Genomic DNA, 57,671 nt, shown 5'->3' with positions numbered 1-57,671 from the left:
TGTGCTGCAATGAAGGGCTGGCCGGCAACAGCAGCGGCTGACCGTTGAATTGCAAGGCACGACCGATCACGCCATCGATGCTGGTTCCAGCGGCACCCTGGGCATTGTTGCCATACGCCGTGGCATCCCGGGGCGGTACACCGGTGGTGCCATCGAAGTGGTAAAGAGCGGTGTAATCCGGGTCGAAGGTCAATTGGCCGCTGCCGGTGGCCGGCGCCTTCTGGTTGCCGTAGTACATCCACAGATCCTGACGCTGGCCACCCTCCACGTTCGGTACATCGACCCAGATCAAGGCCATCCCCATCAACGGGTCGAAGCTTTCGATCTGGTGATTGAGCACGGTCTTGTCATCGGCACTGACAAAACGCAGGTCCGAGCCATCATCCTTGACACCGTCGAAGGTGAAGTTGCCGGTGTGCAGGCGTACCAGCAATGCGGTGCGGCCCAGGGCCTGGCTGATCGCCGCGCCTTGGGGCGTGGTGTCCACGGAAATCTGTTTGCGGTAGTGCCAGTCGTCCTGCCACCAAGCGTTGGCCGTGGCTGGAAGCACCAACCCCAGGCAGATAAACAGGGATAACAATAAGCGTTGCATGGACATGACTCCTAGGTTCAAAACGTCGCTTGCAGGTTGAAATGCAGGCGCGATTCCTGTTTCGAGGTGTTCGGCCCTTCGAGCAGCGGGTAGCCCCAATCGAGGCTGCCGGACAGCCATTTGCTCAGGCTCGCGCGAGTGCCGAGGCCGACACTGGCCAGGCTGTAATCCGCGTCCTGATCGGGCAGTTCGTCGCGCAAGTACAACTGCGCGCCTTCGGCGAAGGCGTAGAACCGCCACTCCTGGACATAACTGCCGAGGAACTTGGCAATGGAAGGTGTACGCAACTCCTGGGACAGCAGGTAGCCGTCATCCCCGGTACGCTCGGCGGCCAGATAACCGCGAACCGATGTCGCGCCACCGGCAGAGAATTGTTCGTTGGAAACCAGCGGCCCGGACGCCAGCTGGAACGCGGCTTTGGACGCGGTCTGCCAGTCGTTGGCGAAGGTGAAGGTGTAATTGCCGTCACCCTTGAGCACGGCAAAACTGGGGCTGGCGCGGTAGCGCTTGTAGTCGAAGTCTTCGTCGGAACTGCCATAGCCCAACAGGCTGCGGGTGCCCGCCACCAGGCTCAGGCCAAGGCCCAACTGGCTGTTTTCGGTGTAGCGAAAGCCGTTGTAGGCGAAGGTGAACGGCGCGTACTTGAGCGGTACTTTGTCGCTGGCGCCGCCCAGATTCAGCTCTTCCTCAAAGTCTTTGAAATCCACGCCAATGGAAAACGTATTGGCCCAGGCGGCGCTGGACGCCAAGGTGTAGATCGCCGAGACACCGTACGAATGGCCCCTGCCCAAGACGTTGCTGCCGCCGATGGTCGCCACGTTGCTGTCGGACTGGTAACCGGAGAACTGCACACTCCAGTGCTCGTCCAGCGGTGCGGTATAGGAGCCCGACCAGACCTTGGCGTTTTCGGTGTCCTGGGGCGCGGTGAAGAAGGTCAGCGAGAGGCTGTGACCCAATTGCCAAAGGTTGTTGTAGCCCAGGCTGGCGACTGTGCGCAGCTTCTCGGTGTCGGCGCTGTAATCGTTATTGAGCCCCAGGCTGGCTTGCCACGGGTTCTGATCCTCGACCTGCAAGTCCACATCCATGGTGCCGGGCCGCTGGCCCTCGCGCACCAACGGCATGACCTGGCGCCCCGGGGTCTTGTTCAACTGCGCCAACTCGGTCTGGACCTGGGCGAAATCGGGCACCTCGCCTTCCTTGAGCGCGGGCACGTCCTCGCGGATCTCCACGGGCGAATAATGCTTGGCACCCACCACGCGGACTCGGCCGACCTTGGTCTCGCTGACCTGCAGGTAGACGATGCCGTCTTCGACTTTCTGCTCCGGCAACTCGACGAACACCGATTGATAACCGCGCGCCTGATAGGCCTTTTGCAGCGCCTCCCGGGCCCCCTCAATATCGCTCAAGGCCTTTTGCGGGCCGAGGAACGGGTACACCGCCTCCTCGATGGCCCGGGCATCGAGCACGGTGTTGCCACGCACGAAATACTCGTTCACGTCCACCAGGCGAGCCGGGGCCGATTCGACTTCCTGCTGCGCTTGCGCGGCGAACGCCGACGGCCCCCCGACCGTCAACACCAACCAGCCCCACAGCGCTGGCCGCGATTTGAAGAAATGCTCCACACCACCCCCTGAATTCAAAGTACCGCTCAATTGCTTGCAGTCGATGTCGTGGCGTGCCGCGCCAGCCAGGTGTGCAGCAGCGCGAAATTCAAGGAGAACTCCGGCATTTGCAGCAAGGCACCGCAGAACACTTCACCGATTATTTTCTGGATGAGCCTCACCGCCCGCGCATCGCCCAACAGCGTGGCGAGGTCTTTGCTCAAAACGTCGAAGCGCCAGACCTTCTGGTTCAGGTCCAGGCCGACGAACCAACGGAACAGCAGGTTGTAATTGAGTTGTTCGTAGAGTTGCTGCTCGCTGGGCACCGAATAGAGCAGTTGCAGTAAAAGGATGTGCATGACGGTCTGCGGTGCGATCAGCATCTCGGCGCTTGCGGTGAGGCCTTGCAGCACGTCGCGGTGGTCGTCCAGCAGGTCGTCGATTTGCGGACGCAGCAACACCAGTGAATGGCCTTGCGGGATGTAGCTGGACACTTCCTTGAGTGCGCCCTGCCAGTCATCCTGGGAAACGATCCAGACCCACGGTGCGCCGTAGCGATACACCGAGACCGGCTGCTTGCGCGCCGCCTCGACGATCTTCGACAACCGCTGGTCAAGCTCCTGCATGCCCACTTTCGAATAACGTTCCATAGTTCCCATCGCCTCACTCCCGGCTGCCTGCCCCGGCTCCAAACGACCTTGCAGGTCCCCTCGAACACGTCACACAGGCTTGACGGGAATGGCGATGTGCTACCGAACTTTTGTCATGAAAGCTTCATTTTCGATGAGACGGATGGAGGGGGATTGCGGGTCTTGCCCTATTGCTCCGCAGGAGCGGGGTTGCTCGCGAACGCGAAAGATCAGTTGCTGTGGCGTTGAAGGTATCGCCGCCATCGCGAGCAGGCTCGCTCCCACAGGGTCTTGAGTGATCACAAGAGTAGTGTTCACCGCAGATTCCTTGTGGGAGCGAGCCTGCTCGCGATGCCGGCGCCTCGGTGCCAGCCGATCGCTACAAGCTCAACCGCCCCCGCTCTTCCTCGGTCAAGCGCTGCCGGGTCTGTTCATCCAGGGGGCCGGCGCCCAGCACTTGCACCGGGCTGGCCGGGTCGTAGGCCCGTGGCGTGTCGCGGCTGGCACCGTCGCGGGACGGGGCCAGTTGCTCGGAGCCGAAGCTCACCACCTGCACGGTGAACACCGACGCCTGGTTTTGTCGCGCCGCGTTCTGCTGCTGGCGCGCCACGTCTTCCGCCGCTTGTGTCGCCGAGGACGCCGCCGAACTGGCCGAGGTGATGGCCCCGGTGTTCACCGTGGCCGCCAGTGATACACCGGAGGATTTGCCCTGGGTCTGGATGTTGGCCGCGTTCACCACGGTCAATGCCGCGATGTTGACGTTGCCCGACACCCGGATCCCCGCCTCGCCCGCATCGATGGTGCCCAAGGGCGCGATCAGGTCAATGTCGCCCGGCGCCACTTCGGCAATCGGGTTGAGCGTGGCGATACCGGCGCCGGTGCTCGGCACCGACGGCGACAGGGTCACGTTGCCCCAGCTGTCATACAAGCGCTTGGGCGGCGTGTAGACCACGGTGGTCTTCGAACCGCGACCGGCGTTGATATCGCCCTGGGCCGACCAGCCGAGAATCGAACCGCCAAAGGTGGTCATGATCCGGCTCTGCCCTAGTAGAATGCTGTTCTGCGCATACAACTGGATATCGCCCTCACCCTGGGTAATGACCCCGGCGGTGGACGGTGGTGCGTTGCCTTCGATGCCGAACGTCTGCCCGCCGCCCGGCGTGAGCATCTGGATGCCACCGCCGAAATCGGTGTGCACACCCGCCCCGCCGAACATCGTGATATCGCCCTTGTAGGTGATCGCGTTACCCGCCACATCCTTGCTTGGGAACAACAAGTCGATAGCCTCCCGCCCGCGCAGGTAGCTGCCCTGGCGCACGCCGCCCACTTCGTTGTACTCACGGCCACCGGCCTTGAGCTCGGCGAAGTACACGTCGCGGGCAAACACCCGCTGCTGCTCGGCCGGCAGCGCCGCGAAGTAGTTGCGGGCCTGCTCGGTGTCGCCGCTGAAGCCGAAGCGTTGCTCCAGCCAATCCACCAGTTCCGCCTCGTAGGTCTTGGCGACTTTACCGTCCTGGTTCGCCAGGGGCACACCGGCCAAAGCCTGGTTGGCCGGGTCCAGGTACGCCTTGACGAAGCGCTGGTAATCCGCGCCGTTGAGTCCCGCGCCGGCTTGCAGCACCAGGCTTGCGCCAGGGCGCGAATCCCCCGGCACCACAGCGCCGATACTGTTGATGCTGACCTTGTCGTCCATCCGCAGATTGCGCCCGGCGGTGATCTCCAGCAGGCCGGGACCGGCGACGTTGAAGTTGCTGTAAAGGATGTCGCGCCCGGCCGAGACGATGGAGATGTCGGTGGAGTTGTTGTGGATGAAGAGGTTGCCGGTGCTGGTGTAGTTCCCTAAGTAGAAGTCGCTGGTCAGCGAGCCGCCCAGCGGTATACCGCTGCTTACAATGTCTCGTCCGGCCTTCATCCAAACGGCCCCCATACCTTCGAAGGAAATCTGTCCGAATCGGCCATCGTTCTCAGAGGTGTACCTCATCGCTCGTCCACTCGCGACTGCCAGCAAATCGCCTGTGAGCGCATAAAAGCGAGCAGGATCCGTGTTGCCGGCCCACTCGTTGGAGGCGCTGCTGGTATCGAAGGTAATCAACGGTAAAGTATCCGCGCTGGGAGGCACACGATTGGCATCAGCGGAGAGATTGCTGACCACCACACTGCCATTTACGAGCCCGGCAAAGGCTGGGCGCAACGGTGTCGCCAGGGCCGCAGACGATGCACCGGAACGACTGACCGACATATCGCCACCGTAGATGGAATCGCCGGCCATGAATTGCAACTCACTGTTGATGCCAGGAGCGAGCAGCAGGGCTGGACGATCGTTGCCGTTGTAGCCGGTTCCATCCCATACCGAGGATTGGCCATAATAAAGACTGCCATTGGCCGCCACAGCCCTCAGGATCGACGGGTAGACCACGGCTAAATCCGTGGCCGTCGCGCTAACGAAAGGCGTCAGGTTACCTCCCGACGACCACAAGTCGATCGCCGTGTTGGCGGTCCACAACGTAAACCAGCTGACACCCGATCCGTTGGTCGCACCACTTTTGAAGGGCGAAACGCTCATCATCGGCGCCCGGCCCGGGTCTGCTACGTCCATCACTACCAAGTCGCCCGAAGTGCTCAGATTGAACGTGGCATCGCCCGGCATCAGGGTCAGCCCGCCTGTTGGCAAGCTTCGCGTAGCTCTGAAAGAGTCATAAGCGCGTGTTTCTCCGGGAGACTGTACCGAAGCAACGTTGCCATAGCGCAGGTCGATTCGACCGATGGCACCGCTATCGATCTGCGCATACCCCCGCAGGTTGATGACCGCGCCATTGAGATGCCCGTTCACGAACAGGCTCTCGGGATTCAAAGCACCACCCACACGCAGATCAAGATCACCACCACCGGTCAATTGCAGACTGCCATCAGCGCCCACACGCCCGGTGCTGCCCACGGCAAGAACCAGTCCTTGGCTGCGGCTGTTGCTGATCGGCACAAGACCACTCCCTGCCATTTGATCGAGCACCCCCGCATCGCCGGCCACCTGAACATTCAGGTTACCGCCGCCTAGAGTACCGAACCCCGTAAACCCGACCATCAAATCAGCCTTGCCGTCCTTCGCGGCGGTGTAACTGCCAAAATTGATCCACCAAGCGGTGGGTTGTGCCTGCGTGCCGGTTGCGACTGAGCCATTGCCCTGACGCCACAGCCAATTGCCGACGTTGACCGTATCGTAACCAACGTCTCCCCCATTGGGCCGCCCCCTATCCGTACTCGATACGTCCAGGCTATTACCGGTCAGATTGCCGCCAACCTTCAAGCTCAGGTTGCCGCCAAAGTCCGGGTACCAGGCACGATAAAGACTGTTGCTACCACCATCCACGAACTGCTCGTTTTCACCTAGTGCATCATTGAGCACCTTGCCCGCCGCCCCCAGCGCCTTGGGCTGATTGTACGGGTCGTTGGCATAAGTCTCGCTGGCTGAACTGCCGGCGGTGTAGACGCCGTACAGAGAATCCATTTTCAGATCGCCCGCCGACAGCAGCTCAAGGTCTGCCGCTCCGGTGCGGATCACACTCCAACGTTGGCTGCCTGCCTTGTATTCCGTTTGCCCAACAGCGGTGCAAAACGACGGGGTGTCGTCACACATTCCAGGATAGGCAAGGTTTTCGAAATCAATCGGTTGACCCACGAGGTCTGGAACCCCGAAGTTTTCCGCCCCTTCCTCCGTCCAGACAAAGCCGCTACTGGCCTTGCAAAACGACGGGGTATCCTCACACATCCCTGGATAGGCAACGTTCTCAAAATCAATGAATTTACCTGCCAGGCTCGGATCTCCGAAATTTTCCGCCCCCTCTTCGGTCCACACCAGCCCCCCCGCCCCGGCCTTGCCAAACATGCCGTAGTGACTATCAGCCAAATGAAGATCTCCACCCGCCAACACAGGCTGCACAACCCGGCTGTCCGCCGCCTGCGTATCGGCGCCGGCCACCAGGCGCAACGACCAGGACTGCGAACCCTCGGCCAGCATCGGCGCAATGGCCCAGTTGCTCCCCGCCACTTCCGGACGCAACTGCACCGACTCGACACCGGCCGGCAACTTGATGTCGGTACCTGAAGGAATTTTCGAACCCACACTCAGCGCCAGGGCCCCGCTGAGACGCAGCACATTGGTCAAGCCGTTGCTCGCGCCCGCAATGCCTGGCAAGGCAACGCCTTTGGGCCAGATCAGGCTGCGTATTGTTGCGCCGCTGCCCAGCAGGCTGCCTACCCCCAGCACCGTGCCCGCCTCCAGGGTCTGGGTCGAAGCCAACAAAGTGCCAGCGGCGAACAACAGATTACCCGAGGCGTCATGCACCGCCGCAGCCAGCACCGTGCCCGCCGGCAGCACCAGTGGCTGATCAAGCGTCGCCGCCACCGGCAGGCGTGTTCCCGCCGCCAGGGTCGCGCCCTTAAGGGGTACGTCGAAGTTGAGCACCGAGCCCGCTGGAAACGCCGTGCCATCCGCCAGGGTCACACCGGTACCGGGCACGACAATATCACCCGCCGCGAAATCAATGCCCGGCAACAGCACCCAGCCCTTGTCGTCGTTGGTCGCGGGCGGTTGGGCGAATCCGTCGGTGATGCTGCCATAGATGTTCAGGTCACCCCCGGCGCGCAGCGTCAGCGCACCCGACTCACCAGAGCCGTACACGGCGGTTTTACGAGTATGCGGATTCACACTGGCGTAGCGATAACCGGACAGGTCCAGGTCACCCCGCACCACCAGATCACCGTCGGCCGTCGCGCTGACGATCTCCACACCGGGCCGCAGGTGGAACGCATCGGCATATCGAGCATTGTTCAGACCGGCGAGTTTACGTTGCATCAAATCGCCGTTGGCCAGCGCCGCGTTGATGAAGGCAATACTGTCCTGGTGCTTGCCATCCAGGTACGCCTGGTCGATGACCTGATAAGGGCGTCCGCTGGCTGCCGGATCGCTGCCAAACTCTGCATCGTTGTACTGCCACATACCGTTGACCGCGATGGACCGGGCGCCCTGGATATCCAGGCCACCGCGTGCATCGATGGCAATGTCGCCCTGGGTCGGGGTCGAGCCGGCGCGGCGTGCATTGAGTTCCAGCGTGCCACGGGCACGGTCGTCGTGCTGCCCGGCGAGCGCCGCAGTGCCATGGCGCAAATCGATGCGAGCTCCGTCGGCCAGGGTCAGCACGCCGCCTCGCGAGGTCAGGTCGACAATGGCGCGGTTCGGTGAGTCGATGATCTTGCCATAGCTGTCCACCCGCAGACGGCTGCCGTGGGCATCGAGCACCGCGTTGCTGCCCAGGGTCAGGGAGCGCCCGGCCGCAAGCCGGATGCTGCCGACCCGCTCGCCGCTGGCGTCGACCTTGCCGTTGACCAGCAGGCTGCCATTGTCCAGGGACACGTCAATGGACGAGGCCTTGAGTTCGTTGCCGATCACCAGGTCGCCCTGCTTGAGCTGGAAGCTGCGGGAGCCGAACAGCTGTCCTTCGTTCAACCGTTGGTTCAAGGCCGCGAACTGCTCGCTGAGGTTACCGTTGCCGCCCAGGCGCTGGGCCTGGATCTCCACGCCGCCAGCCAGATATGGCATGGCGGTGCCCCCGGCGTCATATTCGCCGGTGCTGCTGCCGAGAATCCGCCCCTGCAAATCGACCACCCCGGCCGCGCCGTCCAGGGCCACCGCACTGAGCCGGCCAGCCTGGTTGTGGCGCGCCGAAAGGTCGATGCTGGAACCAGCAGCCTGGCGGATGTTGCCGCTCTGGCTTTGCAGGATCACCTCGCCTCCGGCGCTGTAGCGTGTCACATCGTTGAAGGTGACGGTGCGGCCCGCCACGTCGATCAGTGCCCCATCGGCCAGGGTCAGGTCATCCGTCGCGCTCAGGGTCAGCTTGCCGCTGGGCAGCATCACCGCGCTGGCAAGGTTCAGGCTCGCGCCTTTGATGGACAACTCGCCCCCAAGCCCGGAGACATTGCCCGGCTTGGCGCTTGTGCCCGCTACGTTGACCGCGCCGCCTGCGGTGATGCGGTTGACCGAGCCGGCTTCACCGGTCAGCAACGGGGTGAGGATATTCAGGTTGCCGCCGCTGTAGGCGTAGCCCGTTTTCGCGTCATAGGCCCCCTGGCGTTGATACACCGCCAGGCTGCCTTTGTGGTTGGCGGTCAGGCGTTCGCTGGCGCTAAGGTTGACGTTGGCGAAGCCCAGTGCAAGACGGTCCAGGGTAGTGATCGAGCTCGGTTGGGCGAAATCGCCATAGCCGAATTCGATGCGCTGAGCCTGGATGTCCAGGCGACCGGCACCGGTGCCGGCCCCACCGGCAATCACCGAACCCGGCGCGCCAACGGCGCCGTTCCAGATCAGGTTGGCGGTGCGGATGGTCGCCACGTCGTTGACGCTGCCGGCGCCATAAATGGCCGGGGTGCTGAGCATCAGGTTATTCAGGCGCGACTTGCCTGTTGTCGGGTCATAGGTGTCCAGGCTGACGGTGCCGTAGAAATTCAGCGCCTGACTGGCCGACAGTTCGAGGGTTTCCAGGGCCGGGGCGCCGTATTCGGTGTCCCCGCGCAACAGGCGATCGAGTACCGTCTGGCTCAGGGTCAGACCGGCCGGCAAGACCTGACGCGCCGCTGCGTCGCTCAATGCCGGGGCGGTGCCGACGTTGATATTGCTCAGGGCCAGGGTCAGGTGACGGGTGCCGTAGCGCACCTTGTCGTCCAATTCCAGGCTCCCTCCGGTGGCGGCGACGATGCCGCCCTCGGAATGAATTCGGGTGACGCCGCTGCATGGCGTCAGGCTGCAGCCGCCGATGTTGATGGAGCCGCTGCTGCCCGATGAGGGTGCCAACACGTTGAGCAAGCCGTTGGAGGCGGCCAGCAAGTTCTGACCACTCACATTGAGGTCATAGATAAAACCGTCATGGGCATCGTAGGCAGCCGCGCCACGACCAATGGTATTGATGGCGGCGCCTTGTTCCATCGACACCTCGCTGCTGGCCAGCAGGAAAACCTCCGGTGCCGCCAACGTAGCGCCTTCACGCAAGATCACTCTGGACGAGGTTCTACCTCCACTGCTCGAGGGCGTGATGTAGTTTCCGCTCTGACCATAGAGCGTCAAGAACTGCCCACCAATAACCTGACGCGATGCATTCAAGGCATTCAGGCTTTCGGCATTGAGGGTCACGCCCTCGAAGCCGGCCGTGGCCCCGCGCCCATCGGCAACGACCTCCAACGCCCCATTACCTCCAACCACCGTGACGGTACCGCCGTAGCCACCTTTCTGAGGCGCGAACTTGCCGATGCCTTTAAAGGAGAACGCCTGATCTCCCGCTCCTGGCGCGAGTTTCAACTTCAAAGTCTTGGCGTCCACCGGCAACAGGGCTCGTGGCACGCCCAGGCGTGCGGCATCGGCTACAGCGAACTGGGCGTAGCTGGTTTCGTTGTACTGCGAATAGCGACGCAGCACATCGCCCGAAGTCAGGATGACCTGGCTGGACAGACTGTTGCGCTGCCCGGTATTGACCACCGACAGCACCCCGGCGGTGGCCCAGGAGCCGTTGCGCATCTGCAACGCACCCGCCGTGGAACCCTGACCCGCCAGACCGTTGACCTCGACCCGGAACGCCCCCGGCAGCAAGGCATAGGTGGACGGCATCAGCGTATAGGTACCGGCGGCCAGCCCCGGTACACCGGCGCCAATGGTGATTTGTTGTCCGATCCTGGGGTCCACTGCGCCGCCCTCGGGCGCCACTGGTGCGTATGCACTCTGGTTGCCCGGCACAATGGCGTAGACCGGGTTGCTGGACAGGCCCGGTAAAGTAAAGCCGCCGTTGGCACCGATTTGCACCAGCGGGTTGAAGCGCGCGTCGGTGGAGCCGCCACGGCCGGAAATGAAACCGGCACCCAGCAGATCACCGCCACCCGAAAGATCGAGTACCGAGCCTTCCTGGGCCGCAACAGACTTTCCGCCCAGAATCACACCAATATTCAGATCCCCGTTGCCATAGGAGATGGCCCCTTGCCCCAGAAGCACCACCTTCTTGCCCGCGTACTCATAACTCTGACCATCGACGGTACCGCCGTAAGGCAGAACCAGACCGAGGCCACTGACTGAAGTGAGGCTGTTCGGCAGCAAGTCCACTTGGCTAGTGATGCTAGTGCCGTCGTTGGTGCCGACCTCAATCAACCCCAGCGGGGCCCGAACCACCCCCCCCTGCTCGATATTCGCACTGCCCAGTTGTAAGTGACCGAATGCCGAATAAGGTACCTGAGGCGTCACCTGGGTAGTCCGCCCGATGACCAAGCTGCGCGCCGGGTCGTAGGCAGAGGTGCCACTCAAGCTATACCCCGCCAATACCCGAGCCCCGACCCCGGTCGCCGGATACAGTTGCGCCGCTTGCAGGATCATGTCCGAAGGAGTCATTAATTGCGTGCTAAAGCCCGTAGGCAATCCTTCGCTGGAGAATCCCGCCAGGAAGCGCAAATCACCACGGCTGCTTAACTGGACCAGGTCGAACCCGGCGCGCTCCAACTCGACCGTGGTGCCATTGGCCTGTCTCAGCGTGCCTTTGCTGCTGAATCTCACATTGCCCTGTACATCCAACAAGTCGGCGTTGACGGAAAGCACCGCCTTGTTCGCAAGTGGCGATACGTCGCCTTCGATCAGCGGTCGGGTATAGGAATCCATATTCGGTAGACTGGCCGCCGGCCCCGCCAGCAGCAAATGAACTGCATTAAGTTGAACACGGGTGTCGGCTGGCGCGGCTGTGCTCAACCCGAAGCTACGCGCATATAGGCTCAGGCTTTGGCCGAGGGACAACGACACGTCGCCACGGATACTAATAATGCCGTTACTCAGCAGAGACAGGCTGTCGAAGCCGCCCGCCTGGACCTGGTCCACACCCAAACGCCCATGACCATAGATCAACGAATCCGCCGAGGCCTTGGCGGTGTCGCTTAGCGGGCTCGCCTGGGCGGTTTGTCCCAGCACCAGTTCACGCACCTGCAAGACCCGGTCATTGACCGCGCTTTTCAGGTAATACGGTGTCTCCAGCGCCACCGACAAACTGCCCCCTGCGGCCCCCGTGCCACCGGAACGGGCGCTGAATTCGCCGTCCAGGTACAGACCATTGGCCGACGCCAGGGAAATACTGCCACCGTTGCTCGTCACCGATGTGCGTCCCTGGCCAGGAACATCCAGCATTGCCTGGCTGCCATCCGCTTGCAGGCGTGCCCCCTCGCGCATCACCACGAACAATTCCGGCGCCGAAGCCGATCCTTTCGCGACATCAATCTGACCACCAATGACAATCTCGCCGCCGTCATGCACCAGGCCATAGGTCTGGCCGCGCATGTCTTGGGCAGTCACGGCCCGACTGGAGACATCGATCAATGCTTGCTCGCCTAACCAGATGGAGCGTCCATGGCCTTGGGCATTGACCGGGTTGCGAACTGGGTTGCTGACGCTCAGTTCGGTGAGACTGACTCGTCCGCCCCAGGCGTTGAGGGTGCCGTTGACGGTCAGTTGACCGATGCTGCGCAAGTCGATGCCTTGTCCCGGATCGACGCTGATCACGCTTCCACGCCCGATGTTCAATACCGTGCTGGCCATATCTGCCGCGCTGGAGTTCGCGGTACCGGCAGTGAGGCTCAGGCTCGCGCCGTGGCGCTGGGTGAGAACACCTTTGATCGCATCTTCCTGATACAGCTCCGGCGTCCAGCGCTGCAAGGCATCAGCCGGCTCTGCGTTGCTGCCGGTAGTCAACGCCTGCTCGCCGAAACGGTACACCGGCATCGTCACATCGACCCGGGTCCCATCGGCCACCGTCAGGCCTTCGTTGCCGGTGATGTCATAGGCCGAGAAACCCTTGTCGAAAAAGTCGCCGTCCAGTTGCAACGTTCCCGGTTCCAGTGGCGAGCCACTGTTGCCGATCAGCACTTTGTTGGCCGCCAGCTTCAAGGTCCCGCCACCGCTCACCCCGGTGCCGCGCAGTTCACCGTCCAGGTTCAAGGCGCCGTTACCGGACGACGCGCCGGTACTGGCGGTCAGGGTCAAGTCACCGCCCTTGCCACCGCGGGTCTTGCCATCGGCCATGACCGCAGCACCGGAGCTGACGTCGATCAGGCTGCCCTGGCGCACATCGATATCGCCACTGCTGCGCACAGACACCGTACCGCCATTGATGAACGGCAGACCTTCACGGTCGTTGCCGTCGAGCAGCAAATTGCTCCACCGCCCAGCGGTGTTCAACGTCACGCCTTCGCCCAACGTGACCGCTGCACGCTGACCGGTGGCAGGCGAAAGCACGACGTCTACCATCTGGAAATTATCGGTTCTGACCTGTTTAAGCACGTTACCCAGGGCAATGCGACCGCTGCGGGCCGTCAGGTCGGCGTTCACTTCCACCTGCGGCGCGTAAAGCGTGATATCACCGCCATCGGCCACGTTGAGCGCGCCGTCGACTTTGATGCCTTGCGCCGCTGCCACCTTGACCGCGCCGAGTTGGAAGCCATTGAGCAGCTCATTGTCCAGCACCAACTTGCCTTGCCGATCAGTGCCGACCACCGAGGTCAGGTCAAGGCCCGCAGCAATCTTGTCGTTGACCTCGCCGACGGTGACCTGATCGAAGGTAGGGTTCAGGCCACTGTTGATCACACCGCTGGCCTTGTCGTAGATCGGCGTGTAACTGCCCACCAGCAACTGAGCCCGCCGGGCCACGGCGTTTTGCGATTGCTGGTAACCGTCGAGGTTGAGGTTCGGTGCCTGGTTCTGGCGTTCGCCCTGGTAGACCTCGCCGACGATCTGGCCTTCCAGCACCGCGTTGCGGGTCGACACCACCAGCTTGCCGGCATCGCGGCCAACGGTGTAGCCGGCCTCAAAGCGCTCGCGGGGGGCGATCAGTGGGTTGTAGTAGTAATCGGTCTGGCCCCAGCGTTGGCTGTGGTCTTCGTAACCCTTGTAGATGCCGCTGTAGAGGATGTCCCCCGGCGCCTTGGACAATTCATACAAGCGCCCATTGGGGCCCCTGAGCCAGGACTGCCGCAGGTAGCCGCTCTGCACATCCAGGGTACCGCCGGACAGGTTCAACTGCGCCGCCTGCTGGGTCACCACGTCGTTGCCGGTGAACGTCAGCGTGCCACCTTGGGCGGCCCATTCACCCATGCTGTGGCCCCGTGTGCCCAGGTAGCCGCCGACTTCCAGCAGCCCACCCGCCGTGTACCAACGGTCGGTGGCATAACCGTTGGTGCCCGCCGGCACGTAGATCAAATCACGTACGTCCACCCAGACATCGTTGTTGGTCAACTTGCCGCCCTCGCGGTTGACCGGTGCGTCACGCTGTTCGTTGCCCTGTACGTTGACCTTGATGGAGTTGGACTCCATCGCCACCTTGACGCCGATGGCGCCGGACACGTCGATCACCGCACCATCGCGCACCAGGCTGCGACCGGCGGCGCTGACCGCGACCTGACCGCCGGTGGCCAGGGTGATGGAGCCGTTCTGGAAGTCGACGCTGCCGCCACTGACGATCTCGACCCGCGACTGGTCGGTGCGGTCGACCACGCTGCTGAGGTTGTTGAACCGACCGGTGATCAGGTTGTTCGGCGTACCGTCCAGGCCGGCGGGCCCGGCATTGTATTGGCTGTCCAGGGCACTGCCGCCGCCGGCGTCAAGCAGCACCGCCGTGGCACTGCCCTGCCCCAGGGTGACGCTGCCGGTGCTGTCGCTGAAGGCGTTGAGCAAGTGCACGGTGCCGCGGGTGTCCACCGAACTGCTCGCCACCGCCACGCCATTCTGCTGCACATTGTGCCCGGTGAGGGTGATGTCGCCGGTGCTGGCCTGGATCAGGCCGCTGTTGATCACCGTGCCGGCGCTGCTGCCCGGCTTGAGGGACGTCGCGACCTCGTTGCCACGGGTGGTGGAACGCGGGTTACCGCTGGTGCCCTGACCCCGGCGAATATAAAAACTGTCGCCCGCTGCCAGGGTGGTCTGGCCCTTGGCGGTGATGATGGAACCGGCGTTCTCCACTTCCGAGCCCAGCAGCAAGGCATAGCCGCCCCCGGCGGTGGAGGTGGCGGCGCGGTGGGTCTCGATCCGCGCACCGCGCTGCACTTCGATCTTGCCGGCGGCGTCAGTGAAGGTCGGCTGGGTGCCAGTGGCATCGACGTACAAGCCGCGCTGGCTGAACTGCTCGTCGCTGACGTTGGCCGCCACCGCCGCCAGGTTGCGCACGTTGACCTGGCTGCTGCCGCTGAAAATGATGCCGTTGCGGTTGACCAGCATCACCGTGCCGTTGCCCTTGATCTGGCCCTGGATCTGGCTCGGTCGCGCTTGAGGGTCGTTGACCCGGTTGAGCACGGCCCAGTCCGACTGCTGCTGGAAATCCACTGTGGTATTGCGGCCGACGTTGAAGGTTTCCCAGTTGAGAATCGCCTTGTCGGCGGTCTGCTCGATCTTCACCGTGGTCTTGCCGCCGACCTGGGTCTGCTGCGGTCCCTTGGCGTTGAGCCAGCCCTGGGTCAGGCTGTTATCGACCTTGAGCCCGCCCTCGCCCAAACCGTCGGGCACGGTCTGCACCTGCCCGAATGCGGCTTGCCGCCCCGCAGCCTGGGCCGCCTGCTGGGCCGCGATGGCGGCCACGGTGTTGTTGAGGTTGGTCAGCGAACGCTGCAACTGCGCATTGGCCCGTTGCTGTTGCGCCAGGGGTGGCGGCATGCCTGGCTGCGCGGTCGTAGGTCGCCCCGCGCCACCGGCCTGAGACGCGCCCTTGGCGGCAAACCAGGCCGAACTGAACGCCGTCGCCGCGTGGGCATTGCCGGCCACCATCAGCAGGGCAATGGCCTGGGCCAGCGGCTTGAGCCGCAACATCGACAACTCGCCATCGCGACGGGGGGCATTCAGTTTCGTCTGAGGTTTGCAGCGCAGCATCCTACTCATCCTTTCGGTTTGCTCTAAGGGGCACAACGCAGTGCTATCAAGCTGCCAGCGTTGGTTATAGGGGTTAGGCGGTTACAGCCGCTCGGGACCGAACGGATGTCATGAAAATTTCATGTGGCTGTGTTGGCGCCGGTGTGACGCAAAAATCAGCAACGGCTTGCACCGTTGCTGATCGGGTGTTGCAGGTCGCTCAAGCGTAGGCTTACAACGGACGACCGACGCTATTGCAGACGTTGGTGTTGCCGATGCTCAGAGCGTTAGAGGCGGTCAGGAAGCTGCCGCGGATCGCGGACTTCCAGGCGCCTGGCAGCGGCACGAAACGGTTGGCGGTGATAGCCGCGTCGTTGCTGCTGGCAGCAGTGGCGTTGTAATGGCGAGTGAAGAAGTCACGCACTTGCGTGGTTTGGGTGGCATCGGCGTAGCACTGGCTGAAGATCACGTTAGTGAAGCCCAGGATCGGGTAGCCGGTGGTTGGGTAAGCCACAACGCTTGGATCGCTAGGGTTGGTGGTTGCAGCGAATACCGGTACCCAGGCGTTCGGGTTAGCGCGGTTGGCGGCAGCAGGCACGGTGACAGCTGCGATTGCGGCCGACACGTTGGCCGGGGCTGGGGAAACACCGGCAACGCGAGCGACCTTGGTGGCGTCGTCCAGGCCGGCCAAGGTGGTGGCGGCGTAATCCGGGCTCATGTAGGTGATGCGACCTTGGGCAGCATTCACCGCATCCATCACAGCTTGGCTACCAGTGGCGGCTACGGCGCCGGCTGGCAGGCCAAGGCTATAGCTGGAGGCGAAGTTGGTGGTGATGGCGAAAGTACCGGGCACAGCGGGTACAGCTGTAGGGCACTTGGCGTTCAGAAAGCGGGTGAACAGTTCGGTAGTACCGCTGCTCTCAGCACGATAAGTCACAGTGATCGGGCCGGAACGGCCGGAACCGGTGATTTGGTTCCAGTCAGTCAGCGTGCCGGCGAATACGCCGCACAGCTGAGCGACGCTGAGGTCAACGTTGGCGGTGCCGGTCTTGTTGAAAGGAATGGCAACCGAAGTGGCGACCGAAGGCACCTGGATCAATGGGCCCCAGGCGGCGCCGTGGTTGGTGACGTAGGCGTTCAACTCAGCCTGGGTGAGCTTCGAATCGCTGCCCGCCCAGTGCACGTTCTTGCTGGTGTCACCAGGCACGAAACGGGTGTAATCGTTGTTCAGGAAAGCGGCCTTGCCAGCACCGCTGCCCACGCCAATGTAAGGGGCGAAACCGGCAGTCAGGACGCCGGAAGTCTGGTACAGCGGCTGAGGCAAGGTAGCGCCACCACCGTTGACATCAGCCATGGCGGCCTGAGCGGCGCAGAGGCCGGCGAGGGTCAGGGATACCGCGAGAACGTTGCGCTTAAACATGAAGAATCTCCTTTCATCGTGTTCGTACGTAGGTTGGGTGACGCGTGCTTGCCGTCATGGCGCTCGGTCCTGTGCCGATGGCGATGGGGTGAGGCCATGGGTTAGAAACTCGCAGTTTCCGGTGACAGATAAAGGAAAAAACCTCGGGAGCTGGAGGCTGTTTTTTGGGGTTTTTCCTCGGGTGTTCGAGGGCTCTGGGTTGGGGTTTCAGACAGGTTTTGTGACGGTGTTGCGCAGGGTGGGCGTGGAGATGGCGGCGGGTGGTTGTCTGACGATGGAAGATGACAGAACGAGGAACCCGAGTTTGGCGTTGGCGAGGGTCGGGAGGTGTCTCAAGCGTTGAAAAAATTTCCGCTCGATCAGCTTTTTTTGTGGCGAGGGGATTTATCCCCGCTGGGCTGCGCAGCAGTCCTAAAAGCCAAACAACTCGGTGTGTCGGATAGATTGAGTTGGCTGTATGGGGGGCTGCTGCGCAGCCCAACGGGGATAAATCCCCTCGCCACAAAATCAATGTTCACCACGGATTGCGTGCGCTTATTGAACCAACTGATTGATCTCGATAATCGGCAACAACACCGCCATGACGATCACCAGCACCACACCGCCCATGACCACGATCATCAGCGGCTCCAACAGCGCAGTCATGCCCATGGCCCGGCGTTCGATGTCGCGGGACAGGGTTTGTGCGGCGCGTTCGAGCATTGGCGGCAGGCAGCCGGTTTTTTCGCCGCTGGCAATCAGGTGGATCAGCACCGGCGGGAAGACTTTTTCCACCCGCAACGCTGCCGCCAGGTTGACCCCTTCGCGGACCTTGGCCGTGGCATCGCTGACGCTCAGGCTCAGGCGGTCGTTGGACAGGGTCTGGCGCGCCGCCTCCAGGGCTCGCAGCAAGGGCACCCCGGCGCCGCCGAGAATCGCCAGGGTCGAGGCAAAACGCGCGGTGTTGAGGCCCAGCACGAAACGCCCGATCAGCGGCAGGCGCAGGATGCGACTGTGCCAGTTCAACCGCGCCTGCGGGTTGCGCAAATACAGCCGCCAACCCCAGAACCCACCGGCCAGCATGCCAAAACACAACCAGCCCCAGGCGCGGATGAAATCGCTGGCGGTCAGCATCGCCACGGTCAACCCAGGCAGGTCCTGGCGGGCCTGGGAGAATGCGCTGACCACTTGGGGCACCACGTAGCTGAGCAGGAAAATCACGATGGCAATCGACACCAGCCCCACCACGCCCGGATAGATGAACGCCGTAAGGATCTTGCCCCGCAGGTTGTTGCGCTCCTCGATGTAGTCCGCCAGCCGCTCCATCACCTGGGCGAGGTCGCCGGACTCTTCACCGGCGGCGATCAGTGCCCGGTAGATGTCCGGAAAGTCCCGGGGTCGCGCCGCCAGGGCTTCGGCCAGGCGCATGCCGCTGCGCACATCGGCGCGCACTGCGCTGAGGGTCTGGGCGATGTGTTTGCGCTCAGCCTGTTCCACCGTGGCGCTCAACGCGGCCTCCAATGGCAGGCTGGCTCCCAGCAGGCTCGCCAGTTGCCGGGTGGCCCAGGCCAGGTCGTTGTCCGAGAGTTTGGCGCTGAACAGGCCGCCGCCATGGGCTTGCGTTGTATTGCGTTCGACCTGCACCTGCAACGCCGTCAGCCCGCGACTGCGCAGCAGGTTGAAGGCGCCACTCTGGCTGTCGGCTTCCAGGTGCCCGACCTCGATCTTGCCGGTGGCGTCGGCGGCCTCAAAACGGTAGCGATTCATCAGGCGTCCCGTGTCACGCGCAGGATTTCTTCAGGGGCGGTGGCGCCACTGCGCACCCAGCGTTCACCGTCCTCGCGCATGCTGAACATGCCGGCCTGGCGGGCGGCCGCACGCAGCGCCTGCTCCCCTGCCCCCTGGTGGATAAGCGTGCGGATATCATCGTCGATGCAGAACAATTCATGGATGCCGGTGCGACCGCTGTAACCGGTCTGGTTACAGCTCGGGCAGCCCACCGGGCGCCAGGTGCCGGGGGTTGCCGGATCAGCTTGTTTGCACTGCGGGCAGAGTCTGCGCACCAGGCGCTGGGCGAGTACGCCGAGCATCGACGAGGCCAGCAGGAACGGCTCGACGCCCATGTCAATCAAGCGGTTGATGGCCGACACAGAGTCGTTGGTGTGCAGCGTCGCCAACACCAGGTGACCGGTGAGGGAGGCTTGTACGGCAATTTGTGCGGTTTCCAGGTCACGGATTTCGCCGATCATGATGATGTCCGGGTCCTGGCGCAGAATCGCTCGCAGGGCCAGGGCGAAGGTCATGTCGATCTTGGCGTTGACCTGAATCTGGCTGATGCCCGGCAGGTCGTATTCCACCGGATCTTCCACCGTGAGAATGTTGTGTACGCTGGCGTCGAGCCGGGCCAGGGCGGCGTAGAGGCTGGTGGTCTTGCCGCTGCCGGTGGGGCCGGTGACCAGCACGATGCCGTGGGGCTGGCGGATCAGGTGATCGAGTTTGCCCAGTACGTCCGGGTCCATGCCCAGGGTTTCCAGTTGCAGGCGCCCGGCCTGTTTATCCAGCAGGCGCATCACCACCCGTTCGCCATGGCCGGTGGGCACCGTCGAAACCCGGATGTCAATCGGGCGCCCGGCCACGCGCAGGGCAATGCGGCCGTCCTGGGGCAGGCGTTTTTCGGCGATGTCGAGCTGGGCCATGATCTTGATCCGCGACACCAGCGCGCCATGCAGGGCCTTGCGTGGCGAAACCACGTCACGCAGGGTGCCGTCAACGCGGTAGCGCACCACCGAATGGCTTTCGTAAGGCTCGATGTGGATGTCGCTGGCCTCATCCCGCGCGGCCTGGGTCAGCAAGGCGTTGATCATGCGGATCACCGGCGCGCCGTCCTGGGTGTCCAGCAGGTCGGTGATCTCGGGAATGTCCTGCATCAGTCGGTCGAGGTCCACCTCGTTCTCTGCCGCGCCCACCACGGCGGCGGCGCTGCCGGTGTCGGCGTAGGCACTGTTGAGCAACCCGTCGAGTTCCTCGTCACGCACCCGCTCCAGCCGCACCTCGCCGAACTGGCGGCGCACTTCACTGATGGACCAGCCTGGCGTGGAGGGACAGACCATCAACACCGCGCCTTCATCCGACTCACGCAGCACCAGGCGCTGGGCCTTGGCCCAGGCGTATGGGAGGGTGTTCATGCTGACACCTCAGACCCAAGAAACACACATGTCCCCTGTGGGAGCGAGCTTGCTCGCGATAGCGGTGGGTCAGTTGCAATGATGTTGAGCGAACTGCCGTCATCGCGAGCAAGCTCGCTCCCACAGTGTCTTGGGGTGGCCTCAGTATTGTGCATACCGCGAACTCCCATAGGTTGGGTGTTCATCAGCGAGTGCCTCCTTCAACCGGAACCGCCTTGATCACCGCCCTGGGCGTTTGCAGCCCGGCGGGGGTGGCCGGCGGAATGGCCTTGGCCGAGGCCGGCAGTTGCGGGGCTTGCATGTCCGGCATCGCCCAGCTGCGCTCCGGTTGCAGCAGGCCCTGGGCGCGACGCATGAAGTCGTAGCGGTTGAGGGTGATGCCGCGCCCCGCCGCCGTGTCGCGGATGATGTAGGGGCGCAGGAACACCATCAGGTTGGTCTTGGTGATCTGCCGCCGCTCGTTGCGAAACAGCGCACCAATACCGGGGATGGTCGACAGCCACGGCACCGCGTCGTTGCTCTGGCTGTAGCCGTCCTGCAACAACCCGCCAAGGACCATGATCTGCCCGTCGTCCAGCAGGATGCTGGTGTCGATGGCACGCTTGTTGGTGACAATCCCGCTGGCGCTCGAAGCGCGGTTGTCGACGCTGCTGACCTCTTGATATATGTCGAGCTTGACCGTCCCGCCTTCGGAAATCTGCGGGCGGACGTTGAGCTTCAGCCCCACCTCTTCACGGGTCACGGTCTGGAACGGGTTGTTGCTGGTGCCACCGCCGCCGGTGACGTAACTGCCGCTGACAAACGGAATGGTCTGGCCGACGAAAATGCTCGCCGCTTCGTTGTCCAGGGTCAGCAGGTTCGGCGTCGACAACACGTTGGTGCCGCCCTTGCTCTTCAACGCCCGGGCCAGGACCTTGAGGTCGAGGATCTTGCCGATGCCGGGAATGTCCACCGTGCCGTTGACCAGGCCCAGGTTCAAGCCCTGGGGCAACACGTCGATGCTGGTCTTGCCGTTGAGGTTGAGCCCGGTGCCACCGAGGTTGACGCCACCGATCACGCCGCTGCCGCCCAGGTTACCGGTCTGCCATTGCACGCCGAACTCGCTGGCATCGTCCTCGCCGACCTCGACGATCAGGCTCTCGATCACCACTTGGGCGCGACGCTGGTCGAGCAGGTCGATAACTTCCCGCAGGTTGCGGTACAGCGGGTCCGGCGCGGAAATCAGCAGGGTATTGGTGGTGGCGTCGGCCTGGATGGTCACGCCGCCGGCACTGAAGGCGGTGCTCTGATCGTCCTGCGGCGAAGCCGAGCTTTGTCCGCTACTGCCTTGGGCATAACCATTGCCAGAGGTCGAAGCGCTACCGCCCGTGGTCCCGCTGGTGCTGGCGCCATCGCCGCTGCTCTGGCCGTTGGTGCTGGCGCCCATGCTGCTGAGCACCGAGCGCGAGTTATCACTGCCCTCGCCTTCGCTTTCCCCGGTGAGCAAGCCGCGCAGGGATTGGGCCAGTTTGCCGGCCTGGGCATTGCGCAGGTACACCACGTGCAGGTTGCTCGGGTTGTTCTGGGCGTTGTCGAGCTTGTAGATCAGGTTACGCGCCAGCTCGGTGCGCTCGGGGCTGCCGGCGCGGATGATGATGGCGTTGGAGCGCGGGTCGCCGATCACGTTGATCTTCTGGGTCTGGTCTCCGCCCTGGGTTTCCAGCAACTCGGAGACCATCTGCGCGATGTCCACGGCGATGCCGTTGTGTATCGGCACCACGTCGGTATCGATGGCACTGGGGGTATCGATGCCTTCGATGAGCTGCGCCACCCGCGACAGGTTCTCGGCGTAATCGGTGATGACGATGGTGTTGTTGCCGGGGTAGGCATTAATCGGGTTGTTGGGCGACACGATCGGGCGTAACACCGGGATCAGGTTCACCGCGTTTTCGTATTGCAGGCGAAAGGTGCGGGTCAACATGCCGTTGCCGGCCGGTCTGTCGGCGCTGTAGATCGGCCCGCCCAGCAACTTGGCGTCGGCCTCAGGCACCACCTGGGCCACGCCACCGACGTCCACCACGCTAAAGCCCTGCATGCGCAGCGCGGCCAGCAGCATGTCATAGGCCTGGTGCGCCGGCACCTGACCTTCGGACACCAGCGTCAGGTTGCCCTTGACCCGAGGGTCCACCAGAAACTGTTGGCCGGTGGAACGGGACAAGGCCCGCACCACCGCCTGAATGTCGGCCTCGACAAAGTTCAGGGTCACCGGTTGGTCACCCAGCGGGCTGCGTGCCGGCGTACTGCTGCGGGGCTCGCGGGCGCGGGCGGTGAGATCGACCGGGTGTCGCACCGGCGGTTTCTGTTCGCGCAAGGTCTGGGCCCGCTGACGGTCCAGCAGCGCATCGCCGCTGCGCTGAGTACTGCCCAGCGGAATGCCCAGTTCACTGTCCACCAGCAACGGTGGCTGCGACGCTGGCGGTGTGCTGTTGCAGGCGCTCAATGCCAGCAACAGAAACGGCACGCTCTTGCGCCAATGACGCGGGTATCGGGACCCCTTCATGAAGCTTCCTTAGCGCCTTGCGCCTGATCCATGCGAACGGTTCCGGACAGGGTGCCGGCGGTGTTTTCAGTGTTTTCGATGTTGTCGGCGTTGTCGGTGTTGGCCGGGGCCGTGCGCCGCAACCGGGCTTCAAGCACTTGCAAGGAAAATTGCCGTGGACTGCTCAACAGCCAGCCCATCACCTCATCGGCCGGCGCGTCGTTGAAAGTGAGTTGCCAAGCCGCGTCCACGGCCTGCAACTGGTAGTGCTCGCTCAAGCCGCCGGCATCCAGGGCCTGGCGCAGAGCCGCTTCCAGAGGCTGGCCTGGCGCCGGGCCGCCGACGTCCCGCAAGAGCACTTCGAGGGCCTGGGTCTGCGCGCGCAACTTCGGCGTTTCGACCTGCCAATACGCAAGGGTTTGGAGCGGTGGCTGGATCAACAGCAACCAGACCAGCAGCCCGCCGAGTACCAGCGCCGCCAGCGACACGGCGCGCTGCTCGCGCACCGCCAGGCCCTGCCAGGACGTCCGGCCACGCGCGCGCAGGGTTTGCCACTGCGCCCATAGCCGTGCCGGGAATTGCTTATTCATCGTCGGCTTCCGGGGGGTGTTCGGAGGTGTCCTGCGCGCCCTGTCCGGGCAAAGCAGCACGCAAGGTCCAGCCCTGGTCATTGGCCGCAACGTCGATGCCGGCCTCGGTCAGGGGGATTTTCCAGTCGTCTGCGGCGGATGCTTTTTGTGCCTCGGCCACGAGCGTCAGGCGTAACTCACCGTTTTCAAACACCAGTTCCTGCACGTTGCCGCTCATGAACGGCATGGCGCTGCCCGCCTGTTGCACCAGGCTGGCGAAGCGTTGCGCCGGGTCCGCCGCTGTGCCGCTTTGGCGCGCGGCGATTTGCTGTCGGGCTTGTTGCAAGGGGTTGAGAATCACCGGCAGTTCGGGAAACGCCTGCTTTACCCGCTGGCTCATCTGCGCCTTGAGTCGTTGGCCCTGGGTGGCCTCACGGGTGGCGTAGAGATTGAGGCCGACCACCCACACCGCCAGCGCCACCGCGCAAAGCGTCGCCGCCCTGCCCCAACTGCCACGCTCGGCCGGGCCATGCGTCAGGCCAGCATGCAAGCCCCAGCCCGGCGCGGCACCAGTCCAGCGCTGGGGGGCGGGCAAGGTTTTGATCGAAACCTGCGGCGGCGAATCGCCCACCCACTGCAGCCCGGCCCCTGCCTCCAATAACCATTCATCCAACGCCTCTTCCAGCAGCGGCTGCACCACCGCGTGCTGCACGCTGTAACGCACCAGCAGGTGGCCGTCGTCGACGCAGGCCACCGGCCCGGACAACACTGGCAGGGCGTAGGCCGCCGGGTACAGCCCGTGCAGGTGCAGGCCGGCCTGGCGCAGCATCCGGCCCAGGGCATCGAGTGACTCTCGGTCGAGCCAGGCAATGTGCACCTGCCCGTCGGCACCGCGCGCGCTGTGAGCCACCTGCATGCGCTCGCTGGCACCGAGCATCAGCGCCTGGGCGGCGCAGTTCACCGCGGCGGTGATTTTCGCTGCCGGCAACTGCGGCAGTTCCAGACTGGTGAGCAAGCTGTCGCGCGGATGGAGAAAACATTCGACCCGCTGCTTCTTTGCACCCTGACCGAGGTCCCGGAGGTTGCTGTGCCCCTGGTCGCGGACCTGGCCCTGGCGATCGAGCCAGGCGAATGCCACCGAGCTGTCGAGGCTCAAGCTGCCCAGTGGCATCAACGCTATGCGCAAGCGAGTCATACGCCCACCCGTGACCAGATCACCTGAGGCATCCGGTCCTGGCTGCGTTGCAGCAAAGCATCCAGCACGACCCGCCGCTGCCCACTGCGCGCCTGACCCCGCAGGCGGAACCAGTCGCTGGTAATGCCGACCTTGACGGAGGCCATTTCCAGCTCAGGCATGCGCAGACGATTGACGAAATCCCCACGGTTGATAAACCAGTGGCCGCCGTCTCGCTCAGCAATCAGCGCCTGGGCCCGTTGCAACGACAACCCCGGCACGTAAGCAGCCAGCACCGGGGCGCTGGCGGTGTTGCCGTTGAGCCAGGTATTGGCCGGCAGAATCGTCACATAAGGCGCCAGTGTTTCTAGCACTTGCGGGGTGACACCCTTGATGCTGCGCAAATCCTGCAACGTGCGCAGCATGGGGCGTGTCGGCGCCAACGGCGTACCGGAAGCATCCGGCGAGGTGCTGCGACCGCTGTCGAACGTACTGCTCACCGCGGCCTTGTCCGCCAACTCTGGGTTCAACAGCCGTGGGTACGCGGCAATCACCCGCGCGACGATGCGCGCACGTACCGTCGCGGCGATACCCAGTTGCTCGCACAACCGTTCGAAGGTGCGCACCTGTTCCTGATCCATACGTTCATTGGCGACCAGATTGCGCAGGTTGAATTTGCCTTGCTCATCTTCCAGTCGCCCTTCGAAGGGGATGTCAGCCAGGCTGGAACCGGCCATCACGAAAGGGTTGGCCCAAGCCTGACCGAAGCGCGTGAGCGGGTCGCGCTGCCGCGCATCCCACAACAATTGGCGGCTCAATTGCAGGCCGCCCTGCAACCGCGCCGTGCCCTGGATACGCAACTGCTCGGCCTCCAGGCTGCGGGTAAACAGGGTTTGGCGGGTGAGCATGCCCCCGGCGATGACCGCCACCACGGCGGCGATCAGCAAGGCACTGATGACCGCCATGCCCCGCTGCTTCGCCGCGAAGGGCGAATCCGTTCGCATCACGGCCCTTATAACTGCCAGGAGCCGATGTCGGCATTTACACCATCGCCGTCAGGCTGGCCGTCGGCCCCCAGGGAAAAGATATCGATTTCACCATTGGCGCCCGGGTTGAGGTAGTTGTAGGGACGGCCCCATGGATCGTTGGGCAGGCGCTCCAGGTAGGAACGCCATGTGCTGTTTTTTGCATCAGCGGGCCGTTCCACCAGCACCTTGAGCCCCTGGTTCATGCTCGGGTAGCTGCCGTGGTCCAGGCGATAGAGTTTCAACGCCTGCATCAAACCGCCAATGTCCTGTTTCGCCGCCGTCGCCCGAGCCTGGTCCGGCCGGTCGAGGACCTTGGGCACCACCATCGCCGCCAGAATGCCAAGAATGACCACCACAACCATGATTTCGATCAGGGTGAAACCCTGCTGCCCGCGTGGGCCTTGGGGACGGGCGTTGTAACGGGCGATCTGCATCTCGACGGTCCTTCGCTGGATTCAATTCGTGGCGCAGTGTTGCAAGAAAATATGTCAGTGATATTGAAAATGCTCAGGAGCTTACGTCGTCAATCGGTCAACAATGGCGGTTAAGCTCGGGGGCTGCCTCCGCCCATAGAGCTCGCGCGATGCCACGTCACACCCCACAAGCCGGCTTCACCCTGATCGAAGTGCTGGTCGCCCTGGCGATCATCGCCGTGGCCATGTCGGCGGCGGTGCGCGTGGCTGCGGTGATGACCCAAAGCAATGGGCTGCTGCGAGACAAGTCCATCGCACTGCTGGCGGCCCGCAGCCAACTGGCGCAACTGCACTTGGAGGGGCGTTTTGTGCAGGGTTCAAAAGTCATCGAATGCGATCAGGGACGGTTGCTGCTGCGTTGCGAACAAAACCTGCGCCCGGCGGAAAATGGCCGGATGTTGCGGGTTGAACTGACCGTGTCGGATCGCAGCCACGAAGCACCGCCGTTAGCGCGGTTGGAGACGTTGGTCAGCCGGGAAAAATAGCGGCTATACACGGTCCCTTTTGTCGAGGGAGCTTGTTCCCTCGCCGCAAGGGTTCGTCGTGATCTCAAGGACGGGTGAGTGAGGGTAAAGCCACCGAATCCGGCAATCGGGCCAAGGCCAGCCGCGTTTGCTGATTGCCGCGCTCGATCACCACCGCTTGCGCCTCGATCGACACCAGCCGCACCCCATGAGCCACCCGCTCTCCAGCCAGGAAACTACGAGGTGGGCCGTCGTTGAGACTGAGGATCGCCACAGCCCCGCGAGCGCCGGCCAGCACACCGCTGACCTTGATATCCACCGGCGCCGGCTGGCTGGAGAACCATTGCCGTGCAGGATTATCGGAACGCTCGGCCAATCGTTGCGGGGCAACATCCGGCGTGCGGGATTCAGCCGATGTCAGTAGCAGCGAAGACCAGGTCGCCACCCCGGCCAATGCCGCCAACAGACCGAGTGCCTGGAGGAGTTGCGCCGGGGAAACTCGGTCGATGAACACCATGGTCTGGTTCTCCTTTTTTATCCAGCCTCCAGCGTACGCCTCGATTCTCTCCGTTTTATTTCACATCCTTATCATCTTCACCGTGCAGGATGAATACCGACGCAAAGGAGCGCGCATGAACCTTGGCAAGCAACGCGGTTTCACCCTGATCGAATTGATGGTGGTACTGGTGATCATCGGCATCGCCAGTGCCGCCGTGGGCCTGAGCATCAAACCCGACCCGCTGAAGTTGCTGCGCCAGGATGCCGAGCGGCTGGCGCAACTGCTACAGCTCGCTCAAACCGAAGCCCGCGTCGACGGCCGGCCGATTAGCTGGCGCTGGGATGCCAAGGGATTCGGTTTCAGCCGTCGGCAGGATCAAGGGCCAGGGCTGGATCGCTTCAAGGATGATCCACAATTGCACCCGCGGCGGTGGCAGAGCCCGTCCATGGAAGTTCATGTGGAACCTAGGCAGCGGGTCGTGTTGAGCGCCGAGTGGATCGGCGCCCCGCTGAACATTCGTTTGTCGGACGGCCAGAGCAGCATAAACGTCCAGCGCAGCGCCGCTGGCCGGGTGCAGATTCAATGAACGACCGGGAGACGGGCTTCACCCTGCTTGAAGTCATGGTGGCGATTCTGCTGATGGCGGTGGTCAGCCTGATTGCCTGGCGCGGACTGGACAGCGTCACCCGGGCCGACAGCCATTTGCAGGCCAGCACCGAACAGACCGAAGCCTTGCTGCGAGTGTTGAATCAGCTGGAACGCGACGTAGCATTACGCGCCAGCATCGAGTTGAGCGAACCGTCAAACCCTGGAGTCGATGACCAGCCCTGGACCGCACCACCCGCCCTCACCGTGCGCAGCACCGAAGGTCGGGGGTTTCGCCTGGATGTGATCCGGGTGGCCGCCGCTCAAGAAGGCACGCTGCAAAGGGTGCGCTGGTGGCTCGAGGGAGACACGCTTTACCGAGCCCAAGGCCAGGCCCGCAGCCGCTACCCATTGCCGGCACCCGGCGCGGGCGTAGCGGTGCTCAGCGAAGTCAGCAACGCCGGACTGCGTTACTGGGACAGGGAAAAAGGTTGGCGCAAGCTCAGCGGCAATCGCCAGGAAAACCCGCTGGGCATCGAAATCAGCCTGACACGGCAGACGCCACAAGGCGTGGAAAAGTATCGACAGGTGCTGGGGCCGCTGGAGTGAGGGCAAACCCAGTGTGGCCGCGAGCCTGCTCGCGATGAGGCTCATCCGGATAGCGCTGAATCAGCTCAGCACCACCACCCCGCCCGGCAACTCGGTGCATTTGGCGCCATAGGCATCGCGGATCAACAGCGCCACGCCAGCCAGTTGATCAAGACGGAACCGCGCCTGGACCTTGCGCTGGCCCAATTCGCGATTGAGTAACAGCAACATGCCAGGACGGTAGCGGTTGATTTCGTCGATGACGCTGGCCAGAGTCGCGTCGTTGAACACCAGCACCTGCTCGCGCCAGGCAGTGGCCGCCGACACATCTGCGTTCTTTGGAGTGCCCACCCGGCCGCTGTCGTAGGTCAGTTGCATGCCCGACTCCAGATGAAAACTCTGGCCGCGCACCTGGACCTGCACCAGACCTTCCAGGCAGGTCGCGCAGACACTCTGGTCGATGTAGCGGATATTGAATCGAGCCCGAGCGGCGCTGATCAAGCCGGCGCCGGCCTGGACGCTGACCGTTGAAGCACTGCTTCCCAGCACTTCAACTTCGCCACCGAGCAACTCCAATCCTTCCCCTCCATCGGCCAACTGACGGCGGCTGAGGCGGGTTTGGGTATTCAGCTCAAGACTGACACCCTTGGCCAGTTCCACCCGGCGCTGTTCGCCAACCTCGGTGACGTAGTCGGCAGCGAGTCCGGAAACCCCACCGGGCACCGTGGCGCGGATCAACAGAAAACCTGCCGACGCCGCGATCGCGCCGCCGAGCAACGCCCGTCGCCCGAAATGTCGCGGAGCCCGCAACGCCTCGGCAGCCGGTTGCAGCCCGTGCCACAGAGTCTTGGCTTGCTCGAACGCCTGAGCGTGTTCCGGACTTTGCCCGCACCATTGGCGCAGGGCTCGGGCATCGGCCACGGTGGCACGGCCCGAGGTCAGCAGGATCAACCAGTCTTGGGCCTCGCTGGCCAGTCGGGCCTGAGGCGTGGCATCAGGGGAAGCAATGCTGAAGATGTTCAAGCGCACACACACTCACGAATTGGTCTGGTCTCTACTCTCAAGACTGTTTTCCCGCGCCGGGACCGAACCGCTGAATCACTTTTCTTTCCAGGCGCAGGGCGCAATGCCCCAGCGCGGCCTTGATTTCCTTCTCTACCATGCGCGTGGAAATGCCGAAACGTTGGGATATTTCCAGGTGCGGCGCTTCCTCCAGACGCGCGGCAATGAAAATCCTGCGACGCCGCGCCGGCAGCTCATACAGGGCCTTGAGCAAGGTCTGCAACTCCTTCTGCCCCCCCACCACCCGGGCCGGATCCAGCGCTTCATCGGAAATCTGCAGCAAGTCCTCGATTTCGCTGCCGGTGAGCAGGCGAGCATCGGCCTGCCGACGGTCGGCGGCAATGTTCAGCGCCATGCGATAGAGATAGGCACTGGGCTGGGCGATGTCCGGCGTCTCGACCATGCGATCGACCCGCAAGTAGGTTTCATGCAGCACATCGTTGGCCAGTTCCTCGGAGCCCAGGCGCTTGCGCAGGCGCACCTTGAAATCCTCATAAGAGGTGAGGAACAACTTGACCAACGGGCTGCGGCCAGAGTGTTTCATCGCCCCAAAACCCCTTCCCCTGCTGTGCACTCCATGCTTGTTCCTGATGAGTCGGGTAATAAAAGCAGGGTTACCGGTTGGCGCAATGAACTGGGCGCCGGGCGGTCGATCCTGAGGTTTTGCAAACTGTTGACCAAGGCCTTGTCACGCGTCGGATCGCCCGTGGAACTGACCAGGCGGCTATGCTGAACCACGCCGTCCCGGCCGATCCACACTTGCAGCACCGCCCGAAAACTTCCCGGGCGGGTGAGTGGTGAACGGCACAAGTTGCGCTGGATGACCGTTTGGATCGCCGCCGCATAGTTGCTGTCGCTCAAGCCCGGGGCCGCGCCGGAAGGCAGCGGCACCTCGCGGACCCGCACCGGTTGCAACGTGAACGCATCCGCTCGGGCGTAATGCGCCGCGAGCCCGGTGCCGCGAAGCAACACATTGAGCCCTTGAGAAGCGGTGAACAGTCCCTGGACGCCCAGCGTATGGCGCTGGCTGGATAGTTGCTGATCCACCAGCACCGCCATACCCGTCGCTCGACTGAATTGCTCCAGCGCCGTGGTCAGTTCCTGCGGGGCGATGTCCAGCTCCACCAGGCCGTTCGCCTGGATCGGCGCGGCCAGCAACCACAACAACGCCATCAGCCCCCCCAAGGGTGACCTGGCCAATCCACGCCTGCGTCCGCCCCCGGCTCTGCCTTGCTGCACGACTGACGTATCCGTTGAAAACCGTCATCCTGAGGGCTGTTTATGAATGTCGTATGACAACTGATACAAATCCCTCGGACCCCACTAAACTCGTGCTCTGACAGCGAACCGCCTTCTGGGCGGGCCAGGAGGTCGACAATGAAACAGTGGATGAAAATGATGGCGGGCCTCGGACTGCTCATGGCCCAGCCTTGGGCCCATGGCGAAGAGGTACCGGCGTGTATCGAGGTGACCGTCGGTGGCTACAGAACCGCGGACTACAACTGCCTGAGCCGGCAAATGGGCAACGATCCGCAGGCCGCAGCGGCCGCGCAACGCACGCAAGAGGCCTTGAATGTGCCCGTTAACAAACGCGCGCCGAACAGCATCGGCCTGGCGACCCCAGCGGCCACCAGCGTGCGCATGGGTAATACGTTTGGCACCTCGGTCAAGCCCCAGCGACCGCCGGTCCCGGCCAGCCCCTCGCCGCTGCCCAGATAACCGCTGTCTGTGGCCAGGGCACTTGCTCCCTGGCCGCAGGAGTGCGTTGCAACGTTGAGTGCTGGAGCCCCTACGCGCCTCAAAACAGGCTTTGCACCTGCTCCAGGACTGCGCGGTTCATCTGGCCGGTGTGGGTATGCAGGCTCACATAGCTTTGCAGCATGTCCAGCTTGGTGTTGAGCAGGTCCCGACGGGCCTGGAATAACCGTTGTTGCGCATCAAGGATGTCCACCGTGGAGCGCACACCGCCCTGGAAGCCTTTTTCCGTCGAAGCCAGTGCCCGCTGGTTGGACTCCACTGCGCGCTGCATCGCCTTGCTTTTGGCGAAGCCGGCCACCACGCCCAGGTAATCGGTTTCGATCGTCTCGGCCAACTGCTGGCGTTGCACGTCATAGTCCGACTGCGCACCGGCCAGTTGCGCCTGGGCCTTGGCCACCGACGCTCGCACCGCCCCACCGCGATACAACGGAATATCCAACTGCAGCCCCACGTAATAGGTGTCCTGGCGCGGGTCAAGTTCCTGGTACTGGCGGGTCTCCCGGCGAGTCAACTGAGTGGTCAGTGCCAAGGTCGGATAATGCCCGGCGCGCTGGCTGTCGGCCTGGGCCTCGGCCACTTTCACCGCCGCCAGCCGGGCCGCCAGCTCGGGGCTGGCCTCGCGGGCAATCGCCGTCCAGTACGGTAGATCCTGCTCGGGTGGGATCGGGCTGCCGGCGGCAAGCTCCTCGCGCATCGGCGCAATGTCATCGATGGGCACATTGGCACGACCGGACAACGCCCGCAGCGCGGCCACGCGACGAGCCTCGGCTTCGGCCTCCTGGGCCTCGACCAGATCAAGCCGCGCCTGGGCTTCATCGATATCGGTGATCGCGCCCTGGCCACCCTCGAAGAGTTTTTTGCTCTGGATGACCAACCCGTGGATGGCGGCTTTTTGCTGGGCGATTAACTTGATCTCGTTTTCCGCCCGGGCGACGTCGAAGTAGCCCTTGGCAACCCGGTCGAACAGCGTCTGGCCGGCGACGTCGAAAAGCTGGCTGCCCAGTTGCCCTCGTGCCTTGCCTTCCTGATACGCCGCCCAGCGCGCCTTGTCGTAGAGCGCTTGCTGCGCCGCCAGGGTGACGTTGTTGGCCTGGTAATCGTTGCTGTTGACGTAGCCGCTGTCGTCACCGCCATCAGTCCGCCCACCGCGGCCATAACGCGAAGTCAGCGACACTTGCGGATAGAGGCCGCCACGGCCAATCGCTTCTTCCTGCCGCGAGGCATCATAAGCATGGGTGGCTGACTGCAAAGTCGGGTCGTTGAGGCGGGAGGCATCGTACGCCGCGGTCAGGCTCAGGCCACCGTCGGCGGCCCAGGCGACATTGAGCATCGCCCAACTGGAGCACAGCCTCAGCAGCACGCGAGCGCTGTAACGGCATCGGTCGATCATGCTCATTCCTCTTTGAAGGCTGCCAGCAAGCGTTCGCGCAACGGTTTCATCAGGTAATTCATGAAGGTGCGCTCCCCCGTGACCACCGTCACATCGGCCAGCATGCCCGGACGCACCCACAACCCGGCGGCCTGCAACGAGGCGACCGTGTCGGCGGGAATCTCGACCTTGGCGGAGAAGTACGGCAAGTGCGTCTGCTCATCGATCAACTGGTCGGCCGACACCGTACTTACGGTGCCGGTTACCGTCGGCGTATCCACCCGTTGCAGCGCGGTGAAATGCACATGCACCGGCAACCCCGGGCGCAACTTGTTGGCCATCAACGGCTCGAAACGCGCGGTAATCGCCATTGGCGCATCCAGCGGTACCACCTGCATCAGGGTTTGTCCGGCCTGGGCCACGCCGCCAACGGTATGCAGGCTCACGTCCATGACCTGCCCGGCCACTGGCGCACGGATAGCGCCGTTGTCGACTTCAAATTGCAAGGCACGCATCTGATCGGCATAACCGGCCGCCTCGGCGGAGACCTCGCTGAGCTGGGTTTCAGCATCGCGACGAAACTCCTGCTGCACTTGCAACGCCTTGAGCCTGCTTTCGTTGATGGCCTGGCGGGTCCGCCCGACATCGCCCACGCCGGAGGCAATCTGGCCGGCCAGTTGGGCGGCGTTGCGCTCGGCCTCGAAGAGTTTGTTGCGCGGAACATAACCCTCACGGGCCAGCTCGCGCAGGCCTTCGAGCTCCTGTTGCTGAAAGCGCATCTGCGCGTCGTAGTTACGCTTGACGCCTTCATAGCCCTGCAATTGCTGCTGCAGCGCCGCGACCTCATGTTCGATGATCTGCAAACGGCTGCCCAGCTCCGCGCGGCGGGTCAGAAACAACTGGTTTTGCAAGGCCATGGCGGCCTTGACCCGCGGCTCGTCGGCGCGCGCCAGCAATTCAGCCGGCCATTGGATCTCGGCGCTGCCCAGACGCTCGGCAATCAACCGCGCTTCAATGCTGCGATCGTTGAGCAACTTGCCCAGGGTCACGTCCAGTTGCGACTGCGCTTGCACGGTATTGAGCTGCACCAGCAACTGCCCCTGGCTGACTCGATCACCATCGCTGACCAGCAGCTGGTCCACTACCCCGCCGACCAACGACTGCACCGCCTTGCGCTCGCCCGCCACCACCACGGTGCCACTGCCCACGACACCCTGATCGAGGGGTGCCAGGAAGGCCCAGAGCAAAAAGCCGCCCAGCGTCAGGACCAGAAAGCCCACACCATACCGCGCAGCACCGCTGGCATCGGTACTGGCGCTGGGCAGGGTATTGGCGTCGAGCACGCTCAGTTGCTGCTCGCTGTGCGCCGATGCAGCCGGGGTCAGATCACGCATCTTCGCCGGCCTCCCTCACCGCAGCGGGCCTGGGCCCCGGCATCAATGCCTTGAGCACCCGGTCCCGTGGGCCGAAGGCTTGTTGGGCGCCGTCCTTGAGTACCAGGATGTGATCGACCACCGCCAGCACATTGGGTCGATGGGTGATCAGCACCACGGTACTGCCGGCGGCCTTGAGCGCATTGATCGCTTGTACCAGCGCCAGCTCACCTGCTTCGTCGAGGTTGGAGTTGGGCTCGTCGAGCACAATCAGCGACGGGCGCCCGTAAAGTGCCCGGGCCAGGCCCAGGCGTTGCTTCTGCCCGCCAGACAAACCCAGCCCACCGGGGCCCAGTGGCGTGTCATAACCTTTGGGGAATCTGAGGATCATCTCGTGAATGCCGGCGTGACGAGCGGCGGCAATGATTTTGTCGGCATCCTGCTCGCCGAAGCGGGCGATGTTGTCGGCAACGCTGCCATCGAACAGCTCGATGTCCTGGGGCAAGTAACCCAGGTACGGGCCCAGGGCATCATGGGACCACTGGCTGATCTCGGCGTCATCCAGGCGCACCGAACCGCCGATGGCCGGCCATACCCCGACCAGCGCCCTGGCCAGCGTCGACTTGCCACTGGCGCTGGGACCGACTACGGCAAGCACTTCGCCCTTGGCCAGGCTGAAATTGATCCCGCGCACAATCGGTTGCGAGGCGCCGGGCGGGCCGACATACAGTTGCTCCAGGCGCACCGCGCCGGTGGGCGGCGGCAAGGGCATGCGCAGGCGCTCGCGGGGGTGCTGGGTAAGCAGCTGGCTCAGACGCTGATAGCTCTGGCGTCCGGCGTTGAATTGTTTCCAGGAGCCGATGGCAATTTCCACCGGTGCCAGGGCGCGGCCCAGCAGCAGCGACATGGCGATCATCATGCCTGCCGACATCTGCCCCTCGAGCACCAGCAACGCCCCCAGGCCCAGGGCCAGCGACTGTCCCGATATGCGCACGAAACGGGTTGCAGAAGTGATACGGGCACCACGGTCACTGGCGTGGGCCTGCGCGGCAATGATGCGTTGTTGCAGCAGGCTCCAGCGCTGGCGCAACGGCCCGAGCATGCCCAGCGCCTGAATGACCTCGGCATTGTGGAGCGTGCTGTTGACATAGACAGACGACTGCACCCCCAGGCGATTGGCTTCACCCAACCGGGCGCGAGTCGCCAGCTCACCCCACAACGCCAGGCCGATCAGCACCAGGGCGAGCACCAGGGTCAGCACCCCGAACCAAGGGTGAAAAATAAACGCCACCAGCAGGAAGATCGGCAACCACGGCGCGTCCAGCAACGCGATCAGACCCTGGCCGGTGATCAACTGGCGCAACGTCGCCAAATCAGTGAGCACCTGGGCCGGGTTGGCGTTGTGCTCGCGCAGGCTGCGGGCGAAGGCGGCATCGAAAATTCGCTCACCCAGGGCGTCGTCCAGCCCCGCACTCATGCGAATCATCACCTCGCCGCGAACCCACTCGATCAGGGCACTGAACAGAAACAGGGCCAGGGCGATCAAGGTCAGCATGAACAGGGTGGTTTCGTTGCGGCTGGTCAGGACCCGGTCGTACACCTGCATCATGTACAGCGATGGCACCAGCACCAACAGATTGATCACGCCGCTGAACAGCGCCAGCGACCAGAACACCCGGCGGTAACTTAATAAGGCAGCATCAATGTCATGACGCGGATCGAGTAGAAAGCGCATAGAGAATCAACCCGCAAAGGAATAGTCGGTCCCGGCGCAATCCATCGCGAGTTATTTGCCCGAAGGCGTCAAAAAAAAGTGCGTCATGTCGCTGACGTGCAGCTATCTGGGTCGATCCTCGCCGCTACAGACGCCAAGTACTGACAACGTAACCACGGGTTAGTGCCAGCGTGGGGCCGGTGTTTTCACCTCAATACGGACAGGATGGGGCATTCAAGACAGACGGCGTGCGATCTTGAACCGGCACCGAAGGGGGGGATGCGCTGGCGCAGGTCAACGACCTTGCGCGGTACCCAAAGACTCGGCCATCCGAACGAGGTCGGCGAAAGACTTGGCTTGCATTTTTTTCATGGCATGGGCGCGGTGGATTTTCACGGTGATTTCGCTGAGGTTCATCTGCCCGGCAATCTGCTTGTTCATCAGGCCCTTGGCGGCCAGGGCCATCACCTCTTTTTCGCGGGTGGTCAACGTTGCATAGCGACTGTGCAGGTCCGCAAACTGCTGTTCGATCTCGCGCCGCCGAACGTCGGCCTCAAGCGCGGCAGTTACAGCGTCCAGCAGATCCTGTTCGCGAAAGGGTTTTGCCAGGAAATCCACGGCGCCGGCCTTCATGGCCTTGACCGACATTTCGATGTCACCGTGACCGGTAATGAAAATGATGGGGATACTGGCGTTGGAGGCGGCCAACTGGCTCTGGAAATCCAGGCCACTGCTGCCTTGGAGCCGGACATCCAGCACCAGGCAACTGGGGCCCGCTGTCCTGGGTTGGCGCAGAAACTCCGTCGTGGAGGCGAACGTCTCGACACGGATGCCGACGGAGCGCAAAAGATTACTTAACGCCTCACGCATGGAGGCATCGTCATCCACCACAAACACAACAGAACCCTGGCTGCCCGGCTCATCTGACGAGGGATTGCCATTCATGCACGATCCTCTTGGGAGGGGACGAAAAAAGTGTAGCACAGCGTTTTTGCTTGCAGAGTTCGCCCCGGCGGGTGCGCTCGGAGAGCAATAAACTATGCAATAAAGTGTGGTTCCAATGCATCAATCAACGCCAATACATCTCGGGGTCGACGCAAGTAAGCACTGACTTGGGCGCTGTAACTTTCTCCACTGATGCACCAACTGCAAAAGTGTTCGCAGTTATTGGAGAACACCCGATAGCGGTTTTCACCGAGTCTTGAACGCGCCCGATCAACGATCTCACGGCTGGAATAGTTGCATTGCTCTTGAAACCGCCAGACCGGCTTGCCCAGAGCGAAGTGTTCCAGATCAGTCACTTCGATAGGACCCGATCTAAACGAGCTGCTGAAACCCGAGTAATGAGCCACCTCTCCGCCGCCCAGATAAATTCCATGGTGGATATAGAATCGGCGCGGACTGATCAAATGCGCACCGACGGGTATGCTGTCTGCGGACCTCTCGATATAGACCAGCTTCAACGGGACATCCACCATGCGCCCAGGCAGATTGCTGCCGTAACGGGCTGCGGAACACAGATGACGTTCCGGCAGCGGCACACTCAAGCGGTAGAAAACGCTCGTCGTTAACAGTGCCATGCCAATCAGTACTAACGAGCGTAGCGAGGACAACTTATCAACGGTGTTGAGCGTTAAATGATTCATGTTGAATACTCCGCAACCCTTGACCGGTACTCTATCGCGGGGCTGGCGGCGCTTCATTTGTACATGCGATTGGTTTAAGTGACCTCTTTATATACGGTCTTTAAACCTAAGTATGAATAACCTGTTAGGCAGGCCGTTGTCAGCCCAATGTTGGCGCTGACAAAGCTGGGTATGGCCTTCATTGCTGAGCGATGGGCAGCGTGAATTGCACAGTGGCGCCCCGAGGCTGGTTTGCGTGCGCCCGCAGGCAACCGCCGTGGGCCTCGATGATCGAACGACAGATTGACAATCCCAACCCCAGACCGGTGGGCTTGGTGGTATAGAACGAAGTGAAAACCAGATCGGTACTCTGCGAGGCGAAACCTGGCCCTGAATCGCTCACACTCACGACCACGTTTCCACCATCGCCCGGCGCCGCGCGGATCAGCAACTGCCGTTCACCTTCGCCGACAGCACTCATCGCCTCCAACGCATTCATGATCAGGTTGAGCAACACCTGCTGCAGCTCGACACGGTCGCCTTCGATGAAAGGCATACCGTCCATCAATTGCGTCTGTATTGAAGCACCGCTCTTGATGATCTGACTGCGGGTAAATTCGATCATCTCGCTGATCGCAGCGTTAATATCCACCAACCCCTTCTGCGGCGGCGCCTTGCGGATATGCCCGCGAATGCGGCCAAGCACATCTGCCGCTCGATTGGCATCGACGATCAGGCGACCAAGGACCTGCCGGACCTCCTCGATCTCCGGTGGTTGGGCGTTCAACCAGCGCAGCGCGGCATCAGCGTTGAGAATGGCCGCAGCGATCGGCTGATTGACTTCGTGGGCGATCGAGGCAACCAACTGCCCCATAGTCGCGACGCGGTTCGCGTGGGCCAGTTCGGTTTGCACCTCGCGATAGCGACGCTCGCTCTCACGGATTTTTTCCTCCGCCAGCTTGCGCTCGGTCAGGTCCAGCACGAAGGCGACCCCTTCCCTGCTGCTGGCTTCGAACGTCACCAGCCCGACGATGACCGGCACGCGGCTGCCATCCTTCCTGAAATATTCCTTCTCATAGGGACTGGCTTGCCCGGTCAGCAGCGCCTGGGCCAACGAGCGCTCGCTGAGTTCGAGAAACTCCGGTACGGTCAGGTCTCTCCAGCGCAGACGGCCCGAGGTGAGGTCCTCTCGCGCATAGCCCACCATGCGCAGGAACGCATCATTGGCCTCAATGATGTCGCCCTCGGCATTCCAGAACAGAATCCCGATGATGTTGGCGTCCACTAGGCGCCGGATCTTCGCTTCGCGTTCGGCGACCTCGCGGTAAAGCCGGGCATTTTCCAACGAGATTGCCGCCCGGGAAGCCACCAGTTTCAACACGGCGATCCGGGTCGGGCTGAACACGCGGGCGGCAAGGTTGTTTTCCAGGTAGAGCGCGCCGACGAGCTTAGCCTGATTCATCAAGGGCAGACAGAGAATAGAACGAGCTTGTTGCTGACGGATGTAAGGATCTTCGGCAAACGTCCCGGCAACCAGCGCATCATCAAGAAAAACGGTCTCTTGGGTGCGCAGGACGTGATAAAGGATCGACTCTGGCAACAGCGTCGCGCTCACCGCAACGTCGTGCAATTGTGTGGTGTCGCCGCCGGTGGTGACCTGCGCCGCTACCCGGTACTCACCGCCGTCCGGGAGAATCAACAGCCCACGCTCGGCACCAGCCTGTTCAATCGCCGTGAACATGATCCTGTCGATCAGCTTCTCCAGGACGATTTCTCCCGACACGGCTTGGGAGACCTTGAGAACCGTGGCCAGATCAAGGTGGTCGACGAGAGTCGTCATCGTCGTCGGCCCAAGCGCAGGTTCTTCAGTGCTCAACGACGGGTACTTGCTCTCCAGATGTCGCACCTTGCCCTCGGCCCCCCAGCGCAGGTAACCGTAACGGGCGTCCTGCAGATAGACGCGAGCGACCTTGGCAAAGCCGCGCGCCGCGTAGAAGCGCGACGCCAGTTCATTGGCCAGCGCCTCGATATGCACGAAACCGCTCTGCTGCGCGGCGTCGATGGCTTGCTCGTAGAGTAGCTCGGCGTCGATCACGCGCCCTTCGACCCGGGCAATTTCGGCGCCGACCAGCGCGGCGCGACTCGCGAAGTTCTCCGGGCACTGCTGCGCCCAGGTCTGGAGCTGGCGGTGATCGGCGGCCATCGCGACCAGATACTGCCTCTGCTCATCCATTGGGGCGCTGTCACAGCAGGCGGCCCGCGCCAGGGCGCCATAGAAATGATATTCGGCTTCCTCAAAGAACGCCTGGCAAACCCAGAGCAAACGCTGCGCTTTGGTGGCCGCCTCAAGGGCCGATACAGGATCGTCGGCCAGATAGCGGGCCTGCAGTTTTCGGACCCAGTACAGACACTCAGCCAATACCAGATCCGGGTTGCTGGACAAGTGGGCTTCGGTGTCGATTTCGTTTGACGGGCCGCCATCCAGGCGGCCGAAGCCGCGGGTCAACCCTCGCAGCATCCGGATCAACGCCAATTGCGTGAGGATGAAATCGGTCACCAGCCCGAAGCGCACCTTCCTGGCATAGGCCAGGCCGCGTTCGGCCTCGTCCTGTACACCGGCCAGCGGCTCACCGGCGAAGAGCAGATCAGCGGTGAGGTTGTTGCCCGCGTAGGCGCCATAGGGCAGATCACCGATCCGGTTCGCCGCCACAAACGAGCGGCGCAACAAGTCTCGGCACTGCTCCACAGGCTTCATCCAGCGCACGGCAAAGCAGGAAAAGCACAAGTACGTGCTGGCCTCGAATCGCGTCAGACCGCGCTTTTCGACGAGTTCGCAGCCCAGCTGACCAAACCGCAAACCCACTTGGTAATCCCCGAAACGTCTACCAGCGACCCTGAACAAATTGGCATAGAGCACACAGGACGCATCGCAGTTGCCATGCTCAAGACTCAGGTTGACCGCCTTGCAGATCAACAGGTCCGCCAGGTTCGCTTCGCTCTGCAAGGCTGGCGCGAAGAGCTTGCCCAGCGCGTCGAGGGTCGCCAGGGCGGTCGCGTCTTCCATCAGAGGCAAATCGATAAGCTCCTCAATGGTCCGTTCTCCCAGCAAAGTCCCGATTCGATCATACTCGTGGCGCACGTCATCGTCGCTCGGATGGGCCGACCATACGATCCCCACATGTCGCAGGTAGTCGAGACAGACAGCGACCGCACCGTCACTGCGATCCAGAAGCAGGTAGACGTCCATTAGCAGACAAGCGACGCTGGCGCGTTCGATCACCGTCACAGCACGCTTGGCCAGCGCACTCAGGCGCTCGTCCGCGACACTCAGTTGCCCGGAGAGAAACTCGCACTCGGCCCTGTTGAGTTCCAGGGCGAAGATCAACTCATGGTGAGCCCCCCAGGCATCGTCGCCCAGCATCTGCGCCCCGGCGGTGAGGTAGTTGAGCGCTGAAGCAAAGGCTGTCGACGCCTTGGCCCGTTGACCGGCCATCAGGTTGAACGCCGCCAGTTGCTCTCGCTCGTCCTGGTCAGTGAGCAACGCAGCGCCGCGATTAAGCTGGCCGACGATCTCGAAAATCGCTTCCTCGCGCTCCTGAGCGGACGTTTGCGCCACCAGCAGCCGACCGATACGCAAGTGAGCAGCGGCGCGCAAGTCGGCGGGGATCAGTGTGTAAGCGGCCTCGTGAATACGATCGTGAACAAACCCATAACCACCGTCGCGCCGCTCGACCAGTTCCTGGCGAGTCGCCTCCCAAAAAAGCGCGCGGACCTGAGCCTTGGGCACGCCCAGAGCGGTGGACAGCGCCTTGAACCCGGCGACGCTGCCCAGGCAGGCAAGCTGCTGCAACGCATCTTGCGTTTCGCTCGGCAAGCGAACCAGTTTGCCAACCATCAAGTCCACAATGTTGTCCGTGTAGCCCTTGGCATGAATACGATCGGGGTCCCACCACCACTGCCGAGTTTCATGATCGAAAGTCAGCAGTTGCTCATCGGCCAATGCTTGCAGAAACTGGATCACAAAGAACGGGTTGCCGGCGGTTTTATCCAGAACCAACTGCGCCAAGGGCTCGATGCGTTCAGGTTCGTCATGAAGCGCATCGCCGATCAGTTGCTCGACATGCACTTTGCCCAGCGGCGCCAGCGAGATCTCACCGATCTTGCCACCTGCGCGGCGAATGGCCTCGAGTTTGGCAGTCAACGGATGCGAGGCGTCCACCTCGTTGCTGCGGTATGCCCCTACCAGCATCAAATGCCGCACGTCCGAACTGGTCAACAGATCCGCCAGCAGGTCGAGCGTGGCAGCGTCGAGCCATTGCAGATCGTCGAGAAACAGCGCCAGCGGATGCTCCTGGCGGGCAAATACACCAATAAAATGCCGGAACACCAGAAGAAAACGGCGTTGCTCCTGTTGAGGATCAAGCGGCGGCACCGGCGGTGGCTCACCGATGATCAGCTTGAGCTCGGGAATGAGATCGGTCATCAGCCGCGCATTGGCAGCCAGCGCTTGCAGCAAAGCGTCACGCCAGCTCGCCAGTTCCGTGTCGTTCTTGCCCAACAGCGTGCGCACCAGGCTCTGAAAAGCCTGCACCAGCGTTGAATAGGGAACGTCACGCCGATACTGATCGAACTTGCCACTGGCAAAAAGCCCTCGTGGCGGCACCAGCACCTTGTGCAGCTCATTGACCACCGAGGACTTGCCAATACCGGAGTAACCCGTGACCAGCACCAACTCCGGTGCACTGCTTTCAACGACCCGGGAGAACGCCGCAACCAGGGTAGCGACCTCACGCTCACGCCCGTAGAGCTTTTCCGGAATCAGCAGCCGCTCGGATGCCCCCTGCTCGCCCAGGACGAAGACATTGATCTGGCACAACTGCTGCCAGTCTGCCAGGCACCGTCGCAGATCATGCTCGACACTGGCGGCCGTCTGGTAACGTTCCTCGGCGGTCTTGGCGAGCAGCTTCATGACGATCCGAGAAAGCATTTGGGGAACAGAGGCGACCCGTTCGCGGGGTGACAAGGGCTTTTTGGCGATATGGCAGTGTACCCACTCCATCGGATCGGCTGCCGTGAACGGCAACGAGGCGGTCAACATCTGGTACAGCGTGACGCCGAAAGAATAGAGATCACAGCGCGAATCGATCGAGCGATTCATCCTGCCGGTCTGCTCCGGTGCCATATAGGCGAGCGTACCGGCCAGGGTCTCGGGCGCCTGCCGCTCCCGCGGCAGCCGCGAGGCAAGACCAAAGCCGGTAAGCCGGGCTTGCCCGTCGGTGCAGTTCACCAGGATATGGCTGGGCTTGATGTCCTTATGGACGAGGCCGCACTGGTGGAGCTTGCCCAGCGCCGAGGCGATGCTCACGGCGAGGGGTAAAAAGATTGCCGTGTCCATGGGGACGTTGAGCAACTGCACAAGCGGTTCGCCCCCTGGATCCTCGAGCACCAACTGCATTCGGGTGCCGTCGCGCACCATTTCCAGAGGCCGCACCGACCAGCTACTGTTCAGTTCATCCTTGAGACTAAACTCATGAGCCAGACGGTCAATACAGCCGGGAGGCGGTTGTTCGGCGGCAGGCCGCGCTATCAGGACGTTGCGATCGCCCTCTACGCCCAGTCGTGATTCGCGACAGAAAATTCGCTCGCCATCGTCCCATAATACTTGCATGTGGTTATCCATCGGCACGGATCAATCAGTTGTGTTATAGGCCGCACGCTGCCGTTGGGCTGTCGTCCTGTGTCATATCGCAAGTGCCGATGTCGTCGCGTGGGGCGGCTTCCGTGGCTTGGCTGGAGGACCGTTGATGAGGCTGTACCGGGATCCAGAACGGGTCGTGTTGTCAAAGCCTAGATTAGCGCCTCATCAAAGCCCTTCAAGTGATTTCATTGAGCGACAGCGGATTAATCGGCAATGCGCGCAGACCGGCGGTGGCGAATCTGCACCCGGCGATGGGCGCCAGTCTACGCAGGCAACCAGCCGAGGTCAGTTGTACCCGGGTACAGTGCAAGTATCCCCTGGGTTACGCGCCGCCGACCGTGAGTGAACGAATCAGGCCAACGTCGAGCCTTTAGTCTTAACACGCTATACGTAGGTATACTTTTACGCCCTTCGAGACCGCGTATCGTGTAATGACGACAGGCGCTGTCACGAGCGACCCACTATGCACGACACCCCAAAACGCAATACCGCGACGATAGCCGTCGTGGATGATGACGAATCCGTTCGGACAGCTCTGGAAGGCTTGTTGCGCTCCAGCGGCTATCAAGTCCAAACCTATCGCAACGCCCTGGCGTTCCTCGACGCCAACACCCTCGCAGAGACGCACTGCCTGATTTCCGATATCCAGATGCCGGGAATGAGCGGTGTGCAGTTGCACGAAAAACTGAACGCGATGGGTTTTCAGATCCCCACCATATTCATTACCGCTTACCCGCACCTGGGTGCCGACACACCGGGACTGGTTGCCTGCCTGCCCAAACCCTGTGAAGCCGGCCGATTGTTAGGCTGCATCGAAACTGCTGTGCTGCAACGGCACTGATCCCAGTAAGCCCCTCGCCCCTCCATACCTTCGTATATCTCCCCGCCACTGAGGTATGGCTTTGCTGAACCCATGTAGAAGTGCGCCTGCACGCCCGCGTCAATAACATGAATTCACAGCGAGCACGTCGCTGCCGAAGATTTATCGACGCCATGGCGCACGCTCGCCGGGCAACGCTGCAACCTTTCAGGAACAGGCAATGTCGGCTTTCAGAGAGTCACCCCCACGCATCCTGAAGTTCACGAGCGCAATCGCAACGCTTGGCGTGTTGTCCCTGGCCGGTTGTACGGCAGGCCCCGACTTCATGAAACCGGAAAGCGGGCTGAGGGCCGTAGAGCTGGCACCGCGGCCAGAACACGCGAATGTCGCCCCCATGTCCGACGCGGCAGTGCCCTCCCAATGGTGGTTGCTGTTCAACGACACGTTACTCGCCCAACTGCAATCGCGTGCCCAAGCGGGCAATCTTGATTTACAGATAGCCGGCGAACGCATTGAACAAAGCCGAGCGCAACTGGGCATCGCCTCTTCGCGCCTGCTACCCAGCGTGGATGCCAACGCCAGCTACGCCCGTGAGAGGCTCAGCGAACATGGCAAGTTCGCCGCGCTGGGTGCGCCTGTGGGCCCCGGCAATTTCTGGCAACTAGGCTTCGATGCCAGTTGGGAAATCGACCTTTGGGGCCGAGCGCAACGCGGGCGCGAGGGCGCTGCGGCGACCCTGCAAGCCACCATCCATGATCGCGAAGCCGCACGGGTAGCCTTGTCCGCCGAAGTGGCCAGAACTTATTTGCAATTGCGCGGAACCCAGGCGCAACTGGACATCGCCCAGCAAAACCTGACGATTGCCGAGCGCACGCTGGGGCTTGCCGAAAGCCGTGAGCGCAATGGTGTTGCCACGCGCTTCGAAACCTCGTCCGCTCGCGCGCAATTGGCGACAATCAAGGCCACGGTTCCCGAACTGACCCAACAACGCAATGCACAGATGAACGCACTGGCGTTGCTGCTGGGAGAGCAGCCCCGCGCACTGGATGTACAACTGCGTCAAGCCATGCCCTTGCCGTCGCTTCCAACCCACGTTCCGGTTGGCGTCTCTTCCGAATTGGCTCACCGACGCCCCGACATCCAGCGTGCCGAAGCGCAGCTGCATGCCGCTACCGCAGCCATCGGTGTCACCAAGGCTGACTTTTACCCGCGTATCGGGCTCAAAGGTCGAATCGGCGTGGAAGCCTTCGAAAGCGGTGATCTCTCCAGTTGGGACTCCCGTGTTTTTTCCATCGGCCCGACGGTCTACTTGCCGATCTTCCAGGGCGGACGATTGACGCAACGCCTGGCCTTGAACGAATCACGGCAAAGAACGGCGGCGATCACCTATCGGCATACCGTATTGCGAGCCTGGCACGAGGTGGACAATGCCCTGGATGCCTGGGCTGCCCAACAGCGCCAGCACGAGGATTTGCTGGTTTCCTATGAACAGAACCGGCAGGCATTACGTGCCGCCGAACGAGGCTATGAACAAGGTGCAGCCGACTATCTGAGCGTGCTGACCGCGCAACTCAACCTGCTTGCCAGTCAGACCCGCCTCAATGCCAGCGCAACCGACGCCACGCTCACCGTGGTCAATCTCTACAAGTCGCTGGGGGGTGGTTGGGAGGCGGCGAGACTGCAGAGCACGCCGCAAGCGAGCATCGATGAGTCGCCCGCGTCTTCATCGGATGACCCGCTGGTCCGTGTCTCGCCTCGCTCATCTCGCTCAAGGGCCGCCCCATGAACAGCGCCACATTGTTGCCAGCAACCGTCACGGCCAGCATAGCCCCCCAGGCCACGCCTTCAAAACGTCCGCTGGTGGGTCTGCTGGGGATTTTCATCGCCGCGATGATGGCTGGGTTGAATATCCGGGTCGGCGCATTGGCGTTGGCTGACATCAGGGGGGCCATGGGCCTGGGCTTCGACGACGGCTCGTGGTTAACCACGGCGTACAGTGCCGGGGAGTTGATTGCCATGCCCTTTTCAGCCTGGTTCGCCATTACCCTTTCAGTACGACGCCTGGAACTGTGGATGCTCGGCATCTGTGCACTGCTGGCGGCAATCCTGCCCTTGATCCATAACCTGGACCTGCTGCTGGCCTTGCGTTTTGTGCAAGGCATTGCCAGCGGCACGACGATTCCGTTGCTGATGATGGCGGCCCTGAAATTCCTGCCACCGCCCATCCGCCTATATGGTTTGGCGCTGTATGCGATGACCGCGACCTTCGCGCCCAATCTGTCCATCTGGTTGACCGGACACTGGACCGATGGTCTGAATGATTGGCGGTGGGTGTATTGGCAAATCATTCCCCTGGCGCTCATCGCGGGATGCCTGATCGCCTGGGGCCTGCCGAAGGAATCCATCCAGCAGCACCGTTTTCCACAGGCCAACTGGTTCGGCATGGCTTGCGGTGTACCGGCGCTCGGCCTGATTGCCATCGCCCTGGATCAAGGTGTACGGCTGGACTGGTTTCATTCGCCGTTGATCATCTCATCGCTAGTGGCTGGCCTGGCCCTGTTGGCTATCTACCTGGTGAGCGAGTGGTATCACCCTTCACCGTTCATCAAGTTGCAAATCCTGGGACGCCGCAACCTGGGACTGGGCTGCACGCTGTTCGTTTCCCTGCTGGTAGTGTTGATGTCCAGTTCACTGTTACCGGCAAGCTATCTCACCCCGCTTCAGCAGTATCGACCGTTGCAGATGGCGTCCATCGGCCTGATCGTCGCGCTGCCACAACTGATCCTTGGGCCGTTGGTGGCGCTGCTGCTGTACCAGAAGTGGGTTGATGCCCGCGTGGTATTCGCGTTGGGGCTGCTGCTGATCGCGCTGGCGTGTCTGTGCGGCGCGCAGTTGACCAGCGAATGGAATCGCGACCAGTTCGTCCTGGCGCAAACACTGCAAGCCCTTGGGCAACCGATGGCGGTGGTGTCGATGCTGTTCCTGATCACCAGCGTGGTACAGCCCTCCGAAGGACCTTATGTGTCCGGCACCATCAATACGCTACGCGCCTTCGGCTCGCTGATCGGCGCGGCGGCGGTCACCCAACTGATCACCGTGCGCAGTCGTTTCCATGGGGAAATGTTGCTGGACCAAACCGCCCTGGTCAGCAACATCTCTGCGGTTGCGCCTGAGCCGGCACAGCTGATGGGCATCATCAGCCAGCAGGCGCTGGTGCTGTCGATCGCCGACGCCTATCGCGTACTGGGTTTGCTCGCGCTGTTGCTGATTCCTCTCGTGCTGCGGCTGACCTGCATCCCCCCGCCTGTCACGCAAGTAGCCCCGTCACCTTCCTCCTCACACGGGTAACCCACCATGGCCTTACCAAAGAAAGCCCAGATCATCAGTGCCGTGTTGCTCGTCGGGGCAATCGGCGGCGTGCTGTATTTCAATCGTCCCGAATCCAGTGCATCGATCCAGTCCACGGACGATGCGTACGTCCACGCGGACTTCACCACGGTCGCGCCGCAGGTATCGGGCACGGTTGAGACGGTGCTGGTCGAAGACAATCAGCCGGTCAACAAAGGCGACCTGCTGGCAACCCTCGATGACCGTGATTTCGTTGCCGCCGTGAACGCCGCCAAAGCCCAGCTCGCCAGCGCCCGTGCCGGAGTCGCCAGCTTGCAAGCACACCTGATCCAACAGGACACCGTCATACGCCAGGCACAGGCAGCGGTCGCCGCGGACGAGGCTGCGCTCAAGTTGGCCAAGGTCAATCATGCCCGTTATCGCAACCTGGCCACCGACGGCTCGGGAACCGTGCAAGCGCAGCAACAGGCCGAAGCGCAATTGAGCGTGCAACTGGCCAGTCGGGATAAAAGCCAGGCGGGTCTTCAGGCGGCTCGCCAGCAGGTAGACGTTCTCAAGGCCGACCTGGAAAAAGCCAAGGCAACCCTCGCCCACGCGCAGGCTGCGCTGGACCTCGCGAGACTGAAGCTGTCCTATACCCGAATCACCGCACCGATCAGCGGCACGATCGGGCAAAAATCGGTGCGCATCGGGGCTTTCGTCAACGCGGGAAAACCTTTGCTGGCAATCGTTCCGCTGGAGGCCGTGTACATCAGCGCGAACTTTCGCGAGACACAACTGGCCCGCGTCAAGACAGGTCAAACCGTGGAAATCGAGGTGGATGCGTTACCGGGCGAGGCGCTGCAAGGCACCGTACAAAGCCTGGGACCGGCCAGCGGCGTCAGCTACTCGACCGTGGCACCGCACAATGCCACGGGCAACTTCACCAAGATCGTCCAACGCTTGCCGGTGCGCATCCGCATCGATCCCGACCAGAGCGCTGCGGCAAAACTGCGGGTAGGCATGTCGGTCACACCGAGTATTCGTATCGGTGAATGATAGCTGGGACTGCCGGGTGCGAAGCGGCCGGAATTTTGCTCGGATGACTTGCGGCAGAGGGATCTGATCCGGATGGGGTATGCACGGCCAGAATCGCCTCCCCCCTCAGTGGCTAGTCGTAAAACGGCTCGACCAAGGTCCGACTGCCAAGAAAAAAGCTGTCCGCCACCAGACGCAACGGCTGCAGGTCCAGGTCGCTGGCCTGGTCAGCAATCAACTGCTGGAAATGCCGATACACCGCCGCGTATTCACCTTCCTGGGAAACGGTCTGGCGAACGCCGTCGATGCTCAGCACTGCCCCACCGTTGTCCAGGCGCAGGAGGCCTTCGGTGCAGCGAATCTCGATGCTCCAGAGTTCGTCGTGACCGTGGTCGAAATCGAACTCCGCACGGACATCCAGGTGTTGCGCGTCGGACATCTTGATGCTGGCGGCGATCGGCGATTGGCAGTTACTCGGCACGCGCAGTTCGGCGGACTCAACGAACAGCGGCAGCGCCAGCAGATGGGTCACGATTGAAAACGCGTTGATGCCGGGATCGAATACACCCAGGCCTCCAGGCTGCCAGATCCAGGCCTGGCCGGGGTGCCACTTGCGTACGTCTTCCTTCCAGTCGATCTTGACGCTTTGCAGGGTGCGGCTGGCGAGCCAGTCACGGGCCGCCTCGATGCCGGGCGCGTAGCGTGAATGCCAGGCGAACAGACCACTGACACCTTGCTCGCGTACCTGATCCACCAACGCCATCGCTTCACCCAGCGTGGCGCAGGGCGGCTTTTCTACCAGCACGTGTTTGCCCGCGGCCAGCGCTTGTTGCACCAATGCGAATCGCCCTTGCGGCGGTGTGCAAAACGCAATCGCATCGACCTGCGGGCCGTTTTCAAGCAGCTCGCCCAGGGACCGGAAATTCTCCACACCGGCGCAGGGCTGCCCTTGGGTGGCGACAGACACCAACTGGAACGCAGGGTTGGCGAGGATAGCGGGAACGTGTTGATCCTGGGCAATCTTGCCGTAGCCCACCAGACCGAGACGAATCGGTTGCATCGATGACTCCTGATTATTTTTGTACTTTTGATGGGCCAGCAAACTAGCGGTAAATCGCGTGGCCGACAATGGCTCGCCACACATGCGCTTGATTGTCGTGGGCGCTACAGCACACGCTTCACGCCTGCCGCGGTTCGCAGGGCGCGCTCATGACGTTGGCAATCCTGCCCAAGAACGGCTCCAGGCGTTCACTCGGCGCGTCGTGCTCCACCACCAGGGCGGTGACTTCTTCACACGACGCCACCTGATAGTGGGCAATGCTGGAGAGTTTTTCATTGGTCACGGCCACCACCACCTGACCGCTCGCCGCGACGACCGCGCGCTTGAACTCCGCGTCATCCAGGCCGAACGCTGTGATGCCATTGTCCGGGTCGATGGCGCAAGCGCCGAGAAAACACAGGTCAACATTGAACTGCCGCAGTTGCTGCACAGCCGCCAGCCCGATCACTCCGCCCGACGCCGTGTTCACGCGTCCGCCCAACAGGATCACCTCGGCGCAGGGCAGCTTCATCAGTTGCACGGCAATCAACGGCGAATTGGTGCTCAGCGTCAACTTAAGGCGTGGATCGATGGCGCCGGCAATCGCCAGGTTGGTCGAGCCGGCATCGATGAACACATGCTGGCCCGCCCTCAGCAACGAGGCCGCCGCCAGGCCGAGACTGTCCTTGCGCTCGACGTTCTGCCGTACTCGAACGGCCATCGGCCGTTCCACGGCCGGCAACAGGATCGCGCCGCCATAGACTCGCTTGCATAACCCCGCCGCCGCCAATACGCCAAGATCGCGCCGTATCGAGTGCTCGGAGACATTGAATTCGCTGGCCAGATCGGCCGCAATCACCCGACCATACAGGGCCAGACGCTCGCTGATCCGTTGCTGGCGTTCACCGGGGAACACTTCGTGAGTTGAAGTCATGGCATCTATAACCTTCATAAACGAGCACTAATTATCACTAACGAGCAAATATGCCGATTGCAGAGCCTCTCGTCAAACCTCAACGCCGGGGCCAGCCACCGCTCGTTGGCAGCGGACTCAAGTGAATCTGCCCCCTCTTCCCCACAGGCAAAAAAAACCCCGCCACCGAATGCGGTGCGGGGTAAAAAAATGGTTGGTTGCGGCCAACCAAAGGAGCACGGTGAAAAACCTGTACGGGCCGGCCTCAGATGCAGTCCTGTGCGGCGCGTTCAAAACTCGAAGGTAGGAAGCTGGAAGCCAACAGATGCCGCTCGTAGATGAATACCTTGCCACCGTTCCCGGCCTTGTAGGCTTCCAGCACGTTGTCCGCCGACACTTTGCTTGGCACCACGATCCGGTAGCCGCGTTGGGACTGGGAGACGGTCGGGCTCATCGCGTGGTCCTGCAATTTCGGCACGACACAGTCGGCGTACTGGGCCGGCGTCTTGCTGGTCTGCAAGGTCAGGGTCGGGTCGTTCGGCGCGCTGGCACAACCGGCGAGCAACAAGGAGGTAAACGCCATGGAAGACGCAAATAAAAGGCGCATTGGTCTGGTCCTGAAAATAAAAGGTTGGTTCATCAGGCAACGGAACTGCGTTACGGGTTGCCGCCACTGCCAGGTGCATCTGGTGTGTGGGTCAGATGAGTGAAACCTCATCGCCCCAACTGCTTGAGTTACCTGTTCGATGGGGGGGATTTTCCAGGCATTGCCGACAAAACAGAACTTGTGTTTCGTAATGATCACTATTGCTTCCAGCAATAGTTGCGGGCGGTGAAGACCGGTTCAGTGGCCTGTGCCGCCCCCCTGCTGATATTCGCGGGGCGTACAGCCAAACTCTCGACGAAACACCGTGTGCAGGTACTGCGCCGATTTGAAGCCGCAGTTCTGGGCGATGTCGGCAATCGCCGAGTCGGTGTTTTCCAAGCCCTGGGCGGCCGCTGCCAGTTTGAAGCGCAGGATCTCGTCGTGCACGCTGCAGCCCCGCGCCTTGCGAAAGTGCGCTTCCAGGGAGGAGCGCGACACGCCCACATAGGCCGCCACCTGAGCGGTCTTGATGCCCTGGCAGGCATATTGGCGAATGAACAGCAGCGCTTGCATGACGTAAGGGTTGCCTAACGGTTGGTGCAGACTCGAGGCCTGGACGTTGATCGCATCCGGGGGTATCAGCACCTGCGTACCCGTGGACGGCATGCCGTGCAGCATCTGATGGAGCAGGCGCGCGGCGGTCCGACCCATGGTTTCGGTGCCCTGGATCACCGAACTCAGCGGCACCCGCGTCAGGGTGCGGGTCAGGGGGTCGTTGTCGATGCCGATCAGTGCCACCTGCTCCGGCACGGCGATTCCGGCGGTCAGGCAGGCCTGCAGCAGTTGCCGGGCACGGGCGTCACTGACGGCGATGATACCGATGGGTTTGGGCAGGCTTTGCAGCCAGGCGATCTGTTGTTCGACGGCGCTGTCCCAGAGCGGCGCGCTGGTGCCCATGCCGCGATAGACCTCGGCGTGCAGACCATCGCGTTGCAGCAGCCGGCGAAAGGCGTTTTCCCGTTCCTGGGCCCAGCGATTGGCTTGTGCTTGCGGTAGGCTGAAGCAGGCAAAGCGCGTCAACCCGGCCTCGATCAGGTGCTCGTACGCCAGCTTCATCAAGGCCTGATTGTCGGTGGCGACATAGGGAATGCCCTTCGGATAAGCGCGCTCATCCTGGTAAGAGCCGCCCACCGCCACCACCGGCAAGCCGATCCCGCTCAGCGCTTCGCCGATCAGCGGGTCATCGAAGTCGGCAATGATCCCGTCGCCCTGCCAGCGTTCGATGCCTTTCAACCGACAGAGAAAATCTTCCTCAAGGAACAGGTCCCAGGACGCGCGGGTGCTGCTCAGGTAGTTGCCGATGCCGCTGATGATGCCTCGGTCATAGATCTTGCTGCCGTTGAACAACAACGCAATGCGGTGAACGGGCGGGACGGTTTTCATGGTTTTTACCCTGGGCCGATGACCACAGACTAGGCGCGTGACCGTCGGATCTCAATACTCAAAATCGCACTGTGCCTTGGTGATTTTCATAATCAGCGGCCACCGGGCCGGCGTTAGTATCGATACACCGCCAAGAACAATAAGGAAATCGCCCATGTCGTACTTTCCCGCCATCGACAAGGTTCGCTACGAAGGCCCCGCCAGCGACTCGCCTCTTGCTTTTCGCCACTACGACGCCGACAAACTCGTGCTCGGCAAGCCCATGCGCGAGCACCTGCGCATGGCGGTGTGCTACTGGCATACCTTTGTCTGGCCGGGATCCGATGTGTTCGGCGCCGGCACCTTCCAACGCCCGTGGCAGCATGCCGGCGACCCGATGGAACTGGCCATCGGCAAGGCCGAAGCGGCCTTCGAGTTCTTCTCCAAACTGGGCATCGACTACTACTGCTTTCATGACACCGATGTCGCCCCGGAAGGCCACTCGCTGAAGGAGTATCGCAACCACTTCGCGCAGATGGTCGACCACCTGGAGCGTCACCAGGAACAAACCGGGATCAAGCTGCTGTGGGGCACCGCCAACTGCTTCAGCAACCCGCGCTTTGCCGCAGGCGCCGCCAGCAACCCGGACCCGCAAGTGTTCGCCTGCGCCGCCGCCCAAGTGTTCAGCGCGATGAACGCCACCCTGCGTCTCAAGGGGGCCAACTACGTGTTGTGGGGCGGTCGTGAAGGTTACGAGACCCTGCTCAATACCGATCTGAAACGCGAGCGCGAACAACTGGGCCGCTTCATGGGCATGGTGGTCGAGCACAAGCACAAGATCGGTTTCAAGGGCGATCTGCTGATCGAACCCAAGCCGCAGGAACCGACCAAGCACCAATACGATTACGACAGTGCCACGGTGTTCGGCTTCCTGCAACAGTTCGGCCTGGAAAAGGAGATCAAGGTCAACATCGAGGCCAACCACGCGACCCTGGCCGGGCACAGTTTCCATCATGAGATCGCCACAGCCGTCTCCCTGGGGATCTTCGGCAGCATCGACGCCAACCGTGGCGATCCGCAGAACGGCTGGGACACTGACCAGTTCCCCAACAGCGTCGAAGAGATGACCCTGGCCACCTATGAAATCCTCAAGGCCGGCGGGTTCAGCAATGGCGGCTTCAACTTCGACTCCAAGGTCCGTCGTCAGAGCCTGGACGAGATTGACCTGTTCCACGGCCACGTCGCGGCCATGGACGTCCTCGCCCTGGCCCTGGAACGTGCAGCGGCGATGGTGCAGAACGACCGCCTCCAGCAGTTCAAGGACCAACGCTACGCCGGCTGGCAGCAACCGTTCGGTCAGGCGGTGCTGGCGGGTGAGTTCAGCCTCGCTTCACTGGCCGAACACGCCTTCGACAACGAGCTCAATCCACAGGCTGTGAGTGGTCGGCAAGAGATGCTCGAAAACGTGGTCAACCGGTTCATCTACCCCTGACACCAGGCCCCGTTCGCTGCGCAGAGGTTGTTACATTCTCGCGACAAATCTCTGCTCGCGGCACGCCGGGAGTCTCTACAGTTCTACCCGCATCACGTTCATCGTCAGGCAGTGTCTTTCGAACAACAATAAAAGGACGCACCACCATGAAAAAACTGAAACTCACGCTGCTCGCCGGCGCCCTCGCCCTGCTCTCGCTTCCGGTCATGGCCGACGCCACCAACCCGAAAATCGGTTTCTCCATCGATGATCTGCGCCTGGAACGCTGGTCGCGGGACCGTGACTACTTCGTCGCGGCGGCGGAAAAAATGGACGCCAAAGTCTTCGTCCAGTCGGCCGATGCCAACGAGCAGAAACAGATTTCCCAGATCGAAAACCTCATCTCCCGGGGCGTCGATGTGATCGTCATCGTGCCGTTCAACGCCACCGTGTTGACCAATGCCGTGGCCGAAGCCAAGAAGGCCGGGATCAAGGTGGTGTCCTATGACCGCCTGATCCTCAATGCCGACATCGACGCCTACATTTCCTTCGATAACGAAAAAGTCGGCGAGATGCAGGCCAGCGGCGTGTTGAAAGCCGCGCCCAAGGGCAACTACTTCTTGCTCGGCGGCGCGCCCACGGACAACAACGCCAAGGTCCTGCGCGAAGGCCAGATGAAAGTGCTGCAACCGGCCATCGACAAGGGCGATATCAAGATTGTCGGGCAACAGTGGGTCAAGGAATGGAACCCCACCGAAGCCTTGAGCATCGTTGAAAACGCCCTGACCCGTAACGACAACAAGATCGATGGCATCGTCGCCTCCAACGACGCCACCGCAGGCGGTGCCATCCAGGCACTGGCCGCGCAGAAAATGGCCGGCAAGGTGCCGATCTCGGGCCAGGACGCCGACCTGGCAGCGGTCAAGCGAGTGATCGACGGCACCCAGACCATGACCGTCTACAAGCCGCTGAAACTGATCGCCACCGAAGCGGCCAAGCTCTCGGTGCAACTGGCGCGTAACGAGAAACCCACCTACACCTCGCAATACGACAATGGCAGCAAGAAAGTCGACACCATCCTGCTCACCCCGACCCCGTTGACCAAGGACAACATCGACCTGCTGGAAAAAGATGGGTTCTATACCAAGGCGCAGATCGCTGGGCAGTGATCCTGGGACAACCCTGGGTTGGATGAGACCTGTGGGAGCGAGCCTGCTCGCGATAGCGGTGGTTCAGCTTGCATCGATGTTGTATGTGCTGCCGCCATCGCGAGCAGGCTCGCTCCCACAGGGGCTTTGCTTGGCTAGCTGCATCTGAGATGCCTGGCCCCAGGGCTGTCACCACCTCTGCCTATGTGTGAGCCCTTTTCATATGAGCCCTCGCCATGTCCGACTACCTGCTGCAAATGAACGGCATCGTCAAAAGCTTCGGCGGTGTCAAAGCCCTCAATGGCATCGACATCAAGGTCAGGCCAGGTGAATGCGTCGGCCTGTGCGGTGAGAACGGCGCCGGTAAATCCACGCTGATGAAAGTCCTGTCGGCGGTCTACCCGTACGGCACCTGGGACGGTGAAATTGTCTGGGACGGACAGCCGCTCAAGGCGCAGTCCATCAGCGAAACCGAAGCCGCCGGGATCGTCATCATTCATCAGGAACTGACCCTGGTCCCCGACCTGTCGGTGGCCGAAAACATCTTCATGGGCCATGAGCTGACGCTGCCCGGCGGACGCATGAACTACCCGGCAATGATCCACCGTGCCGAAGCCCTGATGCGTGAACTCAAGGTGCCGGACATGAACGTCTCGCTGCCGGTTTCACAATACGGCGGTGGTTACCAGCAGTTGGTGGAAATCGCCAAGGCGCTGAACAAACAGGCGCGCCTGCTGATTCTCGATGAACCCTCCTCGGCCCTGACCCGCTCGGAAATCGAGGTGCTGCTGGACATTATCCGCGACCTCAAGGCCAAGGGCGTCGCCTGCGTGTATATCTCCCACAAGCTCGATGAAGTGGCCGCCGTATGCGACACCATTTCGGTGATCCGCGACGGCAAACACATCGCCACTACCGCTATGACCGACATGGACATCCCGAAGATCATCACCCAGATGGTCGGACGAGAAATGAGCAACCTCTACCCCACCGAACCCCATGACATCGGCGAGGTGATTTTCGAGGCGCGCCATATCACTTGCTACGACGTCGACAACCCCAAACGTAAACGGGTCGACGACATTTCATTCGTCCTCAAGCGCGGGGAAATCCTCGGCATTGCCGGGCTGGTCGGCGCCGGCCGCACGGAACTGGTGTCGGCACTGTTCGGCGCCTACCCCGGCCGCCATGAAGGCGAAGTCTGGCTCGACGGCCAACCGATCGACACGCGCACGCCGCTCAAGTCAATCCGCGCAGGCCTGTGCATGGTGCCTGAAGACCGCAAGCGCCAGGGCATCATTCCCGACCTGGGGGTGGGCCAGAACATCACCCTGGCGGTGCTGGACAACTACTCGAAAATGACCCGTATCGACACCGAAGCGGAGTTGGGCAGCATCGACCGGGAAATCTCGCGCATGCACCTCAAGACCGCGAGCCCGTTCCTGCCAATCACCAGCCTCTCCGGCGGCAACCAGCAAAAAGCCGTGCTGGCCAAAATGCTGCTGACCCAACCGCGCGTGCTGATTCTCGATGAGCCGACCCGGGGCGTGGATGTCGGCGCCAAGTACGAGATCTACAAGCTGATGGGCGCGCTGGCCGCCGAAGGCGTGTCGATCATCATGGTGTCCTCGGAGCTGGCCGAAGTGCTGGGGGTGTCCGACCGCGTGCTGGTGATCGGCGAAGGCCAATTGCGCGGCGATTTCATCAACCACGAACTCACACAGGAACAGGTGCTCGCCGCCGCCCTCAGCCACCCCGAAGACCATAACAATAATGATCGGAAGTCCGCGTAGATGAATCAGGTCAAGCAACTCTTCAGCCGCTACAAAATGCTCGCGCTGGTGATCGCCGTGGCGGTGATCTGGCTGTTTTTCAGTTGGCAGACCGAGGGCGGGTTCCTGACTCCGCGCAACCTCTCCAACCTGCTGCGGCAGATGTCCATCACCGGGATTCTGGCCTGCGGCATGGTGCTGGTGATCATCAGCGGTGAGATCGATCTGTCGGTGGGTTCACTGCTTGGATTGCTCGGTGGCCTGGCGGCGATTCTCGACGTGATCTATCACATCCCGCTGCTGGCGAACCTGAGCCTGGTCGCCTTGTGCGGCCTGGTGATTGGCCTGGGTAACGGCTACATGACCGCCTACCTGCGCATCCCGTCGTTCATTGTCGGCCTGGGCGGCATGCTCGCCTTTCGCGGCATTCTGCTGGGGATTACCGACGGCACCACCATCGCCCCGGTGTCACCGGAGCTGGTCTACATCGGCCAGGGTTATTTGCCGCACTCCGTCGGCACGGGCCTGGGCGTGCTGCTGTTTGCCTTGACCCTGTTCCTGACCTGGAAACAGCGGCGCAATCGCGCCCTGCATGGCCTGGCGGCCCACTCTCTGGTGCGTGACGTATTGCGCGTGGTGCTGATCGGCGCAGTGCTGGCCGGGTTCGTCTATACCCTCAACAGCTACGACGGTATTCCGGTTCCCGTGCTGCTTCTGCTGATGCTGCTCGGCGTGTTCAGCTACGTCACCAGCCAGACCGTGTTTGGGCGACGGGTCTACTCGGTGGGCAGCAACATGGAAGCCACGCGCCTGTCCGGCATCAACGTGCAGGCGGTGAAGCTGTGGATCTTCGGCATCATGGGCGTGATGTGCGCCCTCGCCGGCGTGGTCAACACCGCACGCCTGGCCGCGGGCTCCCCCTCGGCCGGCAGCATGGGTGAACTCGACGCCATTGCCGCCTGCTTCATCGGCGGCACCTCCATGCGCGGCGGCTCCGGCACCGTCTACGGCGCCCTGCTCGGCGCGCTGGTGATCACCAGCCTGGACAACGGCATGTCCATGCTCGACGTCGACAGTTACTGGCAGATGATCGTCAAGGGCAGCATTCTGGTGCTGGCGGTCTGGGTGGATGTGAGTACACGCACGGGGCGGCGCTAGTGGTTAGGCGCTCACCTATGGTGGGAGCAAGGCTTGCCCGCGATGAAGATGACGCGGTCTTCCGGGGGGCCGAGGTGCCTGCATCGCGAGCAAGCTTGAACTGGCCTAATGATTTTGGACACTTCAATCGGGCGCTATGATGGCGCCCAAATCTGAGGTGTTTGGATATGCGC

38 protein-coding genes (1 of these 38 running past the window's edge) are annotated in these 57,671 nt (G+C 62.3%); 12 read left to right on the top strand and 26 right to left on the bottom strand.

Annotation, left to right across the window (positions count from 1 at the left end):
* From T3A99_RS17765 to gspG, 12 genes are all read right to left on the bottom strand, one after another.
* A protein-coding gene (locus tag T3A99_RS17765) for a DUF2341 domain-containing protein (RefSeq protein ID WP_047228945.1) crosses the window boundary here: on the bottom strand, positions 1-592 show its 5' portion. 1,244 nt of this gene lie to the left of the window's left edge; 592 of the gene's 1,836 nt are visible here — the first part of the coding sequence; the start codon lies at positions 590-592; its stop codon lies off the left edge, out of view.
* A gap of 17 nt (positions 593-609) precedes the next feature.
* Positions 610-2,166, bottom strand: a complete 1,557-nt coding sequence (locus T3A99_RS17760) for a ShlB/FhaC/HecB family hemolysin secretion/activation protein (RefSeq protein ID WP_372241374.1) — start codon at positions 2,164-2,166, stop codon at positions 610-612.
* Between the two features lie 74 nt (positions 2,167-2,240).
* Positions 2,241-2,843 (bottom strand): transposase, encoded by a 603-nt coding sequence (locus tag T3A99_RS17755; RefSeq protein WP_047228943.1) that lies wholly within the window; start codon positions 2,841-2,843, stop codon positions 2,241-2,243.
* 358 nt (positions 2,844-3,201) lie between these two features.
* Entirely contained in the window at positions 3,202-15,744 is a 12,543-nt protein-coding gene (locus T3A99_RS17750; protein ID WP_322834625.1) for a filamentous hemagglutinin family protein, read from the bottom strand.
* Between the two features lie 211 nt (positions 15,745-15,955).
* A complete protein-coding gene (locus T3A99_RS17745; RefSeq protein WP_305468235.1) occupies positions 15,956-17,143 on the bottom strand; it encodes a substrate-binding domain-containing protein in 1,188 nt (395 codons plus the stop codon).
* Positions 17,144-17,677: 534 nt separating this feature from the next.
* A complete protein-coding gene (gene gspF / locus T3A99_RS17740) occupies positions 17,678-18,889 on the bottom strand; it encodes a type II secretion system inner membrane protein GspF (protein ID WP_076385230.1) in 1,212 nt (403 codons plus the stop codon).
* Positions 18,889-20,307, bottom strand: coding sequence for a type II secretion system ATPase GspE (gene gspE / locus T3A99_RS17735; RefSeq protein WP_076385232.1), 1,419 nt, complete (start codon positions 20,305-20,307; stop codon positions 18,889-18,891). The genes gspF and gspE overlap by 1 nt, the downstream gene beginning before the upstream one ends.
* Before the next feature lie 184 nt (positions 20,308-20,491).
* The gene (gene gspD, locus T3A99_RS17730) at positions 20,492-22,846 is read right to left on the bottom strand and encodes a type II secretion system secretin GspD (protein WP_274091090.1); all 2,355 of its coding nucleotides are present in this window, start codon (positions 22,844-22,846) and stop codon (positions 20,492-20,494) included.
* Positions 22,843-23,415: a type II secretion system protein GspM gene (gene gspM / locus T3A99_RS17725; RefSeq protein WP_322834624.1), complete on the bottom strand. Its 573-nt coding sequence runs from the start codon at positions 23,413-23,415 to the stop codon at positions 22,843-22,845. Before gspM ends, gspD begins: the two co-directional genes overlap by 4 nt.
* Entirely contained in the window at positions 23,408-24,589 is a 1,182-nt protein-coding gene (gene gspL, locus T3A99_RS17720; protein WP_322834623.1) for a type II secretion system protein GspL, read from the bottom strand. Before gspL ends, gspM begins: the two co-directional genes overlap by 8 nt.
* On the bottom strand, positions 24,586-25,572 hold the full coding sequence (gspK, locus tag T3A99_RS17715; protein ID WP_322834622.1) for a type II secretion system minor pseudopilin GspK: 987 nt from the start codon (positions 25,570-25,572) through the stop codon (positions 24,586-24,588). Before gspK ends, gspL begins: the two co-directional genes overlap by 4 nt.
* A gap of 8 nt (positions 25,573-25,580) precedes the next feature.
* On the bottom strand, positions 25,581-26,030 hold the full coding sequence (gene gspG / locus T3A99_RS17710; protein WP_322834621.1) for a type II secretion system major pseudopilin GspG: 450 nt from the start codon (positions 26,028-26,030) through the stop codon (positions 25,581-25,583).
* A gap of 149 nt (positions 26,031-26,179) precedes the next feature.
* On the opposite strand from gspG, the gene gspI reads away from it, so the two are divergent.
* On the top strand, positions 26,180-26,554 hold the full coding sequence (gene gspI, locus T3A99_RS17705) for a type II secretion system minor pseudopilin GspI (RefSeq protein ID WP_322834620.1): 375 nt from the start codon (positions 26,180-26,182) through the stop codon (positions 26,552-26,554).
* A 64-nt stretch (positions 26,555-26,618) separates the two neighbouring features.
* Here the strand turns inward: gspI and T3A99_RS17700 are convergent, their stop codons facing one another.
* Positions 26,619-27,050 carry a type II secretion system protein N gene (locus T3A99_RS17700; protein WP_076385246.1) on the bottom strand — a complete coding sequence of 144 codons (432 nt, stop codon included), beginning with the start codon at positions 27,048-27,050 and terminating at the stop codon, positions 26,619-26,621.
* A 115-nt stretch (positions 27,051-27,165) separates the two neighbouring features.
* Between T3A99_RS17700 and gspH the strand changes: the two genes are divergently transcribed.
* Together gspH and T3A99_RS17690 are read left to right on the top strand one after the other, a co-directional pair.
* Positions 27,166-27,618, top strand: a complete 453-nt coding sequence (gene gspH / locus T3A99_RS17695) for a type II secretion system minor pseudopilin GspH (protein ID WP_047228930.1) — start codon at positions 27,166-27,168, stop codon at positions 27,616-27,618.
* Positions 27,615-28,226: a type II secretion system protein GspJ gene (locus tag T3A99_RS17690; protein WP_047228929.1), complete on the top strand. Its 612-nt coding sequence runs from the start codon at positions 27,615-27,617 to the stop codon at positions 28,224-28,226. The genes gspH and T3A99_RS17690 overlap by 4 nt, the downstream gene beginning before the upstream one ends.
* A gap of 60 nt (positions 28,227-28,286) precedes the next feature.
* On the opposite strand, the gene T3A99_RS17685 is transcribed toward T3A99_RS17690, so the two are convergent.
* The 3 genes from T3A99_RS17685 to T3A99_RS17675 are packed head-to-tail and all read right to left on the bottom strand — an operon-like array spanning position 28,287 to position 30,440.
* Entirely contained in the window at positions 28,287-29,228 is a 942-nt protein-coding gene (locus T3A99_RS17685; RefSeq protein WP_322834656.1) for a FecR family protein, read from the bottom strand.
* 37 nt (positions 29,229-29,265) lie between these two features.
* Positions 29,266-29,811: a sigma-70 family RNA polymerase sigma factor gene (locus tag T3A99_RS17680; RefSeq protein ID WP_047228928.1), complete on the bottom strand. Its 546-nt coding sequence runs from the start codon at positions 29,809-29,811 to the stop codon at positions 29,266-29,268.
* Complete coding sequence (locus T3A99_RS17675; RefSeq protein ID WP_322834619.1) at positions 29,808-30,440, bottom strand: TonB C-terminal domain-containing protein; 633 nt, start codon at positions 30,438-30,440, stop codon at positions 29,808-29,810. Before T3A99_RS17675 ends, T3A99_RS17680 begins: the two co-directional genes overlap by 4 nt.
* Positions 30,441-30,644: 204 nt before the next feature.
* On the opposite strand from T3A99_RS17675, the gene T3A99_RS17670 reads away from it, so the two are divergent.
* Positions 30,645-30,986 carry a hypothetical protein gene (locus tag T3A99_RS17670; protein WP_047228926.1) on the top strand — a complete coding sequence of 114 codons (342 nt, stop codon included), beginning with the start codon at positions 30,645-30,647 and terminating at the stop codon, positions 30,984-30,986.
* 79 nt (positions 30,987-31,065) lie between these two features.
* Here T3A99_RS17670 and T3A99_RS17665 read toward each other — a convergent pair whose 3' ends face one another.
* From T3A99_RS17665 to T3A99_RS17640, 6 genes are all read right to left on the bottom strand, one after another.
* Positions 31,066-32,415 (bottom strand): TolC family outer membrane protein, encoded by a 1,350-nt coding sequence (locus T3A99_RS17665; RefSeq protein ID WP_047228925.1) that lies wholly within the window; start codon positions 32,413-32,415, stop codon positions 31,066-31,068.
* 2 nt (positions 32,416-32,417) lie between these two features.
* Positions 32,418-33,788, bottom strand: coding sequence for an HlyD family type I secretion periplasmic adaptor subunit (locus T3A99_RS17660; RefSeq protein WP_047228924.1), 1,371 nt, complete (start codon positions 33,786-33,788; stop codon positions 32,418-32,420).
* Positions 33,781-35,502 (bottom strand): type I secretion system permease/ATPase, encoded by a 1,722-nt coding sequence (locus tag T3A99_RS17655; RefSeq protein WP_076385254.1) that lies wholly within the window; start codon positions 35,500-35,502, stop codon positions 33,781-33,783. The genes T3A99_RS17660 and T3A99_RS17655 overlap by 8 nt, the downstream gene beginning before the upstream one ends.
* A gap of 273 nt (positions 35,503-35,775) precedes the next feature.
* Entirely contained in the window at positions 35,776-36,426 is a 651-nt protein-coding gene (locus T3A99_RS17650; RefSeq protein WP_173407056.1) for a response regulator transcription factor, read from the bottom strand.
* Between the two features lie 92 nt (positions 36,427-36,518).
* Complete coding sequence (locus tag T3A99_RS17645) at positions 36,519-37,127, bottom strand: lecithin retinol acyltransferase family protein (RefSeq protein WP_322834618.1); 609 nt, start codon at positions 37,125-37,127, stop codon at positions 36,519-36,521.
* Positions 37,128-37,305: 178 nt separating this feature from the next.
* Positions 37,306-42,774 (bottom strand): AAA family ATPase, encoded by a 5,469-nt coding sequence (locus T3A99_RS17640; RefSeq protein ID WP_107321665.1) that lies wholly within the window; start codon positions 42,772-42,774, stop codon positions 37,306-37,308.
* Between the two features lie 493 nt (positions 42,775-43,267).
* On the opposite strand from T3A99_RS17640, the gene T3A99_RS17635 reads away from it, so the two are divergent.
* The 4 genes from T3A99_RS17635 (at position 43,268) to T3A99_RS17620 (ending at position 48,010) form a co-directional block, all read left to right on the top strand.
* On the top strand, positions 43,268-43,645 hold the full coding sequence (locus T3A99_RS17635; RefSeq protein WP_107321664.1) for a response regulator transcription factor: 378 nt from the start codon (positions 43,268-43,270) through the stop codon (positions 43,643-43,645).
* A gap of 199 nt (positions 43,646-43,844) precedes the next feature.
* On the top strand, positions 43,845-45,410 hold the full coding sequence (locus T3A99_RS17630) for an efflux transporter outer membrane subunit (protein WP_322834617.1): 1,566 nt from the start codon (positions 43,845-43,847) through the stop codon (positions 45,408-45,410).
* Positions 45,407-46,972, top strand: coding sequence for an MFS transporter (locus T3A99_RS17625; RefSeq protein ID WP_188251643.1), 1,566 nt, complete (start codon positions 45,407-45,409; stop codon positions 46,970-46,972). Before T3A99_RS17630 ends, T3A99_RS17625 begins: the two co-directional genes overlap by 4 nt.
* 6 nt (positions 46,973-46,978) lie before the next feature.
* Positions 46,979-48,010, top strand: a complete 1,032-nt coding sequence (locus T3A99_RS17620) for an HlyD family secretion protein (RefSeq protein WP_107321661.1) — start codon at positions 46,979-46,981, stop codon at positions 48,008-48,010.
* Positions 48,011-48,122: 112 nt separating this feature from the next.
* Here T3A99_RS17620 and T3A99_RS17615 read toward each other — a convergent pair whose 3' ends face one another.
* The 4 genes from T3A99_RS17615 to T3A99_RS17600 form a co-directional block, all read right to left on the bottom strand.
* Positions 48,123-49,049, bottom strand: a complete 927-nt coding sequence (locus T3A99_RS17615; protein ID WP_047228922.1) for a Gfo/Idh/MocA family protein — start codon at positions 49,047-49,049, stop codon at positions 48,123-48,125.
* A gap of 118 nt (positions 49,050-49,167) precedes the next feature.
* Positions 49,168-49,962 carry a DeoR/GlpR family DNA-binding transcription regulator gene (locus T3A99_RS17610; protein ID WP_322834616.1) on the bottom strand — a complete coding sequence of 265 codons (795 nt, stop codon included), beginning with the start codon at positions 49,960-49,962 and terminating at the stop codon, positions 49,168-49,170.
* Between the two features lie 244 nt (positions 49,963-50,206).
* On the bottom strand, positions 50,207-50,548 hold the full coding sequence (locus T3A99_RS17605) for a hypothetical protein (protein WP_288916101.1): 342 nt from the start codon (positions 50,546-50,548) through the stop codon (positions 50,207-50,209).
* Between the two features lie 237 nt (positions 50,549-50,785).
* Positions 50,786-51,970 carry a XylR family transcriptional regulator gene (locus T3A99_RS17600; RefSeq protein ID WP_322834615.1) on the bottom strand — a complete coding sequence of 395 codons (1,185 nt, stop codon included), beginning with the start codon at positions 51,968-51,970 and terminating at the stop codon, positions 50,786-50,788.
* A gap of 154 nt (positions 51,971-52,124) precedes the next feature.
* Here T3A99_RS17600 and xylA point away from each other — a divergent pair, with 154 nt between their 5' ends.
* The 4 genes from xylA (at position 52,125) to T3A99_RS17580 (ending at position 57,498) form a co-directional block, all read left to right on the top strand.
* Positions 52,125-53,441: a xylose isomerase gene (gene xylA, locus T3A99_RS17595; RefSeq protein WP_047228918.1), complete on the top strand. Its 1,317-nt coding sequence runs from the start codon at positions 52,125-52,127 to the stop codon at positions 53,439-53,441.
* A 146-nt stretch (positions 53,442-53,587) separates the two neighbouring features.
* Positions 53,588-54,589, top strand: a complete 1,002-nt coding sequence (gene xylF, locus T3A99_RS17590) for a D-xylose ABC transporter substrate-binding protein (protein WP_047228917.1) — start codon at positions 53,588-53,590, stop codon at positions 54,587-54,589.
* Positions 54,590-54,804: 215 nt separating this feature from the next.
* On the top strand, positions 54,805-56,361 hold the full coding sequence (gene xylG, locus T3A99_RS17585) for a D-xylose ABC transporter ATP-binding protein (RefSeq protein WP_047228916.1): 1,557 nt from the start codon (positions 54,805-54,807) through the stop codon (positions 56,359-56,361).
* Complete coding sequence (locus T3A99_RS17580; RefSeq protein ID WP_047228915.1) at positions 56,362-57,498, top strand: sugar ABC transporter permease; 1,137 nt, start codon at positions 56,362-56,364, stop codon at positions 57,496-57,498.
* The last annotated feature ends 173 nt before the right edge of the window (positions 57,499-57,671 follow it).

The organism is Pseudomonas sp. N-137 (assembly GCF_034555295.1).
Classification (GTDB): Bacteria; Pseudomonadota; Gammaproteobacteria; order Pseudomonadales; family Pseudomonadaceae; genus Aquipseudomonas; species Aquipseudomonas rhizophila.
The sequence above is the reverse complement of the archived record's forward strand: the minus strand, read 5'-3'. Positions and strand labels throughout refer to the sequence as shown.

Excerpts from the sequence above, each read along its gene's own strand:
- T3A99_RS17640 (WP_107321665.1), bottom strand. The coding sequence starts at position 42,774 with ATGCAAGTATTATGGGACGATGGCGAGCGAATTTTCTGTCGCGAATCA.
- T3A99_RS17750 (WP_322834625.1), bottom strand. The coding sequence starts at position 15,744 with ATGCTGCGCTGCAAACCTCAGACGAAACTGAATGCCCCCCGTCGCGAT.
- gspH (WP_047228930.1), top strand. The coding sequence starts at position 27,166 with ATGAACCTTGGCAAGCAACGCGGTTTCACCCTGATCGAATTGATGGTG.
- T3A99_RS17615 (WP_047228922.1), bottom strand. The coding sequence starts at position 49,049 with ATGCAACCGATTCGTCTCGGTCTGGTGGGCTACGGCAAGATTGCCCAG.
- T3A99_RS17645 (WP_322834618.1), bottom strand. The coding sequence starts at position 37,127 with ATGAATCATTTAACGCTCAACACCGTTGATAAGTTGTCCTCGCTACGC.
- T3A99_RS17610 (WP_322834616.1), bottom strand. The coding sequence starts at position 49,962 with ATGACTTCAACTCACGAAGTGTTCCCCGGTGAACGCCAGCAACGGATC.
- T3A99_RS17675 (WP_322834619.1), bottom strand. The coding sequence starts at position 30,440 with ATGGCGTTGTTGTGGTTGCTGGCCGCGCCGATCCAGGCGAACGGCCTG.
- xylG (WP_047228916.1), top strand. The coding sequence starts at position 54,805 with ATGTCCGACTACCTGCTGCAAATGAACGGCATCGTCAAAAGCTTCGGC.
- T3A99_RS17745 (WP_305468235.1), bottom strand. The coding sequence starts at position 17,143 with ATGTTTAAGCGCAACGTTCTCGCGGTATCCCTGACCCTCGCCGGCCTC.
- T3A99_RS17625 (WP_188251643.1), top strand. The coding sequence starts at position 45,407 with ATGAACAGCGCCACATTGTTGCCAGCAACCGTCACGGCCAGCATAGCC.
- T3A99_RS17700 (WP_076385246.1), bottom strand. The coding sequence starts at position 27,050 with ATGGTGTTCATCGACCGAGTTTCCCCGGCGCAACTCCTCCAGGCACTC.
- gspF (WP_076385230.1), bottom strand. The coding sequence starts at position 18,889 with ATGAATCGCTACCGTTTTGAGGCCGCCGACGCCACCGGCAAGATCGAG.
- T3A99_RS17755 (WP_047228943.1), bottom strand. The coding sequence starts at position 2,843 with ATGGAACGTTATTCGAAAGTGGGCATGCAGGAGCTTGACCAGCGGTTG.
- T3A99_RS17635 (WP_107321664.1), top strand. The coding sequence starts at position 43,268 with ATGCACGACACCCCAAAACGCAATACCGCGACGATAGCCGTCGTGGAT.
- T3A99_RS17620 (WP_107321661.1), top strand. The coding sequence starts at position 46,979 with ATGGCCTTACCAAAGAAAGCCCAGATCATCAGTGCCGTGTTGCTCGTC.
- T3A99_RS17655 (WP_076385254.1), bottom strand. The coding sequence starts at position 35,502 with ATGCGCTTTCTACTCGATCCGCGTCATGACATTGATGCTGCCTTATTA.
- T3A99_RS17600 (WP_322834615.1), bottom strand. The coding sequence starts at position 51,970 with ATGAAAACCGTCCCGCCCGTTCACCGCATTGCGTTGTTGTTCAACGGC.
- gspK (WP_322834622.1), bottom strand. The coding sequence starts at position 25,572 with ATGCGAACGGATTCGCCCTTCGCGGCGAAGCAGCGGGGCATGGCGGTC.
- gspL (WP_322834623.1), bottom strand. The coding sequence starts at position 24,589 with ATGACTCGCTTGCGCATAGCGTTGATGCCACTGGGCAGCTTGAGCCTC.
- xylF (WP_047228917.1), top strand. The coding sequence starts at position 53,588 with ATGAAAAAACTGAAACTCACGCTGCTCGCCGGCGCCCTCGCCCTGCTC.
- T3A99_RS17605 (WP_288916101.1), bottom strand. The coding sequence starts at position 50,548 with ATGCGCCTTTTATTTGCGTCTTCCATGGCGTTTACCTCCTTGTTGCTC.
- T3A99_RS17665 (WP_047228925.1), bottom strand. The coding sequence starts at position 32,415 with ATGATCGACCGATGCCGTTACAGCGCTCGCGTGCTGCTGAGGCTGTGC.
- xylA (WP_047228918.1), top strand. The coding sequence starts at position 52,125 with ATGTCGTACTTTCCCGCCATCGACAAGGTTCGCTACGAAGGCCCCGCC.
- T3A99_RS17650 (WP_173407056.1), bottom strand. The coding sequence starts at position 36,426 with ATGAATGGCAATCCCTCGTCAGATGAGCCGGGCAGCCAGGGTTCTGTT.
- gspE (WP_076385232.1), bottom strand. The coding sequence starts at position 20,307 with ATGAACACCCTCCCATACGCCTGGGCCAAGGCCCAGCGCCTGGTGCTG.
- T3A99_RS17690 (WP_047228929.1), top strand. The coding sequence starts at position 27,615 with ATGAACGACCGGGAGACGGGCTTCACCCTGCTTGAAGTCATGGTGGCG.
- T3A99_RS17630 (WP_322834617.1), top strand. The coding sequence starts at position 43,845 with ATGTCGGCTTTCAGAGAGTCACCCCCACGCATCCTGAAGTTCACGAGC.
- gspD (WP_274091090.1), bottom strand. The coding sequence starts at position 22,846 with ATGAAGGGGTCCCGATACCCGCGTCATTGGCGCAAGAGCGTGCCGTTT.
- T3A99_RS17660 (WP_047228924.1), bottom strand. The coding sequence starts at position 33,788 with ATGCGTGATCTGACCCCGGCTGCATCGGCGCACAGCGAGCAGCAACTG.
- gspI (WP_322834620.1), top strand. The coding sequence starts at position 26,180 with ATGCCACGTCACACCCCACAAGCCGGCTTCACCCTGATCGAAGTGCTG.
- T3A99_RS17670 (WP_047228926.1), top strand. The coding sequence starts at position 30,645 with ATGAAACAGTGGATGAAAATGATGGCGGGCCTCGGACTGCTCATGGCC.
- gspM (WP_322834624.1), bottom strand. The coding sequence starts at position 23,415 with ATGAATAAGCAATTCCCGGCACGGCTATGGGCGCAGTGGCAAACCCTG.
- T3A99_RS17680 (WP_047228928.1), bottom strand. The coding sequence starts at position 29,811 with ATGAAACACTCTGGCCGCAGCCCGTTGGTCAAGTTGTTCCTCACCTCT.
- T3A99_RS17580 (WP_047228915.1), top strand. The coding sequence starts at position 56,362 with ATGAATCAGGTCAAGCAACTCTTCAGCCGCTACAAAATGCTCGCGCTG.
- gspG (WP_322834621.1), bottom strand. The coding sequence starts at position 26,030 with ATGCAGATCGCCCGTTACAACGCCCGTCCCCAAGGCCCACGCGGGCAG.